Raw genomic sequence first — 57,671 nt, 5'->3', positions numbered from 1 at the left:
CACCCGGGCGAACGTGCGCAAGACCCGTCACGGCGCAGATGCCGCCAGCGGCAACTTCCTGGGCAAGCTCGTATTTCTCGCCGTTATAGATGCGCACCTGGTCGATCTTTTGCTCCCATGCCTCGGCACCGGAACGTCCGCCAATCATCTGTTTTGCGTGCAGCGTGCCGCCGGTCACTTTAACCCAAGCCAAGCGCTCGCCGCGATCCCCGCGGCTGACACGATAGACGCGCGCGGCAAACTCCGGAAGCCATGCCTGCTCACGCATCAGCGCGCATATGCCATCCAGCAGCTCGTCCACGCCTTGGTCCTTGAGCGCCGAGCCGGCAAAACAGGGAAAGAGCTTGCGCTCGGCAACCATGCGTGACAGCGTTGCGACGGAAAGCTCACCCGCTTCAAGAAACTCCTCGAGCGCCGCCTCGTCCAACGCAGCAGCGTCCTCCTGAACGGTGCCGCCCGCCAACAGTTCGTTGGCATCCAGGCATCCTTCGGAAAGACGCTGCCCAAGTTGTGCCAGCAAAACATCGCGGCCGGGATTCTCCAAATCGATTTTGTTGATGAAGATGAACGTCGGGATGCCATAGCGTGCAAGCAGGCGCCACAGGGTTTCGGTGTGCCCTTGCACGCCGTCGTTGGCGCCCACAACCAAAATCGCGTAGTCGAGCGCGCGCAACGTGCGCTCCGCCTCGGCCGAAAAATCGACATGCCCCGGCGCATCCACGAGCATGACGTGGGTATCGCCATGGTCGAGCACGGCCTGCGACGAGAAAATCGTGATGCCGCGCTCGCGCTCGATCTCGTTAGTGTCCAGATGCGAATCGCCATCGTCCACGCGGCCGCGCTTGCGAATGCGACCCGCGTTGAACAGCATGGCCTCGGCCAACGTGGTCTTGCCGGCATCGACATGCGCCAAGATTCCAACGACCGCTTGCTTCGACATGGCTCTCCTCTTATTACAAGCCCATCGCACGCGGCAACGGGCGTTCACGCTCCACACTGGATGATACAATGTACGGGCCGGCGGGCGAAGCGGGCCCTATCCCCCGACCGAGCTCATCGCCCCGCGTTGCCGCGCGGCGATTTTCGTAGGTTCGCGCCTTGCGAAAGCCGGCACCTCCCCTTTTTGTCTGCCCGGGCTCATCTGGGGCGATAACAACGCGAGCCCCACAACAACGCGTTTTACCAAAAATGGCCCCGGGTGGGACCATTTTCGTTCGCGCGAATTATTGATATGAGGCGTCGCTCTTACGCCTCGCGCAGCCAATCAAACGCGACGCGCGGCGTACCGTCCGACACATATACGATACCGGCGCGCTTAAACCCGGCCTTGGCGATGGCTCCCTGCATGGGCAGGTTGTCCTGATGCGTGTCGATGCGCAGGTGATCGGCACGCTCCTTGGCAAAGGCAAACATCGCAGCCGCGATACCGTGCACGGTGCCATCGGACGCCACGCGATGCAGCACGGCGTACGGAGCGTCGCTGCGCCATTGACCATCCTCAATGACGTCATAGCACTCGTCCGGGCCCGGCAAAAAGGCAAACGTCGCCACCACGCGGCCGTCGACTTCGCACACATAGCTGCCATCGGCGGCGATATCGGCAGCCAGCTGCTCGGCAGAAGGCGTGCCCTCGGGCCACTGCGTGGCGTTGCCATGTGCGCGCATAAAGGCGCGGGCTGCGTCATAGATAGCCATGACGGCGGGAATGTCGGTATCGAGGGTTTTTCTGATCATCACGCGGCGACCTCACGTTTATTGGTATCACTTTGGTTGAGCAATGATACCAGCGTTTGGAGAGAGGCGCTAAGCAGATGGGAAGCAAAAAGCGAGCCGCCTGGTCAAAGGCCAAAAGCGAGTTTTTGGGCGCTGCTACCGGCGGCGATATGAGCGACCTGTTTGCGCGCGAAGACGAGCGCCGCGACGCCCTGAACGCCGAGCGCGATGAGGCCTGGCGCTACAAGTCGTGTGAACGCAAAAACCGTTACGACACGCGCGCCGAGGCCGAGGCCGTTATGGCCGACTGCGAAAACCGCGGTCGGCGCGGTTTGGCCTGCTACAAATGCGAATACTGCGGTGGATGGCACCTGACATCGCACCCTTGGAAATAGGCGCCGCATCGGCACGGCATTGACGGAGCGCCAGCCATCGCACGCAAGCTACGGACGCGGCGGCACCAAGACATCGTAGCGAACGGCCTTGCCCGCAAGTTGATAGCTCGGCTTAACGCCGGCAAGCAGTGGCCCCTTCACCGGCCGCTTGATAACGACCTTGCGCGGACGCACCGCGAGCGCCGCCTCGACCAGCGTCTCCTCATCGGCGCACGGCTGCTCCAAATGATGCAGCAGTTGAAACTTCTTTTTGACCGCCGCGCTCTTGGTGCGCTCGGGGAACATGGGGTCTAGATATACCACATCGGGCGCGACGAGCTCGCCCTGCTCGACCAGCTCAGCCGCATGGCGAAGACCGGCGATGCTGTCCTCGCCCGCATGCAGGCGCATGCGCGCCACGGCATCCGCAAGCGCCGGATCGTCCGCCGCACGGTCCAAGGCATCCTGCAGCAGCGCCGCGATTACACAGTCCTGCTCATACAAATCGACCGTAAAGCCCGCGGCAGCAAGCAGCAGCGAATCCTCGCCAAAACCTGCCGTGGCATCGATTGCCCACGGCTGTTCGACGCCTTTCGCGCGTGCGGCCTTCACCAGCAGCTCCTGTTGCAGGCGGCCCTGCTTGAGTCGTGGAAGCATGCGGGCAAAATCGGCGCGCAGCTCCATCGTGCCGTCGGTGAGCGTGAGGCCCTCGGACTTCCCGGTCAGCTCAAGCCCCGCGGCCCGAGCAATAGAAAAGGGATCGACGACGCCCATGGGTACTCCTTAACAAGCAAAACGAATACGTGGGCGCCGTTTATGCCAGCACCCAACCGTCCGCTATTGTCCCACATGCGACATGGCCCACAGCATCGCAATGCAAAGCACCGCCATCAATCCCGTGCACACGGCAGCGATCACAGAATCACCCATGCGCCTTCCCAACGACCGCGGCTCACCCACTTGCCTGACTCCGTACATCATGGCTCCTCCTTCGCTCCAGCTCTTACCATGGCCCCATCATCGCAGCGCCGCGCATACGCTGCCATCGATTTGGCTTACACCCAGCTTTCCTTTTTGAAAGGTTGGACCGTACAGGCAAGAGACGCTTTCAAACGCATGCATCGCCCCGTTGAACTACAATGTGCTTCACGATATGTGCCGCAACCTGGGTGCGACAGATTCTCCGCGCCCGCATCGAAAGGACCAGCTATGAGCGCCGCTCGCAAGACACTCAAAATCCTTGCCCTGATTTATTTTGTTCTGGGCATCGCCAGTCTCGTCATTGGAATCGCCGGTATCGCGACCGGCAAGCTCGAGTCCACCTACGGATCGAACGCCATGCTCGCCGCGGTCGTGCTTGTCGCCAAGGGCGTTGTCGATCTTGCCGCAGGCGTTGCGGGCATCAAGGGTGCCAACAAGCCTTCGCAGGTGGATGGCGCGTTTAAGCTCGGTATCGTTGCCGCGGTCGCCACGCTCGTCCAGGCCGTGCTCACGCTTCCCGCGCTCGGCGGCAGCTCCGTCAATATCGTCGCCTTTGTCATCGTGGTGTACGACCTGTTCTTTGTTCAGCAGGCACACGCCGTTAAGGCCGAGAACAAGGACCGCCTGTAAGCACTCGCTTCTCATAACCTCTGCAGCCAAGCAACTAAAAAGGGCCGATCGCGCATCTCCGCGGTCGGCCCTTTGCATTTGCCCAGATAAAACCTACCAAAATAAACCTGTCCCTTTTTGGTAGGTTAGCTGTGGCGGTATTCGGCGATGATGAAGTCGATGTCGGTCTGAAGAGTATCGAGGTTTGCCAGACGCTCTTTATCGCCAGGGCGTGTGCGGTAGTAGTACGGCGTCATCTGGAACACCGCCTCGATGTCGGCCTGGGTCTGAAGCGTAATATTCGCAGATACCCGCTGCGTTCCGACCAACTCGAGCTCGGTGGTCTTCGGCAGCTTCTCATCGTTAAGGTATGGCGTGTCGTAGAGCACCTCCTTGAGTCCAAACAGATGACGGGCGCCCGGCACCACGGTGTAGAGCGAGCCCTCTGGCGCCAGCACGCGGGCAAATTCGCGCTCGTTAAAGGGAGCGAAGAGCTCGGTCACCATATCGAAGGCGCCATCGGCCACGGGGATGTCCTTCATGTTGGCCACGAAGTAGGTCGCATCGCCGCGCTTGGCGGCAAGGCGCACCATCTCTTTGCCCAGGTCGAAACCGTAAGCATCCACGCCCGGCACCGCGCCCATGGCGCTGGTGTAGTAACCTTCGCCGCAGCAAATGTCGAGCAGCGTCATGGGGCCATTCGTAGACGCAGCACACCCAGACACCTGCTTGCGCACCAGCTCGATCATCGCATCGCGCAACGGCGCGTAGTATCCACGGTTCAGAAAGTCACGACGGCTGCGCGCCTGCGACTTGGGATCACCCATGGAGTCACCGCTCTTGGACGAGCGCAGCAGATACAGATAGCCCTCGCGCGCACGGTCAAACCGGTGTCCGCTCGCGCATGCCGCACCGCGCTCATCGTCCACCAACGGCTCATGGCAAACGGGACACAACAACATGGCAACTCCTTAGCGCGAACAACACAACGCCCACCATTGTCGCACGCCTTCCCCACCTAGTCATTGGGGACGTTCTTAAATGATTAGCCGTTTAAGAACGTCCCCAATGACTAGTCGATTAGGAGTATCATCATCTGCGCAAATAAGCACGAAAGAGCATATTAGAGATTGAGAGCGTATGGCTGACACCGCATCTAAGCACATTGACATGACTACCGGCTCGCTGTGGCGCAATATCCCCCTGTTCGCCTTCCCCGTGGCCGCCACGAGCATCTTGGAGCAGCTGTCGAACCTCATCGCCACGGTCATCATCGGTAACTTCTCGGGCGACCAGGGAACCCTCGCCATGGCGGCGGTCGGCTCCAATGTTCCGCTTACCAGCCTTATGCTCAACCTGTTTATTGGCATATCGCTTGGCTCCAACGTGGTCATCGCCAACGCTATCGGCCGCAACGATCAGAACATGGTCAAACGCGCCGTCCATACCTCGATTCTTATGGCACTTGCGGGCTTTGTCGTCATCGCGCTGGGCGAGATCTTTGCCGAGCCCATGCTCGCCGCCCTCAACGTTCCCTCCGAAACCATGCCGCTCGCTTCGCTCTACCTGCGCGTCTTTTTGCTCAGCATGCCCTCGATCTTGCTCTACAACTTTGAGGCCGCGATCTTCCGCTCCGTCGGCATCACCCGCATGCCGCTGCAGGCGCTTGCCGTGTCCACCGTCCTCAACATTGGCCTGGACCTTATCTTTGTCCCCGTACTCCACTGGGGCGTCGCAGGCGTAGCCATCGCCACCGCCATCGCCTACACCGTCAGCGCCGCTACGCTCTTTATCCGCCTGCTCAAGACCGACTCCGTCGTCCGCGTCACCCTACGTGACCTAGCTATCGACCCCGTCGCCCTCAAGCGCATCGTCAAAATCGGCCTGCCCGCCGGAATCCAAAGCGCCGTCTTTGCCGTCGCCAACATCATCATCCAGTCTGCCATCAACAGCCTAGGCACCGAGGTCATGGCGGCATCGAGCGCCGCCATGAGCCTGGAGTACGTGTGTTACAACCTGCTCAACAGCTTTAGCCAGGCGTGCACCACCTTTGTGGGACAAAACCACGGTGCCCGCCAGATCGACCGCTGCACCAAGACGCTTAAGGTCTGCCTGGTCGAAGGCGGTATCGTTGCACTCACCACAATCATCGTTATTGTCGGCCTGGGGCGCGAGATCTTGTCGCTCTTTAACAGCGATCCCAACATCGTCTCGATCGGCTATATCCGCGTATGTTCGATCTTCCCGGCGTACGCCTTTAGCATGTTCTACGAAAACATGTCCGGCTACCTACGCGGCTTTGGTATCTCGCTCACGCCCGCCCTCATCACCATGATCTGCGTCTGCGGCATCCGCTTCTATTGGGTGTTCTGCGTGTTCCCGCACTTCCGCACCTTTGCGAACATCATGATGGTCTACCCCATCAGCCTGGGCACCACGGCGTTCTTTATGGTCGTGGCGGTGCTACTTTGCCACCCGGCACGCACCTATCGCGCCACCCAAGCCAAAGCGACAGCCCGCTAAACACCGCGCTCAACGCCACGCCAGTCATTAATTGACAATATGCGAGCTCATATAGTCGATAAAGCACCTCGTGGCGATGGGCATGGTGTCCCAGCTGCGCCAGGCGGCCACCACGTCGCGCGAGGGGGCATGCGCGATGGGCCGCACACAAATATCGGCTCGCATGCCCTCCACAGTACGACGGTAGAGCATGCTCACGCCTAGGCCCTCCTCCACCATCGCCATGATGGTGTAGTCGTCGGTGACCTCGCTCGTCACGTGCGGCGACAGCCCATGCGTTGCGAATGCATCGAGCACCAGGCTCTGTTCGCCCTCATCCAACAGCACAAACGGCTCGGACGCCAGGTCGGCGAGTGTCACCTTTTCCTTTGCCGTCAGCGGATGCGCGGCCGGCAACAATGCTACCAACTCGTCGTGATAGACCACGCGCTTCTCGAGCCCCGCGGTAAACCCACGTGCCGTAAAACAAAAATCAACTACGCCATCGTGCACCCATTGAGCGTTGCGCGTGTAATCGCCCTGCTTGAGGGTGAAGCGTACGCCCGGGTGCAGCGCACCAAAGTCGCGGATCACACGCGGCAGCACGGTACGACTCACGTTGGTAAACGTCGCGATACGAATATCGGTCGACGAAAGGCCCAGCAGCTCCTGGCGCTTGCCCTCGAGCTCGGCCTCGGCAGTCACGATCTGGCGCAGGTACGGCAGATATTGTTTACCGTCGCGCGTAAGCGAAACGCCCTGCTTTCCGCGCTCGATAAGCGTGGTACCCAGCTCGCGCTCGAGCGCCTTGACGGCCTGGCTCACCGCACTTTGCGTATAGCCCAGCTCGTCGGCCGCACGTTTCAGACTGCCGCGATCGACCACCATACAAACAATCTGATACCGCGATGCCATTGTGCCTCCCCATCAATGCAGACGTAAAACGTTTTGCCAGGGCTTTTTCTGCCAACATTAGCATTTCTTAATCATACTGAAGATACATTCGCTTTACTACATCCACATCTGAGAGCAGAATCCTTTTTACGAAACCGTTCTGTAACAAAAGGAGCCCCATGGATCGCAAAAAAGCAATCGCGCTCTCATTTTCCGTTCCCGTCGCATGGGGCTTTTCGTACCCCCTCATGAAGATCGGCATGGACAGCATGAACGCCACGAGCATCGTTGCGCTGCGCTGCATCATCGCCTTTGTGGCCTGCCTGCTGCTCTTCCACAAGCGCGCTTTCCGTATCAACCGCGACCTTATGGTTCGCGCCGCTATCATCGGCGCCATTATGGCAACCGAGCTCACCTGCATGTGCCTGGGCTCCAGCCTCACCTCTGCCTCCACTGCCGGCTTTTTGCAGAGCCTGACGGTCGTGATCGTGCCGTTTGCCAACGCCGCCCTGCTGCGTCGCGCCCCCGAGCGCAAGGTGCTCGTCGGCACCGCCATCGTCACCTGCGGCATGCTGCTGCTCTCGGGCGCCGACTTCACCAGCCTGAACCCGGGCGCGCTCATCATGCTGCTCTCCGCCTTTATCTATGCCAGCCACATTATCGTAGCCAAGCGCTTTGTCGAAGATGTCGACCCGCTGGCTCTGGGCGTTTGGCAGCTGGGCTTTGGCGGCCTGTTCTCGGGCATTGCCGCATGCGCCTTTGGCGGCTTCATGCTTCCCAGTACGCCCAGCGAGATCGTGGTCGTCGTCGCGCTCGCACTCATCTGCTCTGCCTATGGCTTTATCACCCAGACGCTCGTGCAGCCCCACGTGCCCGCCGAGACCACCGGCTTCGCCTTCTCGCTCGAGCCGGTCTGCTCCGCCGTCTTCTCGTTCTTCCTGGTCGGCGAGGTCCTGAGCCCCATCGCCTTCTTTGGCGCCGCTCTCATCCTCACCGGCGTCATGGTGGCAACCGTCGAGCTTCCGCGCCTCCGTGCACATGGACAGGCTCGCATGGCAGGAGCGCCCGAGCACGTTTCGTAGACCCCACTCCTTATACAGCCGCGGCATAAAGGCAACCGGTGCGCCTTTACAATAGATGCAAACAGAGCATCTGACGCAAAGGAGCCCCATGGACGCCGCGACCAGCGACCGCAACATAGCAACTTGGTTGGGCGATGCGCCGCAGCCGGTACGTGACACTACGAACCAGCTGCTCGAGCGCATCGCCCTTTTGCGTGCCGAGCAGACCATCTATCCGGCACAAGACGACATTCTCAATGCCCTCGCCTACACGCCGGCCGACCAGGTCAAGGTTGTCATCTTGGGTCAGGACCCCTATCACGGACCCAACCAGGCCATGGGGCTGTCGTTCTCGGTCCCCGCGACGCAAACCAAGTTGCCGCCGAGCCTGCGCAACATTTACAAGGAACTCAAAGCCGATCTGGGCTGCCCCATTCCCGCCACGGGAGACCTAACCCCATGGGCACGGCAGGGCGTCCTGCTCCTCAACACTACGCTCACCGTGCGCGAGCATGCCGCCAACTCGCACGCCAAACTGGGCTGGAGCACGCTCACCGATTACGTTATCGAACGCTGCTGCCAGCTGCCCCAGCCGGTAGTCTTTTTGGCATGGGGTCGCTTTGCCCAACAGATGGTCGAAGGCAAGCTCGTCGCGACCGGCGCGGGCAAGGCAACCGACAAGTTCTGCCTGGCCTCTACGCATCCCTCGCCGCTTTCGGCCAACCGTGCCACGGCAGAACTCCCCGCCTTTATGGGGTCGCGCCCCTTCTCGGCAGCCAATCGGCTACTCGAACAGCACGGCTCGACCCCCGTCAACTGGACTTGCCTCGGCTAAAAATCGATACATCAAAAACGCGCCCGACGGCTTTCCATCGGGCGCGTTTCCTACTCGGGCCAAATAAATTGCGTGCGGCCGGCCTCGCCGCCATCGATAAGCAGACTCTGCCCAGTCATAAACCGGTTGGTCACGCCCACAAAGTAGATCCACTCGGCGATTTCTTGCGCCGTGGCCCAGCGCTTGAGCGGCGTGAGCTCCATAATCTGGGCCCACAGATGCTCGTCTTCCATCACGCAACGGTTGAGCGGCGTGATGACGCCGCCCGGGTCCACGCTGTTGGCGATGGCCTGCGGCGCCAGACGGTTCGCGAGGTTCTTGGTGTAGGCGATAATGCCGCCCTTGCTGGCCGCGTATGCGGGAAACTCCGACCCCGTGTGCCCGCTCGCCGAACCCACGTTGACCACGGATTTGATAGCCGGCGCCGGCTTGGCGGCAAGGCCCTCCCCCGCAAAGGCGTAGCGCTCGGTCACGTTGATGGTGCCGCACAGGTTGGCGGCGATATCGTCGGCCGAGTCCTGCGTGCCGGCAACGTTCACGATCACCTGGGGCTCAAAGTCGTCCGGAAACGAGTCCGGCTCGCGGACATCGATAATCAGATGGCGGTAGCGCTCGTGCTCGACCGCCGCCGGCAGCAGATCAAAACCCACGACTTCGTGACCCTCGTCCAAAAAGCGCTGCACGCACGCGGCCCCGATGCCGCCCGAAGCGCCCGTGATCAACACCTGCATATTGGCTCCTTAGGCAGTCGCATGACGCTCGAGATACTCGGCACCCACGTTCTCGCGCTCCCAACTGCGCACGACCTTGTAGCCCACGGGGCTCAGGAAGACCTCGCACAGCAGCTCGGCAATAGCGCCGGTCAGCGAGCACATAAGCACCTGCACCCACGTCCAGCCAAAGAACGTATGACTCACCACAATGGCGAAGACCAAGTTGTCGATAAACTGACCGATGCCCGTGGACACATAGGAGCGGAAGGCAAAGCTCGCAAAGTTATTCTTTTTGAGCATGCGGCCGAGCGACTGGTTGAGCGTGGAGTTGACCACGGCAGAGGTGAGCATGGCCAACGACGAGCCAAACACCACGTACCAGGTGCCGCCGATCGTGGTGTTGAGGGCAGTGTTGACCTCGATCATGCCCGTGTCGTAGTAGGCGCCCCACATGCCGGGCGTGAGCGAGCACAGCCAAAAGCACAGGCTCACGGCCAGGTTAACCAGCAGTGCGAGGATAGAGATTTTGATGGATGCCTTGGCGCCAAAGCGCTTGCAGATCATGTCCTGGCACAAAAACGAAACCCAGCTCACCACAAAGCCGCAGTCGAGCGCCAGATACGGCAGGCTGATGAGCTCTTTGTTGGCCAGCAGGTTCATCATGATGACGCTCACGATAAACAGCGAAACCGTTGCCGCGGGAATGCTCCGCAACAGGACCTTGTAGTCCTCCATGACCTTCTTGATCATTATGTACTCCTTTGGTTTTAGGTTTAACGAGCAGGATATCGGAACCGAACTGCTCGGCCGCCCCGGTCTTGAGGCAACGGTGGGTATGATAGCCGCTCCGCAAGCGGCAGGCAAGCAACGGGCGCGGCAGCCCCGCAAGGCAACCGCGCCGATGCGCTAAAACGTTACGTTGCCAAACTCCGACAGGATCAGGTCGGGGTTGTGGTCGGTCGCCCAATCCACGTTCCACGGGCTCGTGAACAGCAGCAGCTTGCCGCCGCGCATGTCCTCGACGCGCAGGGTATCGCGCGTGAGCGAAAGGCTCGGAATATCGATGGTGTCGGGGTCGTTCTGAATCCAACGGATGTCGGTATAGGGCAGCGGCTGGCGACGCACCTCAACGCGATACTCGGCCTTCAGACGGCGCTCGAGCACCTCAAACTGCAGCACGCCGACCACGCCCACGATAACGCTCTCCATACCGGCGCCCAGCTCGCGGAAGATCTGGATGGCGCCCTCCTGGGCAAGCTCCTCCATACCCTTCACAAACTGCTTGCGCTTGAGCGTATCGACCTGCGTGATGCGGGCGAACATCTCGGGGGCAAACGTCGGGATCTGCGGATACTGCACGTGGCGCTTGCCGGAGCACACAGTGTCGCCGATGCTAAAGATACCCGGGTCGAACAGGCCCACGATATCGCCCGCGTACGCCTCGTCCACGATAGCGCGGTCGTCGGCCATCATCGAGGTGCCCGTGGCAAGCTTGAGTTTGCGGTTGCCCTGCACGTGGAAAGCGTCCATGCCGCGCTCGAACTTGCCCGAGCAAATGCGCACAAAGGCGATACGGTCGCGGTGGTTCTTGTCCATATTGGCCTGGATCTTAAACACAAAGCCGCTAAAGTCGTCGCGGCAGGGATCGACCGGTTCGTTGGCGAGCGTGTTGGTGTAGGCGCGCGGCGTCGGGGCAAGGCGCAAGAACTCCTTGAGGAAGGGCTCTACGCCAAAGTTGGTGAGTGCCGAGCCAAAGAACGCCGGGCTCAACTTACCGCATGCCACGGCATCCAGATCGAGCTCGTCGCCGGCGCCATCGAGCAGCTCGATGTCGTCCATCAGGTTCTTGTGGTTCTCCTCGCCGATGAGCTCGTCCATGGAAGGATCGCCCAGCTCGGCCTCGACCTCGGCGACCTTCTTGGTGGCGTTGGCGTGGCCGTCACCCTCAAAGGCGATGACACGGCGGGTCTGACGGTCGAACACGCCGCGGAAGTTGCGACCGCTGCCGATCGGCCAATTCATGGGATACGTGTTGATGCCCAGGACATTCTCGATCTCTTCCATGAGCTCAAACGGATCGCGGGCCTCGTGATCGAGCTTGTTCACAAAGGTGAAGATGGGGATATGGCGCAGCGTACAGACCTTAAAGAGCTTCTTGGTCTGGGCCTCGACGCCCTTAGCGCCGTCGATGACCATGACCGCGGCGTCGGCAGCCATGAGGGTACGGTAGGTGTCCTCCGAGAAGTCCTGGTGGCCGGGGGTATCGAGGATGTTGACGCAGGCGCCGTTGTAGGTGAACTGCAGCACCGAGGAGGTAACGGAAATGCCGCGCTCCTTCTCGATGTCCATCCAGTCCGAGACGGCGTGCTTGGCCGAGCTCTTGCCCTTGACCGAGCCGGCAGTCTGGATGCTGCCGGTATAGAGCAGCAGCTTCTCGGTAAGCGTGGTCTTACCGGCGTCCGGGTGGCTGATGATCGCGAATGTGCGGCGCGACGAGATTTCATCCGACAGGCTTGCCATGCGGATCCTTTCTTGCATTGAGTGCATTACGTCGTTGTAACCGCACTATTGTAGCCGCGAAATGCTGCAGCAGGGCACCTATCAGGACAAATTCATCAGTTGGGGCCTAGGTAGCAGTCGATGGCGGCACTCCGCAGTAGTTCGTCTCAATCTGTAACATCTAGACGGTTTTTGAACCTCTACCTGTTACAGATTTAGACAAACAGGTGGGCGTCCCAGAAAGATCTCGATCTGTAACATCTAGCCACTCAAAACGGGTCCATCTGTTACAGATTGAGATATAAGGATAGACGGGCGGCCAATGTCTCGATCTATAACATCTAGCAGCCAAAATCTTCTCCAGTTGTTACAGATTGAGACAACCAGGTGGGGCCCGCCAGCAAAATCTCAATCTGTAACAGGTAGCCGTCCATATCGGTTCCAGATGTTACAGATTGAGATGAATGAACGCGCGGACAATCCGAATTTCTCTCTTGCGCAACTGTGCATAGTGTATATATACTGTGCTTACCGGTTATATACACGTGTAGCCCATCAGCTAAGGAGCCGCTGTGGACATCATCCTATCCAATTCGAGCGATAAGCCCATCTACGAACAGATATCCTCGCAAGTCAAAGCTCAGATCCTTTCGGGCACGTTCGCTGCGGGAGCCAAACTCCCCAGCATCCGTGCACTCGCGAGCGATCTTGGCGTGAGCGTCATCACCACCAAGCGGGCCTACGCTGACCTGGAGCAGCTCGGGTTTATCTGCACCGTGCAAGGCAAAGGCTGCTTTGTCGCCGAGGGCAACCAAGAACTCTTGCGCGAAAGTCAGCTCTGCCATATCGAAGAGTTGCTTGCGAAAGCGGCGAGCCAAGCCGAAACCCTGGGCGTCACGCGCGACAAACTGCACGAGATGCTCGACCTGGTAGCCCCCGAAACCATGCAGTAGCCATCTGCAAGAAAGGCTATACCATGCAAAACTTGCTAGAACTCAAAGGTATCTCACGCCGTGTGAGCGACCGCTTTTCACTACGCGACGTCACGCTTGCCGTGGAGCCCGGCCAGATCGTCGGCTTTGTTGGTGCCAACGGTGCCGGCAAAACAACGACGATTCGAGCTGCTCTCGGGCTTGTAAAGCTCGATGCCGGCGAAGTGCACCTGTTTGGGCAGCGCTGTGGCGCCGACGCGCCCGATGAAACGCAGCGCTGCTTGCGCACCCGTGTCGGTCTCGTGCTGGACACGTGTCCTTTCCCTTCCACACTCAAGGTGGGCCAGATCGAGTCGCTCGTAGGCCCGGCGTACCCCACGTGGGACCGCGAAACGTTCGCCGGATTCATCAACCGATTTGGCCTCGATCCCAAGACAAAGGTCAAGGACCTCTCCCGCGGCATGGGCATGAAACTGCAGCTTGCCTGTGCACTCAGCCACAATGCCAAGCTGCTCGTTTTGGACGAAGCCACCGCGGGCCTCGATCCCATGGCACGCGAGGAACTGCTTGATGAGCTGCTTGCCTTTGTCGCCGACGGCCAGCACAGTGTGCTGCTCTCGAGCCACATTACGTCCGACCTCGATCGCACCGCTGATCGCGTCATCTGCATCGATAATGGCTCGATTATTTTTGACCTGCCGCGCGAGGACATTACCGACCGCGCCGGCATCGCCCACTGCACCCAAGCACAGGCCGCCGAGCTTATGGCTTGCGTCGAAGGCGCCCGTGCCGTCCACCACGCCTATAGCGTGGACGTGCTCGTGCCCAACCGTTGCGAAACGCTCGAGGCCTTCCCCGAGATTCCCTGCGATCGGGCAACCATTGATGACTATCTTCGCCTCACGCTGAAAGGGGCTTCGAAATGAAACGCGCCTTTATGTCCGAGCTCGCCATCGTTCGCACGCTCATCCCGAGCATCGCGGGCGTCGGCTTGTTCATCTTCGTCGTGCTGACGCTCGCCAACGCGTCGGATGGCGATTCCGGCATGAGCGCCGGCGCTTGCGCCGTTAGCGCCATGTCGCCCATCATGGTCATGAGCTCGCTGGCCGGCTTCGACAATCAAAATGGCTGGGAGCGTTATCGGGCAACGCTGCCCTTCTCGCGCAAAGACATCATCTGCGCACGCTACCTGAGCGTTATTGTCTTCTCCGCCATCATGGCCTGCGCCGCCGTGCTTTTGAACATCATCGCCCTTCCGTTCTTCAACAGCGCGGGCGTGACCTCGACAGGACAAACCGTCTTTGAGATCGCAATCGCCTCGGCAGCATCGATGCTCATCTCCCTCATGATGGTGTTTTTGGCACAGCCGCTGTTCTTTCGCTTTGGACACATGGAGGCGCTGCGCCTATCCGTTGGCCTGTTTGCCATGCTCGGATGCCTTGCCATGGCCACGCTGAGCTCCTCCAACCCCATCAGCAACTGGCTCATGTCGATTGCCGGAGCGAATCCCGATCCCGCCGTCCTTGGCTGTCTGTGTGCAGGAATTGCCGTACTGGCGCTCGCACTATGTGCAATCAGCTGCGCTGTCAGCACCAAGGTTTATCGAGTACGCGATCTGTAATCGACAGCTAAAAAAGCTTAGGTGGTACCCCGCTTATTTTTTCAATGTAACGAGGCGGCATAGCGTCACCACCGCCCCTCACAGCAGGCCGTCTAGTTCTTGGCAACCAAAAAGACACCGTCAGCATATCGAAGGTGAATACTTTTCCGAGAAGTGAACGAGTAAAAACAGCGCCCTGTAGCATCGACATTTTTAAGGACTCAATTCCTGCGGTTTTGTCTAAGAATCCTGCAGTTTTGTTCGAAAAAAGTGTGCATGTTCCAGGGGTCCAGATTTACTCGTTCACTTCGCGGAAAACCATTCACCTTCGATTCGAGCCTTAACCAAATGCCCTCTCGAACTATGGCCCCTGTCTCACCACAGCGATATCAAAGCTTCATGGCGGGACGGTATCATCGGACGAGCGCCGTAAATCTGGCGCGGTCGTTCTTTGGGGAGGCATTTCACCCGTGTCGTGGGTCGCAGCAGCATTTGTGTCAGCTTTCTTTGCCGGCGTCACATCTGTCCTGGCCAAATGCGGCATCAAGCAGACTGACTCCGATATCGCGACGGCCATTCGCACCTGCGTGGTGCTCGTTTTCGCCTGGGCAATGGCGGGCATTTCTGGATCCATTGGAACCATCGGCAGCATCGAACCCAGATCTTGGCTCTTTCTCGTCCTCTCGGGACTCGCTACCGGTGCTTCGTGGATCTGTTACTTTAAGGCGTTGGGCATCGGAGACGTCAATAAGGTCGTACCGGTCGACAAGATGAGCACCGTACTCGCCGCACTGATCGCCATCGTGCTTTTTGGCGAGACGAGCAACCTTGCGGTTAAGCTCGTGGGAACCGCTGTCATCACCCTCGGCACGTTTTTAATGATCGAGAAGAAGCAGTCTGCCGGACCCGAGCAGCAGCAAGACCGGACCTGGCTCGCTTACGCCCTCGGCGCCGCCGTGTTCGCGGCGCTCACGTCCATCCTTGCCAAGGTTGGCATCGAAGGCGTCGAGTCAAACCTGGCCACGGCAATCCGCACCTGCGTGGTACTGGTTATGTCATGGGCAATCGTGGCAGCCAAGGGAAAACTGGAGCAGGTCGCGCACGCTGACCGGCGCGAACTCACATTTCTCGCAACATCGGGCATCGCGACCGGAGCATCGTGGCTGCTCTATTACTACGCCATCGCCACAGGCCAGGTGAGCGTCGTGGTGCAGATCGACAAACTATCGATTGTCGTATCAGTACTATTTGCGCGCCTGGCATTCAACGAAAAACTCTCACGACGCAGCGTCATCGGTCTCGCCCTCATCGTACTGGGCACCGCCGCGCTTGCAATTTGGAAGTAGCGCCGATACCGAACGAAATCCAGTCCACCCGCAAATCCGTGACACAGCGCCCGCACCGGACTTGAGATGTTTGTACTGACCGCGCGCTGCCGTGCTACTTGCGCAGCGGCTTGGGCAGTGGAATGCCGGCGGCGATGGCTGCGGCGATGATCATGCAGACGATGCCCTTGAGTGGGAAGCACATGAGCAGCAGGCCCACAACCATGACAGGCTGGCGCATGACGGCGCCCATTGTCGATGCCGTGCAGACGGCGACGCAAAAGACCGGATCTGTGCCGGTGAGGATAGCAAGGCCATAGCCCAGGCTCACGCCCGAGAAGATAACCGGGAAGAAGTGGCCGCCGCGCCAGCCCATATTGATGAGGGCGGGGGTCAGCATAGCCTTGACAAGACCGGTCGCAATGAGCACGCCGGCGGGAATGGTCAGATAGGTTTCCATGAGCACGTCGGCCTGAGTCTCGCCGGCAAACATGGTGTAGGGCAGGACCGTGCCGCAGATAGCGAGCGCCAGACCGGCCAGCATGGCCTTGACGACAGGACGCTCCCCTATTGCACGGGACAGCGCCTCGCTCGCATGCTCGGAGACAAAGTACAGCCAACCGCATATGGTGCCGACCAACGCCAGCGGAATGAGCCAAACAAGTTCCAGGTTGCCCACCTCGGCGGACTCGAACCTGGGCATGCCCATGCCGCCGCCCACAAGCTGGCCAAGCAGCAGGTAGGTACCCAGACCGCCGGCAATCGCAATGCCGTAGACCACCGTCTTTTGCGCCTTGGGCAGCTTGATGGTGATCTCGCCGGACGCGGACCCATCGTCGGCGTCTTCGCCCTGGCCGTCGGCGCTACCGGCAAGCGGCGCCACAAAGCCAAAGACGGGCGCGGTAAAGAGCGCCGTCAGGGCAGCCTGGGTACCCAGCAGCGTGAGCTCCCTAAACTCGGCACCAAAGCGGCGCATGCGGTCGCCGACCCAGCTGCACAGGCCCGCGATGACGCCGGTCAGGCCGGCCTCCGGTCCAATACTTCCGCCAAACAGCAGCGGCAGCAATGCCGCGAGCGAAAGCTTGCCCAGGTTGTCGTACGGGTAGCGCCCGTCTTGCTTGACCTTAGCCATCACCTGGTTGAGATCATCGGTCTTGGTGCCTGTCATCTTTTCGTACAGACCGATTAACAGGCCGCCCAGCAGGCAGACAAAAAACGGGTACGGCAAAAAGCCAAACGGGCCGCTGGCAAGCTCGGGCGAAGCGACGCCCAGCGCGTGCGGAATCTCGGTCCATAGATAGTCGATACCGTGCTCCATCGCAAAAAAGAACAGCCAGACTGCGGCACCCGCGAGTGCGCCGGTCACGGCAACGCTGACCAAAAACAGCGCTCGGTTCGTGGGTTTAGCGAGCTTATCCATCAGGTCCTCCCGCGGTCAAAGTCGACATAGATACGTTTTATTGTAGAGCGAGCGCGACCCAGACAAGCCAACCGTCTGCGCTGCAAACGGAGCCACCGGAAATCACGGCGGGACAGGCTCAAGGCTTATCCGTTGATAATTGATGCGATTTCGCGCAAATCCTCGGCAAAGTAGATGCCTTGCTGGCGCCGTGGGCTCGATAAGCCCTTGTCAATCATGTGCTCGAGCAGCGCCTTAAGGTCATTGTAGTAACCGTCCAAGTTGTACAGAATGCACGGCGCACTCAAGTGCCCCAACGATACCGCGGACATAACCTCGGCAATCTCCTCGAGCGTACCCGTCCCACCGGGAAAGGCGATGAACGCATCGCCAAGCTCGATCATCTTTGCCTTACGCTCTGCCATATCGCTCGTCACGATAAGGTCGTCGATACCGTCATGTTGAAACTCGGCCTCGATAAAAAAGCTCGGCTCAACACCCGTCACGTGTCCATCTGCCTCGAGCACGCTATCGGCGAGCGCGCCCATCAGGCCCGACTTGGACCCGCCGTATACCAGCGCGTGTCCATTGGCGCCAATCCAGTTGCCCAGCTCCTGCACCGCGGGCAGAAACGCCGGGTCATTGCCAGTGTTGGCACCCAGGTACACGGTGATGTTCATATTTGTCTCCCTGTTGTGGCGCACGACGCTCGTCTTAGCGCTGGCGTCGACGATACTCGCGCACGCGACGCGAAAGATCGGCAAGCTCGTCGCGATCGAGCTCTTCCAAATGCTCCAGATCATCCATAAAGCGCGCCATGGTGTCCTTTTGACGCATCTTGATAAGCGTATTGCAGTAGTTCACCGCCACACCCGTGAGCATGGCGATGTAGAAGATGCTGATAACGCTCAGAATGACGGTAATGGCGCGGGCAACCGGTGTCTCGGCCGGAATGTCACCAAAGCCGATGGTCGAGACCGTCTCAAAGCTAAACCACAGGCCATCGCCAAACGTGAGGGTCGTGGGCTCGGACAGCCAGACGGCCGTCGAGCACAGCAGATAGAAGACGAGGAACAGCTCCGTAATGCGCACAAAGCCCGCCTGGCGCAACACGTCGGCAAGCGTCCTGAGCTTTTTCATCGCGACCCCTTCCACGGACAACCAATCACGTTCGCTCGGTATTGTCCCACAACCGTCAGTTAGGGACGTTCCTTTTGTGCCGGCAGAAAGGGACTGTCCCCAACTGCCGGGCGGAACCGTTTAGCGGTGCCGCTGCCGGCTGGGCAGGCTGAGCTGGTATCCTTATGCGGTAATGTCTCGATTCGTTAGGATTGCATGTGAGAGCTGCCACTGTCCTTCGTTCAGTTATATGTCGCACCCTGGCCGCCGCGCTTACCGCGCTCGCCGTACTGAGCGCCGTCGCGCCCGCCCCTGCCTTTGCCGCCGACTCCGATCAGCAGGTCAAAACGGTCCGCGTCGGCTGGCTCGTCAACAACGAGGGCTTCCAGGACGGCACCCCCGGCGAGCGTCTCTCGGGATGGGGTTACGAGTACCTCCAGACCCTGTCGTACTACACGCCCGGCTGGCGGTACGAATACGTCTCCGGCACCTTCACCGAGCTTATGGACATGCTCGAGGCAGGCGAAATCGACCTTATGCCAAACATCTCCTACTCCGAGGAACGCGCCCAAAAGCTGCTCTTTTCCTCGAACCCCGAGGGCACCGAGCGCTACTTCATCTACGCCAAGCCCGATCGCGACGATCTGGCCAAGGGTGACCCCCGAGCGCTCCAAGGCCTTACCATCGGCTGCAACCCCGACGTTATGCAAACCTTCGTTGGCCAGCAGTGGCTCGCCAACGAAGGCATTACCTGCACCTATAAAGAAATCGACACTGGCGGTGCCCTCTTTGACGCGCTCGCAAACAACGAGGTCGATGCCATCATCATGAACGACACGACCTCGTCGCCCAGCGCCTCCCCCATGTTCTACATTGGTTCGAGCGACTACTTTTTTGCCGTCCCCAAAAGCCGCCCCGACCTGATGGACGACATCAATGCCGCCATGTCGGCAATCGCCCGCGTCAACCCACGCTATATCGACGAAGTCAAATCTAACTACTCGGCCCAAAACAGCGGTTCATCATCGCTCAACGGCCCCGAACGTTCCTGGCTCAAAACAAATGACAACACCATCACGCTCGGCTACATTACGGGCAGACTCCCCTACTGCAACGAAGACGAAAACGGCGAAATGGAAGGCTCGCTCGCATCGCTTGCGACGACGTTGCACGATAAATTTGGCATTACGGTCAAAACCGTCGCCTTTGATAGCTACAAGATGATGTCAAAGGCCCTGTCAAAGGGAAGCATAGACGTTGTGCTGCCGGTATACCGAGATTACTGGTTTGCCGAGCAATCAGGCGTTGTGCAGTCGGTATCGTTGGGGACCATATCCCTCACCGCCATCCACACCGGCAGCGACCTGAACAAAGACCTTCAGAACATCGCCTGTACCAAATCATCGTTTGTCAACAAAAATGCACTTGAAAGCCTGTTCCCCACAGCGACCGTGACCGAATACCAATCCGACGATGAAGCGTTCGACGCCCTCAGAAAGGGAACGGCGCACTGCATCGTCGCTCCCAGCTCACGCATAAAAACCATCGGCGACCGTCATGATCTCAAGGACTACGAGACGGTCGAGCTCCCTGACACCTGTGAGCTCTCGTGCTGGATTTCGCGCGGAAAGCCCGAGCTGCTGGGAATCATCAACAAGGGCATCATCAATGCCGGAGAATCGCTCTCCGCAAGCAATTACTCATCCACGTCGTACACGACCCAGGAATCAGACACGCTTCAATTCCTTTTTCGCAACCGCACCGCCATTGCCGCTACCCTCATCGGTATGTTGTCGGTCGGCATCGTCCTGCTCATCTGGGCACTCGTGCGCGCTCGAACCGAGCGCAAAAAAGCCGATGCTGCCAACGCCGCTAAGACGGCATTCCTCACGCGTATGAGCCACGACATCCGTACGCCGCTCAACGGTATCCTGGGCCTTATCGAGATCGAGGAATTGAAGGAAGGCGATATCCAGGTCGCCCGCGAGAGCCGTGCCAAGGCGCGCGTTGCCGCCAATCACCTGCTCTCGCTGATCAACGACATCCTCGAGATGGGCAAAATCGAAGACCGCAAGCTAACACTGGAGCATACGCCTTTTAACCTCAAAGAGCTCTGTGACGATACACTGGTGCTGTGCAAGCTCCGCGCGTCCAGTAACGGCATCACCATGCAGGACAATAGTCTGCCGTACGCCACGGGGCCATACATGATCGGCAGTCCCACCCATATCCGACAGATCATGATCAACCTGTTAGACAACAGCATTAAGTACAACAAGCACGGCGGCTCCGTCACCTTTAGTTCAAAGACCAAGCCACTCGATAACGGGCGCGCTCTCTTTTGCTTTAGCGTTTCGGATACCGGCATTGGCATGACTCCCACGTTTTTAAAGCATATCTATGAGCCGTTTGCCCAAGAAGGTGACGATGCGCGCAGCAAGTTCCAAGGAACCGGCATGGGCATGCCAATCGTCAAGTCGCTTATTGAACTGATGGGCGGCACCATCGAAGTCACCAGTGAGCTCCATGTGGGCACCTCGTTCTACGTGGAGATTCCGCTCGATATCGACGAGAATCCCCAGGCGCGGGCGAATACGGTTGAGAGTGCGCCCGACTGCTCGCTCGCCGACATGAACGTGCTGCTCGCCGAAGACAACGAATTGAATGCCGAAATTGCCCAGACGCTGCTAGAATCCGAGGGCGTCGTGGTCACCCGCGCCGCCAACGGCAACGAGGTCGTCGATCTGTACCTGTCGCATCCCGCCGGCAGCTTCGATGCGATCCTGATGGACATTATGATGCCGGGCATGGATGGCTATGAGGCAACCCGCACGATTCGTCTGAGCGAGAAGGTCGATGCAGCCGATATCCCCATCATCGCGCTCACCGCCAATGCCTTTGCCGAGGACGCCAAGGCGGCACACGATGCCGGCATGAACGCCCATCTGTCCAAACCGCTCGACTTTAACAAGCTCAAAAACATACTCGCCCGCATCAAGAAAAACGGATCCGTTTCGCTATAGTTTGTGCTCAACCACCACGCACGACCAGAAAGGAAGCCAACGATGTTTAGGCCCTTACGTCGAAAGAAACGCGCCATCACCGACGAGGAAGCGCGCAAACTGCTCGCCACCTGCAAGCGCGGCGTCTTTGCCGTCAACGGCGACGATGGCTACCCGTACGCCATTCCCGTCAACTACTTCTTTGACGCCGAGCACGACAAGATTTATTTCCATGGCGCCAAGGCTGGCCACAAGGTCGACGCACTCAAGCGCGATGACAAGGTCTGCTTTACCGTTTACGGCAACGAGTGGTACAAGGACGGTGACTGGGCTCCCTACGTTATGAGCACCGTCGTCTTTGGCCGTTGTCGCCTGGCGAATGACACCCCCGCGTTTATCGAGGACAAAGTCCGCCAGCTCGCCCTTAAGTACTACCCTTCCGCCGAGGAAGTCGAAGAGGAAATCGCCAAGGACATTAAGGGCGTCCAGCTTTACGAGATTTCGATTGAGCATCTTTGCGGTAAGCAGATTCAGGAAAAGTAAGCCCCTCAGCAGGTCTCGCAAATAGCAATATGGCCCGGTTCCAACCCACCTTGGAACCGGGCCATATGCTTATGAAGCGTCGGCGGCAATGTGCGCTAGTGCCTCGACGAGCTCTTGCGAGCTCACAGGCTTGCTCAGGTGCGCGTTCATGCCCGCCTCGCGCGAAAGCTTGCGGTCGTCGGCAAAGGCGTTGGCACTCACGGCGATAATCGGCGTGGTCGCGGCATCCTCGCGATCGAGCGCTCGAATCTGACGCGTGGCCTCAAGGCCATCGATGCCAGGCATCATGATGTCCATCAACACCACGTCGTACTCGTGCGGTGCGCTCGCGGCAAACGCCTCAACGGCAGACTCGCCATCCTTAGCATGCGTCACGACGGCACCGGCACGGCTGAGCGTAAACTGCGCGATCTCGGCATTCAGATCGTTATCCTCTACGAGCAAAACGCGCAAGCCCTGGAGCGCATCGCCATCGCCCCCATCCGCGCGAACTGTCTGAGGAATCTCGGAGCGTTTGCATTTCTCGAACGGCAGACGGATGGTAAACGTCGTCCCCCGCCCCAAAACGCTCGTAAAGCTCATGGTTCCGCCCATAAGCTCGACCAACTGTTTTGCGATAGGCGCGCCCAGGCCAGTTCCCGATGAAGCGCCTTCCACCTGCTGCTCCTCGCGGCAAAACGGCTCGTAGAGGTGCTGTTGGAACTCCTCGCTCATGCCAATACCGTTGTCGGCGATCGTGTATTCATAGACGGGAACACCATCCGCTGGCTCCACCTCGCGGCACGCCAGGCGAACATAGCCGCCCTGGCGGTTGTACTTGACGGCATTGCCGGCAATATTGAGCAACAAGCGCTTGAGGTGCGTCACGCTCACCCGCGCATAGGGATGATTAAGCGTCTGCTGGTCGCAGATAATTGTCACCAGACGCTCCTCGGCCTGGCGCTCCAGAATATCGCGCACTTCACAGTTGAGGGCCACCAAATTTATGGGCACGAGGTTCAGGTCGACCTGTCCGCTCTCCAGGCGACTCATATCGAGTGCCTCGTTGGCAAGGTCGAGCAGCAGTCCCGATGCCGTCCAGATTTTCGAGCGGCACTCAGTCTGCTTTTGCAGATCGTCCGCATTGGCGTCGCCAACCTCGACCATGCCGCGAATGCCGTTGATGGGCGTGCGCAGATCGTGGCTCATGCGACGCAGAAACTCCGTCTTTGCCGAGTTGGCAGACGAGGCCTCACGCGCCGCCTTTGCCAGCTTGTCGCCATAGTCGCGCTCCTGCTGCAGCAAGTCCGTCAAACGTCGGCGATCAGCGCGGCGACGCACCGTCACAACAACGGCTATAACACCGCTGTAGAGCGCCAGCACGCCGGCAGCAACAGCCGCTACAACCTCAAAGTAACGCCGCGCCGAGGCATAGGTGTACACATAGAATTTGTGCGCTTTTCCAAATGTGCCCAAATACCACTCGCCGTCGGCGTTAACCAATCTGACCTTACCAGCCAGGCATCGATCCTTAATACCGTCGACAATGAAGACGTCCGTCGCAGGCAGATCGAATACGCCCAATACGGTGGGTTCAACGGCATTGGTCGCAACGACCTTGCCGTCGCTTTCGATCACGATATTGCCGCTATCGATGGTTTCATAGCCATCAAGCAAGCTCTGCAGTTTGAGTGTATTGCTTGCAACCGCCTTCGCGCTCTGATGCCTTACCGCGATAACGATACCCTCGCCATCCTGCCGAGTCACGCAGCCAATGTCTGCGACCGAATCATCCGCAAGCGTGATGCGGGCGGTATAGGACTTAAGCGGATGAGTTGCCACCTCCAGCACGGGCGCTTCCTTGAGATACGTAGCGAGCGACCCGTAGCCCACATCGCCCGTCGAGGACTCGGACACCAAATTGCCCGATGCATCCGTCACAATCAGCGCGCTCACGTTGAACTGGTCGGCGTATTGCTCCAGCATGGCGTTATCCACCGAACCGTCGCGCTCCATATCGCGCTGTCTCTCCGGCGATCTCCATAACGCGAATCAGGTTTTTGGTCGTATAGGCGCTATTGAATGCATCGTAGGAAAGGCTCTGCGTCGCCACGTAATCGACAACGTCGGCAAAGCGCTGCTCGGCCTGAGCTGTCGTGTAACCGTAGCTCATCATGCCGGCAACAACCGAGAGCGCTATCCCCAGCAGAGCGACAAAGAGCCATGCCCCTGCCGAACGATTGCCCCGCTCCTGAGCGGCGTGGTCGGGCGCATCGATCATGACAGGCCCTCCATATTCAAAAATGGCGAAGGGTCATCAAAGTACTTTGACACCAGGCGTTCCATGGTGCCGTCGGCTAGCATTTCCTGGTAGGCATGGGTGAGCTTAGCGTCGATGCTGCGCGTATCGCTTAGATCGAAAGCGGTACCCAAACCGACCTCTAGCAGTGGCTCATCCAAAATGCGATACGTCACACCATAGTCTTTTTCGTAGGTGAGCAGCGAGGACTCATGCGCGGCGATGGCGTCGACCAGGCCCTCGACGAGCGCCGGGTTCAGGTTTGAGCGGTCCGAAAAGCTGTAGAGTTCCTTGATCTGCGGAACGTTTTCATTTGTACGATTGAGCAAAATGCCCTCGGGCTTTGTGGTGGACTGGACCGCCACGACCTTATCCTCAAGATCGGCAAGCGTGTAGATATCGCTCTGGGGATCGACCGCGACCACCTGGCGGCTCGCAAGGTACGGGCCGGCCCAACGATACTCGTTTTCGCGACCCGTCATGCTAAAGCTGCCCATGACACAATCGAGCTCGCCGCTCGCCAGCAGCTCTTTCTTCTTTTCCCAATCGATCAGCTGGTACTTTGGCTTGTAACCAATGCGGGCCAAAGCCTCGGTTAGTATCTCGACATCCAGGCCAACGATATCACCGTACTCGTCGGTATACACAAACGGTGGATAGAGGTCGCTGCCGACGTTGAGCGTCTTAAGGTTGTCGTCTTTGGCCTGCGAGGCGTCCAGACCTTCTAATGCAGACGTCGAGGCCCTGTCATTCGACCCGGAACAGCCGGCTATCGCTACGACAAAGGCACACGCTACCGCAAGCGCGGCAAACAACGAAATGGCAACCGAGCGACGGGACCTTTTCATCGAGCTCCATACGATCCTGTTTACAGACTGAAATGGTAAAAAATAATAGCAAACAAAACCACACGAGTGCCCAATGGCTACAGACGTTTTACCATGTGGGGCCTTCCAGCCGACTTGGCAGAAGGCCCCGCATGCAGTGCTCACTTACCGTGCATTAAAAACGTAGCGGTCCAGGCGGTCGCACGCTTCCTTTACGCGCGAAAGCGGCAGCGCCAGATTCACGCGAATGTGGCAGGGCCCGTGGAACGGGCGGCCGTCCTGATATCCCACGCCCACGCGCGCCCCCTCGTCGAGCAGCCACTGAATATCGCGGCCATGCTCGCGACACCACTCCGTGCAGTCCAGAAACACCATGTACGTGCCCTGCGGACGTGAAAATGCGACGCCCTTCCATTGTTTTTCTGCATACGTGCAGAAGTACTCGATATTGCCGGCAAGCACCTGGTTGAGTTCGTCCACCCACTCGTAGCCTTGCGGCTGGTAGGCACCGATAAGCGCATGCATGGAGAGGACATTCATTTCATTGTAGTGAGTCTTGTTGGACACTGCGCACACGCGGTCGCGCAGCGTCTCGTTATAGATGATGTGGTAGCTGCCAACCAAGCCCGCCAGGTTGAACGTCTTGCTCGGCGCATAGAGGGCAACCGTGCGCATGCGGGCATCCTCGCTCACCGACTGCGTCGGGATATGCTTGTGTCCTGGCAGGATGATATCGGACCAAATCTCATCCGAGATCACCACGCAATCGTGCTGGCGATAGATATCCATGGCGCGTTCGATTTCATCGCGCTCCCATACGCGGCCGCAGGGGTTGTGCGGCGAGCAGAACACCGCGGCATGGATGTGATTTTGGGTGAGCTTGTGCTCCATGTCCTCAAAGTCCATGCGCCACACGCCCTGGTCATCGAGCTTAAGCGGGCTGTGGACAATACGATAGCCCGCGGCTTCGATGGACTTGGTAAAGCCGATGTAGGTGGGGCTGTGGACCAGCACCGCATCGCCCGGCTGGACATACGCGCGCAGTGTCGACACGACACCGCCCAGCACGCCGTTTTCGTAGCCGATATGTTCAGGGCGCAGGCACTCGACGCCATTGCGGCGGCTCTGCCATTCGATGATGCGGTCAAAGTACTCGGGGCGCGGATTGAAATAGCCAAACATGGGGTGCTGGGCGCGCTGAATGATGTGTTCCCGGACCGTGGGCACCGTGGCAAAGTTCATATCGGCCACCCACATGGGAATGCGGTCGAAGCCCTCGTCGGGTGCGTTCGGAGCCATACCGGGGATCTCGCCCCAAGAGTCAACGGCGATGGAGTCCATGCCGTGGCGGTCGATAAGCGAGCTAAAGTCGTATTTCATGCTGAGCTCCCATGCAAAGCGGACTATTTTGGTAGGCGTTATTGTCCACCAGCATGGGCGATTTTGACATGGGGTTTGGCGCTTAATTTGACGGGTTCAGACGAATGACTGGTTAGTCTTGCGCGTCGTTGACGGCGACTACGGTTAGCTGGGTTTTATCGACCGTAAAAGATATGTCGAGCCCAGCATAAGCTAAGTGGTAAACGCGGTTTGGCTCGTGCTTGCTGCCCGCGCGGCGCGGATCTTGGCAAAGGACCTCGACCAAGCCGGGGAGCTTTGCGGGCGGGACCATATCCTGCAGCGCTTGTGGAAACTCAACATCGAGCTCTTGCCACGGAGCACCCTCAATCCAGCCGCCGGTCGCATCCGGGTGGCAGTCCGCAAACGGGATGTAGGGCTTGATATCGTAGATGGGCGTGCCGTCGCGCAGATCGGCCCCCAGCACATGGATGATGGGGCCGTCGTCGGTAAGCTCCACGCGGTCGAGCTTAACGCAGGTGAGCCCGATGGGATTAGGGCGAAACGGACTGCGCGTGGCAAAGACACCCACGCGCTCGGCTCCGCCCAGACGCGGCGGACGCACGGTCTTCGACCATTTTGCGTTGGTTCCGGACCTGTCCCGCGTCTTGGCATCGGCGGCTATGTCCTTAGCCGTGCCGCCGGGCGTTCCGTTTTCGAAGCGCCACAGCAGCCATAGGTGAGAGAAGGAGTCCAGACCCTCAACCGCCGCGTTGGAGGCAAATTCCGGCTCAAAGACGATTCGTCCCTGTAGATGAGGCGCCAAAAAGCTGTTGCGCGGAATGCCGAACTTCTGCGGCAGATCGGTATGTATGTGTGCAATAGGTTCCATGCCGGCCATTGTACGGCATGAAGGTGTGGGGCGTTACGCGCAATTCTTCGCCGCGGTCCCCCGTCGTGCAACCAACGGTTGCTTGGAAGGGCACCTGCTGCCGCGTATGCTTAAGCCATCGACCAGCAGAAAGGAGCCGCTATGGCCTTTGCAGAAAAGCTCATCGCTGTCCGTCGCGCCCATCACCTTACCCAGGAGCAGCTCGCCACCAAGCTCTTCGTCACACGCCAAGCCGTCAGCCGTTGGGAGCGCGGCGAAGTCACCCCGGGTATCGACATGATGAAGCTCATTGCCGCCGTAACCGGAGAGCCGCTGCCCCACCTGCTCGAAATGCCCGAGCATTATTGCCAGAGCTGCGGCATGATACTCACGCCCGACGACTGCGGCACCGATGCTGCGGGCACCGCGACCGATCATTACTGCAAGTGGTGCTACGACCACGGCAAGTACACCTACGACACCACCATGGAGGCAATGATCGAGGATTGTGCCCCGCGGCTGGCACAAAACACCGGCATGTCGCTCGACGAAGCCGTCTCGCTCATGGGCGCCGTCCTGCCGCAACTGGAGCGCTGGCGCACCGTGCAAGAAAACGAGGAGCGCTACGGCGCCGAAGCGCGGGCGCGCTATGGCGATGAGGCTATCGATGCGGCAAACGAAGCGCTGCTGGACATGGACCCCGAGACATGGAACGACATGAAGGAACTTGAACGCGCTGTTCTGGGCCAGCTTTCGATTGCCATGGGCATTGACGACCCGGAGAGCAACGAGGCCCGCAAACTCGTCGCGATGCATCGCCGATGGATTGGCCTTAATTGGGGACACGAGCCCCAAGACGAAGCATACCTGGGCCTCACCCACGGCTATCTTGCCGATCAGCGCTTTATCGACTACTACGACAAGCCCTGCGGCACCGGAGCCACGGCGTTTCTGGTTCAGGCAATCGAGTCGTCGCTGATTTGCGCATAGACCGCGGCGGCTTTGGGTATTCCAATTGAAACCTCAACCGATTGGAGACCCATGGCCACTGATCACGAGCTCACACTCTACGTTATGACCGGCTGCCCGTATTGCATAAAGGTCAAGCACTTTTTGGCCGATAACGGCGTGACCATTCCTGAACGCAATATCTCGACCGATTCCGATGCCGAGCAGACGCTTATCGCCGTCGGCGGAAAACGCCAGGTTCCCTGCCTGTTCATTGATGGAGAGCCGCTCTACGAATCGAACGACATCATCGCATGGGTACAGGAAAACCTGCTCTAGTACGCACGCTCTGTCCGTCCAGGGCCCCAACCCATACGACCCAAACATGTACACCAGCATCCAAAGTCGACATTTTTCGACATCTTTGGATGCTGGTGTACAGCTTTTGCGGGTAGTCATGGACGCTCTTAACCGGCTAATTGTTTGAGGCGACCTTTGGATTATGGCTGTTTGACGCCTCTGGAAAGGGTTTCCGAGAGGGCTGTGGTCAAAAAAGGGCAAATATGAGTACTGCTACCTGTTTAGTAGTAGCGATTTTGATCACTTCAGGAGCTATTCAACGTTCCATACGTCCGTAGACGACGCTATTTCTCCTCATATGTTCAATAAAAGTAGCTCCTAATGGGAACAAATCTCATCAGGAGCTACTATTTATAGCAAAATAAATGCAACTATAATGGCAACAGTACTCATATTTGCCCTTTTTTGACCACGACCCTCCAGAATAGCCGCTGAGGACGACACTAAATGACAAAATCCGGCACTTGGACGTTCTTATATGATTAGCCATTGAAGGACACCTAACGACTACTCCCATTCGCGACACACTGTGTCGCGAATTAAGCTGGTCCCATTATCGAAGACCAGTGAGAGCTCCTGCCCAGAATCTCGATAGCTTAATAAAGCGCTCCCCTCCGGAAGTTCAATGAGCATCCAAATTCCAGGCTGAAAAGCAAAGGAGTATCGAAGCCGTCAATGCTCATTTTCTATCGAACACGCGGGTCAAAACAAGCTAATTAGCCTGATAAACTGTTTGTTTTTTCTACAAGACTGTATACAAAAAGATTATCCGTTGACCTGTGCTCGACATTATGCCGATCGATAGGAGGCGCTATGGACGCTAAGCAGCTCGAAAAGATGATGGGGTTTGCTCCCGGAGAGTTGGAGAAAGCCGCGAAGGCATACGAAAAAGATGAATGGCCGAAGGGTCGCACCATCAAGCTGGGAAGGCCGTCGATCTCCGATGAGCCAAGCGTCGTTATAACAGCACGTGTGGGCGAATCGATTCTTGAGGCGTTTGACGAAAAAGCCAAACGCCATGGGCAAACACGCACGGAGCGGCTCAGAGAGCTCATTACACTTGATGCACTGATTGCCTAGGCCCGCTCCCCCGTCGGACCCAAACATGTACGCCAGCATCCAAAGTCGACATTTTTCGACATCTTTGGATGCTGGTGTACAGCTTTTTGCTACATAGTCGTTGGGGACGTCCTTAAATGACCAGTCGTTAAAGAACGCCCCCGATGACTAGTTAGCCGTGGAAGCGAGCTGTGGGTGCAAGCGGCTGTTCGCGAAAGACGCGCTCGACGGCAGCGCGGTATTCGTCGACCTTTTTGGTCTTGCGTACGATCTTGTGGACGGTAGCGGGATCGGCGAAGGCGCATTTGGCGTAGAACCACCACTCCTTCATGCGAAAGACCGCGTTACCGCCAATCTCTTCTGCATATGCCGCAAACAGCGTGTCATGGAAACGATGCAGTTCGGCTGCCGTGGCAGCAGGGCCGCCCTTGACCATGCGAGCCAGAGCGGGGTTCGCGAGCAGGCCACGCCCCAACATCACATGGCGCGTGCCGGGATAGGCCTCCACCAGCGCGTCCATATCCTCAAGATCAAAAATGTCACCGTTATAGGCCACGGGGAACGGCGCACGCTCCAGCGTCTCGCCATAAAACTCTTTGCGCGGCAAGCCCGTATAGCGGTCCTTCTGTACGCGCGGATGCACGATCAGCTCTGCCAACGGCATGCGGCAATACAGATCGAGCACGCGCTCGTATTCGTCGTCATTCTCCAGCCCCAGCCTGGTCTTTACCGACACCGGCAACGGCGACCGCTCGCACACATCGCTTAAGAACGCCTCGAGCTCGTCGAGATTGCGCAAGAAACCCGAGCCCTTGCCCTTGGCGACAACCGTTCCCGAAGGGCAACCCAGGTTGAGATTGACCTCGCGGTAGCCCATGTCGGCGAGCACCTGTACCGCCCACACAAACTCGTCCGCGTTCTTGGACATCAGCTGAGGCACCACGTTGAGCCCCTGGTTATTGGCAGGATCGATCTCCTTAAACGCCTTGCCGCCAAAGCGGTTACCCACCCGCGGCGGCGGCAAAAACGGCGTGTAATAGCAATCGAGCGCACCGAAGCACTCCGCATGCACGCGACGGAACACATGCCCGGTAATCCCCTCCATAGGGGCCAGCGAAAGGATCATCTACTCTTCTCTCATATCAACACAACAAAGGGGCCGTCCCTTTGTCACATGCATTATGCCTTGCGCTTCAGGCGATTCGCAAGGAAGAGGTAGCTACTGAACGATGACCACCCTCCAGCCGCACCCCATACAACGAGGTTTAATACTTTTCCCGAGAAGTGAACGAGTGAAAACGGGCCCCCGAAGCATCGGCACTTTCGAGATGCAATTTCCTGCGGTTTTGCCAGCCAAATCCTGCGGGTTTGACGTCTAAAAATGTCGATGCTTCGGAGGTCCAAGTATGGCCGTTCACTTCTCGGAAAAGTATTAGACCTCGATTTACATGCCACTCAATGTGACAAAGTGGCTGCTCCTTTGTCACATTCGATGAAAAAGGGCACCGATGTTAGTCGATGCCCCAAAGCGGCTGCAGGTTAAGCCCTACAGCGTATGTCTAAGACGAATCGAACTATTCGTCCCAGGAGAGGTTCTTACCAGTCTTTTTTGCCAGCAGCAAGAACAGGCCGATAATAACGTTGCATGCGATGCAGAAGATGAAGACGCCCTGGAAGGAGCCGACAAGCTCATAGACCTTCATCATAACGGGCATGCCAAAGGCGCCGACGATATAGCCCACGGAGCAGATCAGCGCGAAGATGCGACCGAAATCGCGGGAGCCAAAGACATCCATAACCAAAACGGTCAGGGCAGTGCCAGCGATGACGTACATTACGTCGTTCACGCCTGCTGCGAGGATGCTGAGCGTCGAGTTGCCGCTGCTCATCATGAGCATGACAAAGGAGAGGATGGAGACAGCGAGCCAGCCCAGAATGGCCTTCGTGCTGCCGAACCTATCGCAAGTGGTGCCGACGATCGGATTGAGGAACAGATCGAAGAGCGATGCAGCGGATACCATGAAGCCGCCCACCATGGGGCTAAAACCAACCTCGGAAGCATACGTCGGGAAGAGCTGGTTCATGCAGCAAGTGAGCTGAACGAGACAGAGGAAGCCGATGCAGAAGAAGAAGGCAGGCGACTTAATGGCGCGCGCATAGCTAACGCCACGCGTGCTATCCTCGGTCGTCTCCTCGGTCTCGGTGACCGTCTCGCCCTCGACGTAGCCATAGGGCAGCATGCCCTTGTCCTGAGGCTTATAGCGAATAATCAGGACGGAAGCGGGGAGAATGAGCACGGCGGAGACGCCAGCGAGCACCAGATAGCCAGTCCTCCAGCCAGCGGCCTCGATGACAGAGGTGATGACGGGGCTCATGATGAGCATGTAAATCGAGTTCACTGCCCAAGCGAGACCGATTGCCAGGCCACCAGATTTTTTGAACCACTGGTCAATAACGTCGGACATGGCGACGCCGGTGGTGAAGGCGAAGCAAACGCCAATCAGGGCGCCAGCGGCGATGAACATCCAGACTTCGGTGTAGAAGGCCATGCCTGCGCCGGCAGCAAGCAAAATAAGCTCGACAACGGGGAGCCAAACCTTGCCAACGACCTTGGGAATGAGTTTTCCGACAAACGGAAGAGCTGCCGCAAGACCAATGAGCGTTGCGGTGAAGTAATACGAGAAGATGGAATAGTCAAACCCGAACTCCTCGCACACGGGTGCGACGAAGGAGCCCGCGATGACGCTATAGGATCCGGTCGTGCCGGCAGACATAAGGCCGAGCGCGATTACGAGAACCCATGCGTAAACCTTGCTGCTCTTTAACTTTGCATTTTCCATTGATACAGCTCCTAGAGACCCAGAAGGGCACACATAACGGCCTTGATGGTGTGCTGACGGTTCTCTGCCTCACGGAAGATGACCGAAGCGTTGGCCTCAAAGCACTCGTCGGCAATCTCAAAGCCCTCGGTGATGATTTCGCGATGGAGGTCGTTCTTGCACTGGTCGAGGAGCATTTTGCCGACACGGTGATCTGCGTTATGGACAGAGGGAAGCTCATGCATGCAGAAGATGTCGGGATTGTTGGTGCGCTTGCACAGCTCGCTGGTGACGCGATAGGGGTACAAAGACTCGGCATCGCCCAGCCAGGAGTTGTAGTCGTCGGGATCCAGAACCTCTTCGCCGCACTCGGGGTTGATGTAGCGCCACTCCTCGGTAACGATAACGTCAACGCCATCCAGGGCATCGAGGTCAGAGGTGATGGTAAAGGTCCTATTGGGAGCGTACTTGGCGTAGCAGGCCTCCACCTCTTCGATCATTTCCTTGCACATCTGATGACGGAGGTCGTCGGGGCCGATGGCGAGGAAGTCCATGTCGAGCATAGCGCACAGACGGCCATACCACACCGGGGCGCCGGCGCAGTTGCCAACGAAAGCCATCTTCTTGCCGCGGCTCGTACGCAAACCGCCCCATTGCTCTTCCATCGTAAGAGCGTCAGCGAGCATCTGAGTCGGGTGATCGCCGAGAGTAAGGGCATTGATGACCGGGATGTCAACCAGGTCGGCGACGTCATAGAGGAACTGCTCGTCCTTCTGTGCGCGATAGACGATGAGATCATACATGCCGTTAAAGACGCGCATGGCGTCCTTGACGGTCTCGCAGTCACCCATGTGGGAGTTGGTCAGATAAGTGAAGCCCATGCCCAAATCGTTGCAGGAGGTCTCGAATGCGCAACGAGTACGGGTCGAGCCCCACTCAAAGTTGGCGAGGACGTTTTTGCCGGGGAAGTAGCGCTGGTCGACACCAGACTTCTTCTGAGCCTTAAGGTTCCAGGCAAGATCGATGAGATAGCGGAAATCCTCGGAGGAGAGATCATGGATGTTGATGTAGTCGCGACCGCGGAGGCTGTTGTTCATGCCTATTTCCTTTCGAATTATTATCAAAATTATTGTTGAATGTGTCCCCGAGGAAAACACGGATATCCCTCGGGGAGCGGTACATGTGGCGCCTAAGCCAAAGAGCGCAGGCTCTAAGGCTCACTAACGACTGGCCGCCACGTCCTTAGTCCAGCAGTGCACGCCGCCGCCGGACAGGTTAAGCGCGAGGGAATCAATCATGATGACCTTGCGATCGGGGAAGCAGCTCTCAAGAACTGCCTTGGCCTGCTCATCCTTCTCTTTCACGACCTCGCTCACGCCCTCGTGGTAATAACGCTGGCCAAGAACGACGCCGTTGCAAATCAGGAAGTTGCAGTAGCTCGCTGCGGCGTAGAAGTGGACGGGGCCCTCGGGCCAGGGGGTGCCATCCATAAACTTGCCGCCCATTTCGTCGATGAAGCCCTTATAGAGCTCGTAATCTTCATCGCCAGGGGCGATAACGACTTCAATAGGCTCGGCGGTGGGCATACGAACGATCTCGAAGGGCTTGCCCTCCCAGTCCGTTTCGTTGCTCAGGATCTCGTAGGCTGCCTCAATGCGGCGACGAGACTCTGCTCCAGCCTTGCTCGAGGCTGCCTCTTCATCGGACACCTCGGCAAGAAGAATCTTGTTCGGAGTGATAAAGCGACACATCTCATCAATGTGAGCTGCAAAGCTCATGCCAAAGACGGGAGTTCCGTCTTCCTTCTCGTCGAGGATGCCCAGTCGATAGTCGTCGTCCTCGAGCATAGGCTGCGGAAGCCAGATAACCTTGTTGAGGTTGTAGATGCGCTTATACTCGGCCTCTATTTCCTCTTTCGTGAACTCGGGATTACGCTTGCGGCATTCCGTGTCCTCGATGGCGATCAGAGTGCCGTGACCGTCAAACTCGCGGTCGCCGCCCTCCGAAACCATTTCGGAATTGACGATATCGAAGCAACCGAGCGCAACCGCCATGTGAACGGCTGCCTTACGTGCGGACTGGCACTCCGGGGAGTTCTTGTCCCACACGCCGTAATAGGTCCAAGCGGGGTTGACCATATAAGAATGGCCCTTGTCGTCGACCATGATGCTGGGACCGTTGTCGCGGACATAGAAGTTGGAGTCTTCGAACTGCGTGATCTCGATGCGATCGAGATCAACCCCCTCCTCCTTCAGGCGCGAGCAAGCCTCCTCATAGGAGCCGGGGGTGCCGCAATTGAGGTTGACCGTAACGTCGCCATACTCGAGCAGAGCCTTGATCACGTCAACGCAGGGCTGGCGGTTATCGTAGCCCTCTGCACGGATGTAATCGGGAAGCCATGTCACATAGACGTTGGAGCGCTTCTCGAACTCGCCCGGCATACGATAGTTCTCGTACATGGTTGGTCCTTCCGTCGGGTTTCCCGCGATGCTGTCCGGCCGCGACAATAGCGGGGTTTCACCTGCTATAGTACTACTATACCTACCGTTCGGTAGATAATTTTGAATAATTGCCGCTCGCCTACTGATACATACCGTTCGCCGTATATAGTGGTCATGTTTGGACACGAATTGATGTTCCGTTGCCATCCTTAATAATGTTGGTAGTGCGGAAGTGATTTGCAATGGAGAAATGCAGCGTGAGCACAAGAAAAAAAATATTGGACGCAATGTACGATCTTGTGGCAGAAGTCGGTTATGACAAAGCGTCTATCGGAAAGATTTGCGACTTTGTCGGTATATCCAAGCCGTCGGTGTACTACTACTTTCCCTCAAAAGAGGAGATTTTCACTACGCTCTTGGACAGCATGTTTCCGACCATTGACTATCAGCGCGACTACTCGCTAATAGTCGATAGGGACGGGTTCAAGGCCGCGCTTATCGAGCTCGGCAATTCAGTTATAGGTGGCTATCGAAGCGATGAAAAGCGCCGGCGCGTGCTGGCCGAGGTTAGCGTTCAAGCAAATCGAATTCCTGCAGTTCAGGAACGTCAAGCGACGGCGACCAAACGAACCATGGATGCGCTTAAAGACATCCTTCTTCATGGTGTAGAGATTGGCGCGTTTTCCGATAGCGCCGACGTAATGCTCTACGTACAAATTCTTTATACCGTTCTGGAGGGAGCAAGCAATACGGTCGCTCAAGGTGAGGATATTGATGAGAAAGCGGTTTGGGCGGGAATAGTCGAGCTTATGTTCAAATAGACCAGCCAAGCTGAAGCGCATGTTGGCGCCCATGGTGCCTGCGGGCAACCTTTAAAACGAAAACAGGGGTCGACTCCAATCTGGCTTGGAGTCGACCCCTGTTGCGTGGCAATCTATGCCGGTGCAATCGGCGCTTATTACTTTTCAGCAGCCTTATTGAGAAAGCCGGAAACGATAGCAAACGCAGCAATCATAAGGTTGCAGGCAATGCAGAAGATAAATACTCCCTGGAATGACCCTGCCATGCCGTAAACCTTCATCATGACCGGTACCGTCAAGATTCTTTCGCAAATTGATTTAGCCGTCTCCGGCCCCGTCCTCTTCTAGCCCTCCGCCTTTCCCCTCAGCTCGTCCATCTCCTCCAGCTTCGACATGTCCAAGTACCTCCTCTTGCCCCACTCGTGCTCCACTATGTACTTCAGCCTCGCCGTCACCAACATCAGAGCCGAATTGCCGTCTGGGAAGGTCCCGACGACCCTCGTCCTCCTCCTGATCTCGCGGTTGATGCGCTCGATCCCGTTGTTCGTCCTGATCCGGCGCCAGTGCTCCGGTGGGAATTCCGTGTAGGCAAGCGTCTCGGCGAACCCGTCGCGCACCGTCCTCGCGGCCGCCCCGAGCCTCATCGATTCCAGCTCCTCCGCCACCTCCTCGGCTTTTCTGGCGCATGCCTCGCGCGATTCCTGCGCGTGGATCGCCTTCAGCATGCGCGCCGCGGCCTTCCGCCTGGTCACGGGAACCCTTCCCAGCACGTTGCGGTAGAAATGCACCGTGCAGCGCTGGTAGCGGGCCCCGGGGAACACCTCCTCGAGCGCACCGAGCATCCCCGCGCACTTGTCGCCGGTGACGAGCCGTACGCCGGAGAGCCCGCGTCCCTTGAGCCAGGAGAAGAATTCGCGCCAGGACTCCGCGGACTCGGTGTACCCCTCGGAGCAGCCGATGACCTCCCGGTCGCCGGCGGAGTTGACGCCGATGGCGACCAGCACGGCCACGTTCTCGTAGGACCCTCCCCAGCTGCGCTTGAGGTAGATACCGTCGACGAAGACGTAGGGGTAGCCGCCCTCGAGCGGCCTCTGCCGCCATGTCTCGATGGACGCGAAGGCCCTCTCGTTGAGGTTGGAGACGGTGCCGGAGGACACCGGCGCTCCCCACAGGAGCTCGGAGACGTCCTCGATCCTCCTGGTGGAGACGCCCGCCAGGTACATCTCGACGATGGCCTCCTCGACCGAGGTCTCGCGCCTGCGGTAGCGCTCGATGACGGCCGTCTGGAAGGTCGCCCCGCGGAGCTTCGGCACGCTGAGCTCGACTTCCCCGGCGCCCGTGACGAGCCTCCTCGTGTAGTGGCCGCTGCGGTAGGCCTCCCGGCCCGCCGTCCTCTCGTAGCGCTCGGCCCCGACGAGCTCGGACGCCTCCTCGTCGAGCAGTGCGTTGAGCGTCTCCTCGACGGTCTTCCTCACCAGATTCTTTATGTCGTTGCGCAGCGACTCCTCGTCGACTGATACGATGTTCGCAGACACGGCCCGTGCCCCCTTCGTCGGTGATTTGTTGTTTAGTCGCTAGAAATCATATGACGGGGCGCGGGCCGTGTTCCGCTATGCGGTTGTCAATTTGCGAAAGAAATTATGCGTCACCTCATGACCGGCATTCCAAAAGCACCGACGACATAGCCCGCTGAGCAAACGATCGAATAGATCCTTCCAAAATCGCGTGATCCAAAGAGCGAGAGGAGAAGCATCGGCATTGCGGTTCCAACGATGGCGAACATGACATCGTTTACACCAGCTGCAATGATGGAAACGGTCTCATTGCTTCCGCCAATGATAAGAAGCAGGAATGAAAGAATGCTGACACCTGTCCATGCGACCGTTGCTTTAATAGCGCCAAGCTTGTCGCATGTTTTGCCCACGAAGGAATTTAGGAAGATATCGGAGAGTGAAGCTGCCGAGACCATTAAGCTTCCTACGATAGGATTGAAACCGACCTCGCTTGCATAGGTTGGAAACAGCTGGTTCATGCAGCAGGTGAGCTGCGCCACGCAAAGCAAGAGGACACAGAGAATAAAAGACGGCGTTTTCGCGGCATCGCGGAGTGCCATGCCCGAAAGGACATCTTCCTGCTCATCGGCGCTGCAGCTCTCATGGGTTTCGGAGACGGTCTCTCCGTACGGAAGCATATTGCGATCAGAGGGGTTAAGGCGAATGATAAATGCGCTTGCAGGCAAAATCATAGCTGCAGAAACGGCCGCAAGCACGATGTATCCCGTACGCCAGCCTTGCTGCTCGATGACCAGCGTAATGACAGGACTCAATAACAGCGTGCAGAGAGAATTAACGCCCCAAGCGAGGCCGATGGCGAGACCGGACGATTTGCTGAACCATTGGTCAATGACATCGGACATGCAGACGCCCGTTGTAAACGAAAAGCAGATGCCGATCACTGCGGCGGAGACGGTGAACATCCAGACCTCGGTGTAGAACGCCATTGCGGCGCCGGCGGCAATAAGGACGAGTTCAATGCAAATATGCCATGGTTTGCCGATTACTTTTGGAATGAAGCGACTCAAAAGCGGAAGCCCAAGCGCAAGGCCAAGAAGAATCGCGGTTAAATAGAAAGAAAAAGAAGTGTAGTCAAAGCCCAGATCTTCACATACTGGAGCAACGAATGAGCCGGCAATAATGCTATATGTGCCAGTTGTTCCGGCGGACATTAAGCCGAGCGCAATAACGACGACCCAAGCAAATGCGCCGCTTTCACGGAGACAATCTTTTTTGGCTGGTGTGGTGAGAGTCATGGTTGCTCCATTTCTATCGGCAATACATCCTATATGCCTACCGATAGGTATATAAACCAGAGGACTCTTCGTCAAGCATTAAGCGGGGAGAGGGAGTTCTTAACCTGCCGAACGGTAATTAGACCCCGTTTTCGCAAGGGTCTCAATGTGACAAAGGGACTGTCCCTTTGTCGCATTATTCGGAGCGCAGGGCTTCGACGGGGTCCTTCTTGGATGCGCTGCGGGCCGGCAGCAGGCCGGCAACGACCGTCAGCAGCACTGAAATTGCGATGAGCACCAGCGCATCCTGCACGGGCAGGCTCATCAGATTGGGCACCTGTTTGGCCGCAAGCGCCCAGGTATTAACCGGAAAGCTCACGAGCACCACGACGACAATGGCAAAGACGCCGGCGATGAGGCCCTCGATAAAGGTCTCGGCATTGAATACGTTGGCCACGTTGCGCTTCGACGCGCCGATCGCGCGCAGGATGCCAATCTCCTTTTTGCGCTCCAGCACGCTGATGTAGGTGATGATGCCGATCATAATGGAGCTCACCACTAGGCTGATGCTCACGAATGCGATGAGCACCAAGCTGATGGTATTCACAATGTCGGTCACCGAGCCCATAATGATTCCCATATAGTCGGTGTACGAAATCGCCTGCTCATCGTGGCCAGCAGCTTTGACCTGCTTGTTATACGCATCGATATGGTCGAGCACGCGCTCCTTCGCCTCAAAGTCGCGCGGGAAAATCTTGACCGAGATGGGGTCTGCCTCGTCCGCATAACCCAGTGTGGTCAGGTTGTTGTCACAGGTAAGCTGCGATGCCTTGGCATAACTCATCATAAGCGAACTCAGGTCCTCGGCGTCCATGTTGAAGTGGATGGCGCGGGCAAAGGCGCTCGCATCCACACGCATAGTGCTCGCCAGGTTGGCAAAACTCGATGACATCTGCGTCGCCATCTGGCCCATGAGCCCTGCCGCGCCTGCCTTGAGCTGAGTTGACACCGTCGTCGCAATCTGGTCGCTGATCGACTTCATCATCTGATCCAGAGCCTGCTGCAGATACGGAGCCAGCTGCTTTTGTACATAGTCGGTCATCGCCTGCTGCAGGCGCTCGGCCAGGGCATCGCCGCCGAGTGCCTTGAGCTGAGCCAGGATTTGCTGGGCTGCCGTATCACTCTCAAGATACGTCGAGAACGCGGCGGCAAGCTTTGACGCGTCCTTAAGATCTTCGGGCGTCAGCGCCTTAAACTGTTCCGACTGCATAAAGCCCGTGAACAGTTGGTTGGCGAGCGCCCCCACTTGCTGCATCTGCTCGGGTGTAAGCTCCAACCCATCGAAGACACCCGAGAAATCGGGGGCTGGCGCCTTAGACATGATGTCGCTGAAGTCGATATCCTTCCCTACGCCCGAAAGGTCAATGTCCAGCTCGGACAAGTCAAGACACGACGGGTCCATACCGCCGGCAACACCCGAGAGCACGGAGGTATCGAACGAGAACGCGCTCTTGAGCGCCGCCTCGTCCACACTGAACATGCTGCCCAGATCCACGCCTTGTTTGGCCTCGCCTTGCAGTTCGTCGAAGGTTTTGCCCGTAAAGACATCCGTCTCGGGGTGGGCGAGTTGCTCCCGCACAATCTGCGAATCGGCGGCGCGCTCCATAAGCTGGCGAGTCAGCGCATGTGTATAGGCAATGCCCGGAGACAACGCACTCGCATTGGCCGTCTCGTTAGGGCGCACCACACCCACGATGTGTACGTCGATGCCATCGGCAACCTTGGCGGCCATAAAGTCGGCGTCACCAGACATGTCGGTCCACATGCCGGTCTCTTCGTTTTTGCGATAGGCATCGGCCGGCGACAGCACCTTAAACGTCGTGGACAGCGCATCGTCGTAGGTAAAGTCGGTGCCGGTCTCGGGTGCTTTGACCCCACCGTCGGCCGTCATGGCACTGTTTACCAGATCGTTGAGCTCATCGATATCCAGCGCACCGATGCTGTAGAGCGTATAGTCGCCCACCGTACCGCGGCTCGAAAGCACCATCACGGCTTCGTTGGCAGACGTGGGCCAATGACCGGCGACGACATCGTACTGGCTGTCGAGCAGGCTCTGGTCGTCAATCATCTCGTTAAAGACCGAGGTTCCCATGGATTCCATGCTCACCGTTGCCGCCGAACTCGCGCCTCCGCTCATAGCCTCGGTCATTGCGTTGGGAACAAGCCGAACGGGCTTCTCATCGCCCTTGCCGGCACGATAGACAACCGGCGATACACCGTAGCCGTACTGAATGGCGTTGACCTCTTTGTCGATACCGTCGCCGCCGTCGTCAAGCCATGCCTTAAAGCTCGTCATGTAGTTGGACTTAACGCTCGCAAACATATCCTTTACGGCCGTGACCACGGGAATCTTATCGGTTTCGGCACTGTCGTCGGACGAATCCACGTTTTCAGGCGAGTCATCATCCGCAGCCCCCTGTCCGCCCATCATGGACGACAGGTCGTAATCCTGCTTGGAAATGGTGAGTGGGTAGCTCGAGAGCGTATCCTCCTCGACCTTTTTGATGTAGCCGTTTACGCCGTTGGACAGCGCCAGAATCGCCGCGATACCGATAATGCCAATCGAGCCCGCAAAGGCCGTCATGGCCGTGCGGCCCTTCTTGGTCATGAGGTTTCGGGCAGAAAGCCCCAGCGCCGTCACAAAGCTCATCGAGGTTTTGCGCGTAGGCTTGGCCTCGCGGCGCGTGGCGTCAGCGACATCGAAAGGATCGGAATCATCGGTGATCTTGCCGTCCGCCAGGTTGACGATGCGCGTGGCGTATTGGTATGCCAGGTCGGGATTGTGCGTGACCATGATGACCAGACGGTCGCGCGCAACTTCTTTGAGCAAATCCATAACCTGCACGGATGTCGTTGAATCCAAAGCGCCAGTCGGCTCGTCGGCAAGGACGATCTCAGGGTCATTGATCAGGGCGCGGGCAATGGCCACGCGCTGCATCTGCCCGCCCGATAGCTGGCTCGGGCGCTTGTTAACGTGCTCGCCCAAGCCGACTTTCTCCAACGCCTCGCGCGCACGCTGGCGGCGCTCGGCATGCCCCACACCTGTGAGCGTAAGCGCCAGCTCCACGTTTTCCAAGATGGTCTGATGCGGAATGAGGTTATAGCTTTGGAACACAAAGCCGATGCGGTTGTTGCGGTAGGCATCCCAATCGCGATCGTGAAAATCCTTGGTCGAAATACCGTCGATCAGCAGGTCGCCAGAATCGAAATGATCGAGCCCACCGATAACGTTGAGCATCGTAGTTTTGCCCGACCCCGAAGGTCCCAGAATGGCCACGAACTCGTTATCCCGAAAAGACAGGCTCACGCTGTCGAGCGCCACCTGCGTAAACGACTGCGTAACGTACCTTTTGCAAATACCTTTGAGCTCCAACATGGACGGCAACCTCTCCTGCGCAGGCACCCTGCCCGCTCTCCCCCGCCGTTCGTATTCGACGCGTTTGTCCTACTCTATCCCCATTTTTCACCGACACCAGTGAGGAATGTAGGGAACCGCATCAAAAAACGAACGGGACGGCGCCTAAAAGAAGAGGCCCCGAGCGGGACCTCTATATGGTGGAGATTATCTTGAAAGGCAGCGGACTACTCCGCACAGCGGCGCACGATCCTCGCCATGCTTTACGCGTTTTTTACTGCTCGCTATTCGCAATCGCCTGGTCGATAAGCTTGTCGAGTGCTGCGCGCTGCTCGGCGGAGCTGATGGCTCCCACGATTGGATCCCCTACGATGTTGCCGTTCTGATCGATGACATACGTTGTCGGGAACGAGAACAAATTTGACGTGAACTTACCGGCCTCGCTATCCGACTTGAACCAGATGTTCTTATATGTCACGCCCTTCTTGCTCAGCACGTCCTTGGCATCTGCGATCTCGCCCTTGTTGCCATCGAGCGTAAAGGAATTGACGCCCACGACCTGGCCGCCCTTCTCGGCAAGCTCCTGATTCAGCTTCTCAAGATCGCCCAGCTCGCCCACGCACGGCTTGCAAGTAGTGAACCAGAAGTTCATGACGGTGACCTTGTTCTTAGAGAACAGCTCGTCGCTGTTCACGTCGTTGCCATCCAGGTCTTTGCCCGTAAAGCTGGGGAACTTCGTCGCCTCGCTCGAAGCATTGGCACCAGCCGTCATGCCAGCGGTCGAAGCGTCGACGCTCTCGCCTGCGCTCGGCGTGCTTCCACAGCCGGGGAACTCCTTCTCCAAGCTCTCGAGCTTGTCCTCGATCTCCTTGATCTGCTGCGCACCAGCCTTGAGCGTCTTAAGCTCATCCGCCGTAAACTCATCCTTAGCGCCGTCGATGGTCTTGAGCAGGAAATCGCCGTAATTGCTGCCATCCTCAATCATTGCCGAGTCTTTATTTGCTGCATTGAATACCTTTTCCCACAGCGCGTTATCACTCGAAAAGATCTCGTTCTCCTTCTGCATGAGCTTCGCATACAGCTCGGCGGCCTCGTCGGCATTGGCCGGCTTCTGCGCAGTGAGTTCTGCGATCTTAGGATCGGAGCTCGCAGATTCGCTCGCATTGCCACCGGGCGCCGAACATGCCACAAGGCACAAGGCCAATACCGGCACCATAAACAGGGCCGCAATCTTAGAAAGCTTCATAGTCATTCCTCCGTTTTGTCGAAGCTTGTTTACTTTTTATCGGCGGTCAAGGGAAGCTTTTCCGCCGACACATCCAGGCCATAGCGATAGCTGATGGCATCGACGGGGCAGGCCCCGATGCACTTTCCGCACCGGATACATTCGGCATGATTGGGCGCGCGGACCACATCAACGTCCATCTGACAAACCCTTGAACACTTGCCGCACGAGACGCATTTGCACGCGTCGACCTGAATCCCCAACAAGGACACCTTATTCATGAGCGCATAGAATGCGCCGAGCGGGCAAATCCATTTGCAGAAGGGGCGATAGAGCAAAACGCTCAGCACTACCACGGCAATGAGAACGACAAGTTTCCAAGTAAAGAGCTGTCCCAACGCAGATCGAATGCCGGCATTGGCAATGGCCAGCGGAATGGCGCCCTCGAGCACACCCTGCGGACAGATGTACTTACAAAAGAACGGGTCGCCCATGCCCACGTCGTTAACCACCAAGACGGGTAGCAGCACCACGGCAAACAGCAACACGACGTACTTGATGTACGTGAGCGGCTTGAGCTTTTTTGTCGAAAGCTTTTTGCCGGGAATCTTATGAAGCAGCTCCTGCAGCCAGCCAAACGGGCACAGAAAGCCGCATACAAAACGTCCCAGCAGCACGCCGAGCAAAATGAGCGTACCGGTAACATAGTAAGAAAAGTTGAACTTGGATGAACCTACCACCGACTGGAACGACCCGATGGGGCACGCACCCGATGCCGCGGGACACGAATAGCAATTAAGTCCAGGTACGCAGACTGTTTTTCCCGCGCCCTGATAGATGCTTCCTTTGGCAAAGTTTGGCAGGTGAATGTTGGTAATAAGTGTTGCCGCCGCCTGAATGAATCCGCGAAATTGGGCCAAAACATGCGACGCAGTGTTTTCTCTTTTATCCAATTCCGATACACTCCAAGCACAGCCTAATCGCTTTGGCCAGCACGGCATCCGCCTCGCCACGCATAACGCCAAAGCACACCATGGCAATTCCGACGATCAACAAAGCGACCTGTACCACGGGTTTTACCGCTTTGAACAACCCAACCACTCCTTTCGTTACGCGACCATTGGACCATATCGACTATAAAATCCGTGTTAAGCGCGATTTGGAATGTGCAAGGAGACTGTTATGCGTATTTTGATCGTCGAGGACGAGCGAGCACTATGCGCCACGATCGCACGCAGTTTGCGAAACTTGGCGTACAGCGTCGACTGCTGCCACGATGGACGGGAGGCGCTCGACCTGCTGGGCGTCGAAGTCTTTGACCTCGTGGTACTCGACCTCAATCTTCCCCATGTCGACGGCATGACCGTGCTCGGGGAACTTAGGAAAACCGATTGCGAGACCAAGGTACTGATTCTGTCCGCGCGTGGCGAAGTGTCCGATAAAGTCGCCGGACTCGATGCCGGCGCCAACGATTACCTTACCAAGCCGTTTCATCTGGACGAGCTTGCGGCAAGGATCCGCAGCCTTACCCTCAGACGCTTTACACAAAGCGACGTAGTTTTAACCTGCAGAAAGCTCCGCTTTGACACCAAGGCGCGCATCGCTTCCGTGGACAGCGAGACTTTATCTCTTACGCGCAAGGAAACGGGAATCTTGGAATACCTGATGCTTAATCAGGGACGTCCGGTAAGCCAAGAGGAGCTTATCGAGCACGTTTGGGATAGCAGCGTGAACAGCTTTAGCAACGCGACCCGCGTTCATATCTCGTCACTCCGCAAAAAGCTACGCATCGCTTTGGGATACGACCCGATTCGCAATCGGATTGGAGAGGGCTACGTTATGGAGGATAGCGAATGAAAAGGCTTTCGTTGCAATGGCGCATAACGATTATGACGGCACTGCTCACGTGCGCTGCGTGCGTGCTGACGAACTGCCTGGTCGGCTATACGGGCATGCGCTACATGGATGCTATCGGCAGCGACGTCTCGGCCCTTAGCGCAGCCGGCGAAGATTCGCCCCAGGCGTTCGACCCAACGAAAGCGACCCTCGATGACGAGGTCACGATCGTCGTAAACGACGCACAAGAGTCTTTTGGCACGACAGCCTGGTGCATCACGGCTGGAGTCACACTCCTTGGCGGCGTGCTGGCATACTTTGTGAGCGGCCGTGCGCTCAAACCGCTACGAGCTTTTGCCGCCCAGGTTGAGCGTGTGCAGCCTGACAACCTAAGCGAAATCAGACTCAGTGAAGATGTGCCCACCGAGCTACAACGATGTAGCGCCTCTTTCAACGACATGATCGCCCGTCTTGGCGAAGGGTTCTCTGCACAGCGTCAGTTTACCGGCAACGCCGCACACGAGCTGCGCACCCCGCTCGCCCTTATGCAAGCACAGATTGAACTATTCATCTCCGAGCACTCCGGTTTGCAACCCGAAACAGCCGAGCTGCTCGGCCTGCTACAAGAACAAACCGAGCGCATGTCTCGAATGACCAAGGTATTACTCGAGATGAGTGAGCTCCGCAGCGTTCCTTGCGAGGACGATGTTGAACTCGGTCCCTTGTCCGAAGAGGTCCTCACCGACCTTGCGCCACTTGCCGAGAATAAGGGCATAGCCCTCAATTGTGCTGGAGACGCTTTGACAATCGGAAGTGATACGCTCCTCTATCGGCTGGTGTTCAATCTGGTCGAAAACGCCATCCGTTACAGCCGCCCCGGCTCGACTGTCAACGTCTCCATCAGCGACAGCGACAGCCACGTGCTCCTGCGAGTCAAAGATGAGGGCCCGGGAATACCCAAACAGTACCGAGAGAGCATCTTCCAGCCGTTCTTTCGTCTAGATAAATCCCGCAGCAGGGCATACGGCGGCGCAGGACTCGGGCTAGCGCTTGTTTGGGAGATTGCAGCCCTACACGGCGGCACGGTAGAGGTCGAAGCAAGTTCCGAGAACGGGACCACCATGCTCGTGACCCTCTCAAAGGGGGCCACCACGTGATCCGACTGTCCAGGGGTCCCACTCGGCATTGCGAAACGCGTCCCAAAACTTGGACATGAGAAATGGGAGGCAGTTCGCATCTGTGCCGAGGACGAAGTCCTGGCGGGAATTCAGGATGCGCAGAGGAAGCTTACGGCAGAAAACCCCGACAGAGTCGTGACCGTCGGCGGCAACTGTATGGCGTCGCTTGCCCTCTTCGATTACCTGCACGGGAAATACGAGAACGTTGGAATCGTCTGGATCTATGCGCATCCGGATGTATCCACGCTGAATGATGGCTACCCCAACGCTCACGCCATGGTACTTGGCAACCTTTTGGGAGAAAGTCATCCTGGTCTTCGGCGGCGAATAATGCGAATGTCCGCAGGCAGACTCCAACCTGTGCGCGGAGAAGCTGGGCGACGCAAACAAGATTCCTCGACTCGAGCATGGAGATGAATCCGTCTATCAGTCTCATCGCATACTCAGAGGAGGATGCCAGATATAGATCCCATTGGGTAAAGTCGCCGTTCATGAAGGGAATCACTGCATTGCGCTCGGCGACTCTCAAGGCACTCAGGCTTTGTTCTATTTTCTCAGCTTCTTGTTTGAACTGTTCGCTATCCAAAATGCCCCCAAATGCCGGCTTCTCAACAAATCAAAAAAGCAGGAGAGACAGAGATTAGGTTCCTGCTCCACTGAACCCGCGCTTCCAGTCGAGACACTCCTCCTCGAAGATCTCCCCAGAGTCCCGTCTCTCGCGCCCCTCACGGAACTGTCCATATCAGTGTAGCCAATCCAAGCACAGCCCCACCGCACGGCCCAGTCGCTTCCGGTCCTGCGTGGCCCCATGAAGGCGGAAGGGCGTGGTTGTCGTCATCGCGTTCCTTTCTCCTCATACCTTTTGGGCATGCGTCACGGGCCCCCGCGCGGCGCCGAGAGCGAATCGGCGCAGGCTTGGGGCCAGTTGCGTAGAGGTTGAGGTTCGGGTTTCGCCGGCTTACGCAGCTTGGCGGGCAGAGCGCCCGGGCTCGCTGCGCCTAGGGCGCGGCGGGATCCGCGACGCCGGAGGTGTCGATCTCGCCCAGATTGGCGAGCTGCTCGATGAGGGGGAGGCCCGTCGGGTCGTCCACCTCGACGCCGCCGAGCACGATGGTGCTGTCGCGCATGTCGATTTGGGTCGTGAACACGGCCGGGTCGAAGCCCGAGGCGATAAAGCCAATGCCCGCGAGGACAACGCCCGCGGCAACGAGCCCGCCCGCCACGGCGAGGTAGATCTTCTTCGCGCTGGTCATGGTACTCACTCCTTTCTACGCCGCGAGACGCGCGGCAGCGCCGCCCTTCTCGCCCTTACCCTTCCAGAAGGGCGAGGCGGCCTTCCTCGCCCAGAGCGCCGAGAGGCGCGCAATTTGTTTTGAGGCGGCCCAAGCGCCAGCACCAACGAAGAGCGCCACGCCGACGAGGCCGAGCCCCACGCCCGCCGAGGCGAGGGCGTACGGGAAGTGGCCAATGGTGACGCCGCTTACGGCAAGCAGGAGCTCAACTACGCCCACGCCCCCGAGTGCCGCCGCGACGATCCACACGCAGAGCGCCAGCACCCAGATGCAGATATAGACCGTGACGGCCACGGCGGCGAAGGCGGCGAGCAGCGGCACCCACACCGGGGAGCCCACGATGGTCAGCACCCACAGCAGCGCGGTGCTGCGCCGGCGCGTCCTCGCGATCGCGCGCGGCACGGCGGGCAGGTCGTCGAGCGTGGCATCCGCCACCTCGCCGGGCGTGCCCATGGCGGCCACGGCCTCCTCCTCGCTCATACCGTCCTCCATGCGGTCAGCGATGGCCTCCGCATAGAACGCCTTGGTCTCCTCCACCTGCTCGGCCGGCAGGCAGGCGAGCAGCTCGCCCAACCGGCCCAGAAACTCATCGCGCGTCATGGTGCGCCCCCTCAACGTATGCGTAAATCTCCCGTACGGACGGCCACTCGGCCAGGAACTCCTCGATGCGTGCTCGCCCGTCGTCCGTGATGCGGTAGTACCGGCGCAGCCGCCCGTTGTGCTCGGCGGAGCGCGCCGTGATGCACCCGGCTTTCTCCAGGCGCTTGAGCAGCGGGTAGAGCGTCGACTCCGTGAGCCCCATGCTCGCCGGTACGTCCTTCACGATCTGGTAGCCGTAGGACTCCTCGCCGGAGACGGCCGCGAGCACGCAGGCCTCCAGGAAGCCGCGCTTCATCTGTGCCTCCATCCGCACACCTCCTCTCGTCATATACTATGCTATACACACTATACGATGCAAGGTATTAGACGTCAACTCTCATCGCGAAGATTCTCCGGCCCCTGCGCGCTGCGAACGTGATGTCGCGGGGCGGTTGGCATTATGCATGAAACGTCAAGTAACGCTCTTTTGATCCACTTCCACTCGGCCCCATTCGCCTTGTACAACGCCCCCTTTCAACCTTGGGTTCAAGAGAGCCGCTAGGCTGGACGTGCCGGACGGTAAAGTCCTGGACGCCATGGTGAACTTCTCCGATGCCATGGGGGTCATGGGTCTACGCCGATGGAGTCCCACGTACGCGGCGGGGCTCGCCCGTCACCGCTGGTCGCCGGACGGTCCCCACGCCCCGCTCGCCAACGCGAAGGCGACAGCAGCAGTCCAGCGCTGGCTGGAGACGCCGGAATGCCCAGAAGATGCGTTTCCCATCGCTGCGGCAGAGCTTTTTGCAGGGGTGGCAGTTTTTCTATATCCCAAGGTCAGATAGGCTTCGGTAGCCACCTTGGAAGCATCGCCAATAGACTCTTCCTTTATACGTTCGGCATAATCGTAGGCGATACCCACAAATTCCAGTCCCGAGCAACAGGAGTACAATTGCTGCAATTGTTGCCAGCTGTTGGGAGATGGAAGATGGACTGCGATGGCTACCCGCGCATTCCCATGCCGTTGATGTGCACCGCCTTTGTGCCGGGGCAGATTGACGCTGCGGTTGCAGGCATTTCCGACCCCGATTCACGCACCATCGCCACGGCAGAAGCGCTGTACTTTCGCGGACAGGCCACGCTCGCTGCCAAGACGGCGCGCCCCTATCTTGACGCCACCGATCCCGCACTGCGCTATTCCGCATGCCTTATCTGCGGATATGCCAGTCTGTCGCTCAACCGTATCGCCGACGCCCGCCGGTGCCTTGCTGGCATCCTCGATACGCCAACTGACGAGGAATCGCCCGCCGTCCACGCCACGCATATCCTGTTCGCCTCGGCCGCGAGTGTCCTGCTGCACTTGCCTTCCCCGTATTCTGCTGAAGAGTTTTATCCACTTGCGGCGCATCTGCCCGAAGGCCTGCGCCTATTCGCCAGCTACGTGATGGCGCACGCCTTGTACCTGCGCGGCGATTACGGCCGCAGCCTGGGCATGGCGGAAAACGCCCTGATTATGAAACAGGGAAGCTATCCCATCTCGGAGCTGTTCCTGCACCTGGCAGCTTCCATGGCATGCATGAGCCTCAAGGACATCGACGCCGCAAAAACGCACTTCGGAGCTGCTTGGAACGTTGCGCGCCCCGACGGCCTTGTCGAACTTATCGGCGAGCACCACGGCCTTTTGCTGGGGCTTATCGAGGCGTGTCTAAAAACGCAATACCCTGACGACTTCGCACGCATCATCGAGATTACGTATCGATTCAGCTACGGCTGGCGGCGCATCCACAACCCCGATTCGGGCGAGGACGTGGCCGACGATCTAACGACCACGGAATTCACCATGGCCATGCTCGCCTGTCGCGGGTGGACCAACGCCGAAATCGCACGCCATATGGGAGTATCGCCGGGCACCGTCAAAAACCGCCTATCAGGAGTGTATGCCAAGCTTGGTATCGGAACTCGCGCCGAGCTGGTTGCCCACATGTTGCGCTAGCGGCCAGACTGCCCGGCGTATCGAAAGCACTCCGGGGGCCTAGCGCTTTCGCGCGCTCAAATTGGACATTTTGACCCTCGAACGGCACTACCGCCACGGGGCACCTTCTCGCAAAATTGGATTATTTCCACCGAAATTTGCGGGATGGGAGCCCAAAATGCTTGATCGCCGTTCGCTACTTATCGCCGGAACATCCTCGCTAGCGAGCATTATGTTGCCTCGCGTGCCGGGAAGCGAAAATGCCTTCCTGCTGCCGTTCGCGCCCACCGCGGCCTATGCCGACGAAGAAGACCCCTTCAAGGTCCTGGTGCTCTCGCGCACCATGTTTGGTGTGGTTGTGATCGACGTCGCCAACAAGAATATGCCCATCAAGGGAGCCCAGGTCACGCTCGCGTCGCGTTATGCCGCGGGCAAGCAGCTCTCCGCCACTACCGACGACGAGGGCACGGCCATCTTTGAGGTCGCGCCTCTTTCGGAAGGCTACGTGGACGAGGCAACGCTTCTCGACGCGTACGACTTTAACGGCGGCATCTCCATTAGCATGGCGGGCTACCGTGATGTCGAGATTCCCCTTGCGCGTATCCAGGGCGGCACCGCCATAACCGCGCCCACGCGTCCGCTTTCCGACGGCGAGCCGTACTTCCGCCAGCTCACATTCGACGAATGGGACATCCAGTACGCTGAAGCCACGTTCATGACATTGCCGAAGGACGACACGGCAAACGAGCAGCCCGATACGCACGCCTTTACCGTGCAGGCACATCTGCCACAGGGTGGACAGGCAACGCTGCGCATCAACAAAGTGACGCCTGCCGCGGGCAGCTCACCCGAAACCGTCACGCAGATTGGCCAAGTCAAGGCCAGCGCATCGGGTGCGGATAATCTGGCGACGTTCACACTCGAAGACAAGTTCCTCGATGCGGCATCGGACCTTCTGGAAGAAGGCTGCAAGCTGTGCTTTGTCCTCGACTATCGGGGCAAAACCTACACGCTCTCCTCCCCCATGGCCGTTGTCACTGCGCCGGCCGCAAAGGCAGAATCGGGCTCGACCACTATCGTCCCCACCACCATGGACCAAGAGATCACTCCGTTTGATTTCCCCGCGGCGTTTCCCGGCATCGGTGGTAATAAGTTCACGTGTTGGATGCCCACATTTCCGATCCTCTTCGATTTCTCGTTTGCCGGGTACGTGCTGTTTGGCGGAGGATACAAACCAGCCAGCTATATGAACGATTCGGGCAACCCTGATCCGGAATACTGGAAGAAATCGCCGCGTGAGTCGGGCGCCAAGCAGGCAAACCGCTACCTCGACGAGATGGAGGGGAAGTGGAATCAGTACAAAAGTATGAGTGCCGGTTCGGGCACCGATCCAAGAAACACCAAGCTCCTTCGCCACCATTGCACGCCGCTGTTCACGATGGATATCGCCACACAGCTGTACGGCTCGCTCGCCTACGATTGGGTGGGCAAAACCTGGGGTAACAACAACGACCCCGCATACGGCAATATTAAGGCCCTCTTCCAGGTAAGAACCGACCTCAATTGGACCGAGCAGTTTACCCTAGGACCGGTGCCGTTTTTCCTAAACGTCAACCCCTGGGTGCTGGCGAAGCTGGCGCTCGCCGTGGGTGCCCACACGCACGGCAGCGGCGCGGCGTTTTTCAAAAACATTTCGCTCGACTATTCAAACACGTCGGGCTCGTTCACCATCCAGATCGGGCTTGCCGTCACCTTTGGCGCCGGCGTTGCAGGCGTCGCTTCGTCCGCCGTGCGCGGCGCCGCATCCCTCACGCTGTTCATTGGGTACGAGAAGGCAGATGGACACCAGCTTCCGCGACTGCGCGTAGGTGCAGACGTCGATGTCGATGTGATACTCCAGTTCGTGATGTTCAAGTGGACCACCAAGGCTTGGTCGGGGTCGTGGCCCACACTCCTCGATTCGTGGAATATGTCGGTGAACAACGGCGACCAGTATGTACTCCAGCGCTCTGAGCTCGCATTGGGTGGAGATACGCCCTATACACTAGATGCCTGCTTCGGCTCAGCCGGCAACGCCGAGGCGGGCGGCGTGCCGCAATTTATCGCATCGGCCACCATCGTCACCAACGCCGAGCTGCTCGCACGCGCCGAGGTTAAGGCCACTGCCGTAAACGTCGCTTCTGTCGTACGCGATTGGAATCAAGCGGTCACGCGCATTGAGCTCGAGGCGGATGCAGAGAGCGACGACACGGGACAGGTCGAACATTTCGTCCATGCACTGATGGAAAACGACGAAAACGCCGCGCCGATGTACGAGTACGCCTATATCGGCCAGACGACGAACGCCGTTGCTGACCCGAACGCCAATTCTGCCGGCGTGTCGGAGGACGAGCGTGGCGGCATCAAACCCTCGAGCGACAACGTGCTGTTTGCTGGCGTGCTCAGCGAAGCTCACATGAAGCTGGCAAGGATTGCCGGCGTAGAATGCCTGTTCCGTATCGCCTCGGTGCGCTACGGCGACAATGGTCGCTCGCGCCTGGTGGTGCACACAAAGGCAAACGGCACGTGGTCCGCTCCCACGCCCGTGGACTTTCCCCTTGGGTTTGGCGAGGGCGATGTGGAGCGCAACGGCATATTCGATTACGACTTCGACGTGGTGGAATATACAGACGGAAGAGGAAACCAGGACGCCTACGTGCTGCTGGTCTCGGGTGAGCGCCCCGCCGGCGACAACACCCTTTTCGATACGGCGAGCACATCCGGCATACTGTCCGTTGTGCGCCTGCGCATAAGCAACGACGAAGTTCGCGTGATATCGCACACGTCGTGGCGCAGCATCTCGCGCGGCCGCCTTCAGGAGGATGGCTACCATTGCCTGCAGTGCCCACGCATCACGGTGGGCAAGACACTGGTCGACGGACGTCTGTCGGGCGCCTACCTCCACCGCCACGGAGCCACCGCAGAAAAGGCGCTCGGCAGCGAGGCTCAGGTTGCACTGGAATGCTTTACCCTGTGGTCGGATGATTTGGGCGACAGCCTGACGTTCCGCCAAGTTCTCCGCTTTCCGCAAGCACCGTCGAGCATCGAGCTGGGCGCGTCCGAGAATATCAATGGCAAAATGGTGGTGCCCGTTGCATACGAGACTGCAGGCGGTTGTGGCTGCGCATCGTACGCCGTGATCGGCCAGTCCATTGCGGGCTGGGGCGTTATGTCGCCAGATGTCACAGTGCCCCACGCGGTGCCGTGGCCACAACATTCGGGCTTTTTGGCAACCGTCAACGAGCAACTGCAGCATATTACTTGGACGCGAGGCGCATCGGCCTTTGCAACGCAGCCCGTGGGTGCCGCAGGCTGTGGCCCAGCATCGTTTAGCGTAAGCAACAACGGCAGGTGCGTGCTCTATGTAGAGAACACCGATGGCAAGGTGGGACAGACCTACGACGAAGAAGGCAACCCGGTAGCAGTGATGGGCAAGCACTTCCGCATCTTCGCCAGCACCTTGGCAGGCGATCTGTTTACGGAGCCGTTCGTGATGTGCGAGCTAGACCATCCCGTCGATCAGATAACGACATTTTTGACGTCGGGGAGCATGCTCTCCGCGCTCGCCACGCACATTGTGAGCGCGGAGAAGAGCGAGGCAGAACTACACGGCATCGAAGTGCCCTTGGTGGCGTGTGCCACTCCGACGGGCGCGGTCGCTACCTCGGGCGCGGTGGTGCCCGGAGCAGCAGGCGAATCCTTCATGGTCACGGTGCGAAACGACGGTAACACCTTGCTGACCGCCGGCACGATCGATCTGTACCGAGAGGGCTCCAGCCAGCCGTTCTCCAGCGCATCCATCGGGTTCGGAGCAAACGCACGCATGGCTTCGATCTACGATCCGGAGCTTGCCGAGGATGCTTCGGCCAACGACATGGCACACGTGAAGTACGCGCTCGAGACGCTGGGCGCACGTTTTGCAACGCACCCGCTGGTAGCCGACAGCGGCAACGCCGTGCTGGCACCGGGTTGCACGGCACAGTTCCGCATGAGCTTCGCCATCCCCGAGAGTTGGAGCGACGAGGTGGGCAAACGCGTAACGCTATATGCGAAGGCGCGTAATCTGGTGGCGCTCGATCCCGTAACGCTCGAGGAAATTCGACCGGGCGCAAACTCGGCGCTGGGTGCCGTACTGCACGAGCTTCATGTGCCCGACGCGGCGTGCGAACGCTCAGAAGTTCAGGTCGGCGTATGCGACAACGCGGATACGACAGGACTTCACGACGCCCCGATGACGGTCGACGGCGATGGCGGCACGAGTGGCGGCGGTACTGACAAGGGCGGCGACTCCGGCGGAAGCAGCTCCAGCAGCGGCAAGGATCACGGCAATAACAAGCGCCCCGGAAAAGCGGGCGCGCTTGCGGGCACGGGCGACAGCAACGTCCCCCTGACAGCAGCCGCAGCAGCACTCGCCGCAGCCGGCGCCGGCCTTGTCGCCTACAGCGCCCGCCGCACGGCGCTCGAAAACGACACCGCCGATGAGGTCAATTCGGATAAGCCTCGCTAGCTCTCAGTTACCTTTGCGAGAGACGCCGACTCGGCTCATCGAACATCAAAAGGGGCTGGCCCCGATAACTCGGAGCCAGCCCTGAGTCGCCTGACATGGGAATCGCAACCCGCTACTTGAGCTTCAATGCCTCCATCATGGGCGCGGCGGCGTCCCAATCGATCTTCCAGCCAATCGACACGCGGACGGTCTCGCCCGTCGCGGGAGCCGTCGCAAACAGCGTATGGCCGTTGTCGGGACCGGTAAAGCGCAGCCACGTTATGCCGTTGTACTCGACCTGGTCGGTTGTTGTCTCCTTGCCTTCGTAGACCTGCTCTAGGCTTGCAACCTCTTCCTCCGGCGAGCGCGGGAAGATGCTGATGTTCAGGCGTCCTCCAGTCTCGTCGTGGAAGAAGTTTGCCTTTTCGCGCTCTTCGTCGGACGAATCCAGCGTGTACCCATCGGCGGCCTCGATGCTGTACGATGCGCAGTCGATGCCCGTTAAATCTGCCTTCTCGCCAGAATCGGCCACGCCGCCGGCCGCCTTGAACTCCTTGGTCTCGCATCCCGTGGTGTCAAAGTGCATGGCCTCATGATTCTTGGCGGGGGCATAAGCGTCTACGAACTCGACAGTGATGGGCCCGTAGTACGCCGTCTTGGGCGCCCAGAAATACACGTACTCAACGGTCTCGCCCGGGCCGATATCTGGCCTCTCGGAAAGGTCGATGCCCTCGTGCAGCTCATCGGGAGCCTCGCTTGCAACGTAGTCGAGCACGGCCGCCTTGCCGGAAGTGAACAACGGGTCGCCTGCCTCAAGATCGCCCTGGGCAGCATGCACGTTAAAGGAACTGAACGTCCTGTTCTTTGTGTTGTTGTTGGTGATCTTGATGTGCAGGTAAAAGCCGTCCTGCAGCTTGGCATCGCCGCGATAGAACGTACCGTGAGCCACCGACTCATAGGTAATGCCTGCCACCTCGACCGTCTGCGAATCATAGGCCCTGGGCTTTTCCTGCACAGGCGCGCTGCCGCCCGAACCGCCAGGCGAGCCGCTCGGAGCACTACCGCCACAGCCGGCCACTGTACACGCCAGCACGGCCGAAAGCGTCACGGTGGGAATTCCTAACAGCAGTTTCTTTGTCATGGGCCTCATCATTCTCACCGCTCCTTTCGGCTTGCAGCTCATCCATTGCCCGAGTCCCAAGTCGACCCCGTGGCATCGGCTTCCACTATGAGCGTATGACGAAACACGGCGCCGGCGAAGTGACCCGTGGCCCAAATAACGACCCACCAGCGTTCCTTATGGGCCAAAAGAACTCGCACATGCACGCCCCCGGCCCATAAAACGAGACGTCTGTCCCAATGTTCGATTCGATCCAACAATCCGCACGACACGTTTTCGACAACGTATCCAACCGCAAACGCAGCAAGACGCATTCGGCCGCCTTCAAATTTACTCGGGCAGAACCGACTCGGTTTTGTCCGAGTAAACTCGAGCATAAACTGATCCATGCGATACAATTAACTCGGACAAAACCGAGTCGGAAGGAACCGAGTAAGTGGAATTTATTGGCAGGGAGCGTGAGCTCGCCCGTATTAAGAAAACGCTCAAAGCACCCGAGCAGCGCAATGTTCTCATTTACGGCAGGCGTCGCGTCGGAAAAAGTGAGCTCATCAAGCAGGCGCTAACCGATTTGTCGGACGTCGCAACGGTCTATTACGAGTGCCGCCAAACCTCCGAGGCAGACAACCTCGAGAGTCTGTCCGTCCTTGTTGCTGAAGCGCTGAGCTTTCCTCCGCTCGCCTTCACAGGCATCCGCGAGCTCATCGAATTTCTGTTTGCCCAAGCTAAAGACAAGAACATTACCCTCGTTCTCGACGAATACCCCTACTTGAGAGATGCGGTTAAAGGCTTAGACAGCATTCTTCAGACCTCAATCGACGCCCACAGGGAAGACTCACGTTTAAACATTGTCCTGTGCGGCTCCTACGTTGAGATTATGAAATCCCTCATCGAGCATGAAAGCCCCCTCTACGGGCGAATTGATCTCGCGCTTGAGCTTAAGCCCATGGATTACTTTGACGCTGCGAAGTTCTATCCCGCGTTCTCGCCCGAGGACAAGGTGCGGCTCTATAGCGTTTTTGGCGGTATCCCCTTTTACAATCGCCTCATCGATCAATCCCAAAGCGTACGCGACAACATCATCGAGCTCGTCACGGAACCTGGCGCCCGCTTAGAAAGCGAGGTGCCGTCCTATCTCAACGCCGAGATCTCGAAGATGACCAACGCCAACGAAGTTTTCGGGGCTCTCGCACAAGGCTACTCCCGTTGGGGGGACGTGCTGGCACAGTCGCACGTCTCGAGCGGTCCGGCCATGGCAGACGTGCTCGACAAGCTCATGTCACTCGAAATCGTCCAAAAGCGTGCACCCATCAACGACCCTACGAACAAGCGCAAGTCTGGCTACTTTGTAGTGGATCCGCTTTCGCTCTTTTACTATCGCTATGTTTTCCGCAATGCCTCAGCGCGTCAGCTGCTCGACCCGGAAGTCTTCTATGATCGTCACGTCTTCCAAGACTTCGAGGAAAACTACGTTCCTCATATGTTCGAGGAGATCTGCCGTCAATACCTCGTGCGGCAGAACAGGACCGGCAAGATCGAACCGGCTTTCGACGCCATAGGCAAGTACTGGTACGACGACCCCGCAAACAAAACGAGCGGCGAATTCGATGTGGTAACGCAAGACCCCGAGGGCTACGCATTCTACGAAGCAAAGTTCCGCAAATCCCCCATCACGCAAAAAATGGTCGACGAGGAAATCGCCCAAGTCGAGGCAACGGGACTCAAGTGCCATCGCTATGGATTCTTCTCCCGTTCGGGCTTCGAAGCTGGCGAAAGCGATCGAACCGTCTTCATCGACCTGCCGCAGATGTTTGGATAGGACAGGACAGGTCCCTCCCGCATTCCAAGCATTCATTATCTAATCGAACGGTTGTTCGATGGATTTCGTGTTGGTTGGAATCG

Annotated in this window: 51 protein-coding genes (1 of these 51 running past the window's edge); 21 read left to right on the top strand and 30 right to left on the bottom strand. The window is 58.3% G+C overall.

The annotated features are described in order from the left end of the window. Window positions 1-940, bottom strand: the start of a protein-coding gene (locus GXM19_RS10510; protein WP_006234536.1) for an elongation factor G. 1,064 nt of this gene lie to the left of the window's left edge; only the first 940 of its 2,004 coding nucleotides appear in the window; its start codon is at window positions 938-940; its stop codon lies off the left edge, out of view. Window positions 941-1,245: 305 nt separating this feature from the next. Then, window positions 1,246-1,734 (bottom strand): GNAT family N-acetyltransferase, encoded by a 489-nt coding sequence (locus GXM19_RS10505; RefSeq protein WP_006234538.1) that lies wholly within the window; start codon window positions 1,732-1,734, stop codon window positions 1,246-1,248. Between the two features lie 77 nt (window positions 1,735-1,811). Between GXM19_RS10505 and GXM19_RS10500 the strand changes: the two genes are divergently transcribed. Further along, the gene (locus GXM19_RS10500) at window positions 1,812-2,108 is read left to right on the top strand and encodes a hypothetical protein (protein ID WP_006234539.1); all 297 of its coding nucleotides are present in this window, start codon (window positions 1,812-1,814) and stop codon (window positions 2,106-2,108) included. A gap of 48 nt (window positions 2,109-2,156) precedes the next feature. Here the strand turns inward: GXM19_RS10500 and GXM19_RS10495 are convergent, their stop codons facing one another. Continuing rightward, window positions 2,157-2,861: a class I SAM-dependent methyltransferase gene (locus tag GXM19_RS10495; protein ID WP_115596174.1), complete on the bottom strand. Its 705-nt coding sequence runs from the start codon at window positions 2,859-2,861 to the stop codon at window positions 2,157-2,159. Window positions 2,862-3,296: 435 nt separating this feature from the next. On the opposite strand from GXM19_RS10495, the gene GXM19_RS10490 reads away from it, so the two are divergent. Beyond that, entirely contained in the window at window positions 3,297-3,698 is a 402-nt protein-coding gene (locus tag GXM19_RS10490; RefSeq protein ID WP_006234542.1) for a hypothetical protein, read from the top strand. A gap of 125 nt (window positions 3,699-3,823) precedes the next feature. On the opposite strand, the gene GXM19_RS10485 is transcribed toward GXM19_RS10490, so the two are convergent. Next, window positions 3,824-4,639, bottom strand: coding sequence for a putative RNA methyltransferase (locus tag GXM19_RS10485; RefSeq protein ID WP_115596173.1), 816 nt, complete (start codon window positions 4,637-4,639; stop codon window positions 3,824-3,826). Between the two features lie 178 nt (window positions 4,640-4,817). On the opposite strand from GXM19_RS10485, the gene GXM19_RS10480 reads away from it, so the two are divergent. Beyond that, window positions 4,818-6,200 carry an MATE family efflux transporter gene (locus tag GXM19_RS10480; protein WP_006234545.1) on the top strand — a complete coding sequence of 461 codons (1,383 nt, stop codon included), beginning with the start codon at window positions 4,818-4,820 and terminating at the stop codon, window positions 6,198-6,200. Window positions 6,201-6,227: 27 nt separating this feature from the next. On the opposite strand, the gene GXM19_RS10475 is transcribed toward GXM19_RS10480, so the two are convergent. Continuing rightward, a complete protein-coding gene (locus tag GXM19_RS10475) occupies window positions 6,228-7,094 on the bottom strand; it encodes a LysR family transcriptional regulator (protein ID WP_040358690.1) in 867 nt (288 codons plus the stop codon). 158 nt (window positions 7,095-7,252) lie between these two features. Here GXM19_RS10475 and GXM19_RS10470 point away from each other — a divergent pair, with 158 nt between their 5' ends. Continuing rightward, window positions 7,253-8,155: a DMT family transporter gene (locus tag GXM19_RS10470; protein WP_050766092.1), complete on the top strand. Its 903-nt coding sequence runs from the start codon at window positions 7,253-7,255 to the stop codon at window positions 8,153-8,155. 88 nt (window positions 8,156-8,243) lie between these two features. Further along, window positions 8,244-8,969 carry a uracil-DNA glycosylase gene (locus tag GXM19_RS10465; RefSeq protein WP_050766093.1) on the top strand — a complete coding sequence of 242 codons (726 nt, stop codon included), beginning with the start codon at window positions 8,244-8,246 and terminating at the stop codon, window positions 8,967-8,969. 50 nt (window positions 8,970-9,019) lie between these two features. Here GXM19_RS10465 and GXM19_RS10460 read toward each other — a convergent pair whose 3' ends face one another. The 3 genes from GXM19_RS10460 to GXM19_RS10450 all read right to left on the bottom strand — a co-directional run bounded on the left by GXM19_RS10460 (window position 9,020) and on the right by GXM19_RS10450 (window position 12,202). Beyond that, entirely contained in the window at window positions 9,020-9,700 is a 681-nt protein-coding gene (locus tag GXM19_RS10460; RefSeq protein WP_006234550.1) for an SDR family NAD(P)-dependent oxidoreductase, read from the bottom strand. 9 nt (window positions 9,701-9,709) lie between these two features. Continuing rightward, window positions 9,710-10,432 carry a VUT family protein gene (locus tag GXM19_RS10455; protein WP_115596172.1) on the bottom strand — a complete coding sequence of 241 codons (723 nt, stop codon included), beginning with the start codon at window positions 10,430-10,432 and terminating at the stop codon, window positions 9,710-9,712. 156 nt (window positions 10,433-10,588) lie between these two features. Further along, window positions 10,589-12,202, bottom strand: a complete 1,614-nt coding sequence (locus tag GXM19_RS10450) for a peptide chain release factor 3 (RefSeq protein ID WP_040358693.1) — start codon at window positions 12,200-12,202, stop codon at window positions 10,589-10,591. Between the two features lie 551 nt (window positions 12,203-12,753). Here GXM19_RS10450 and GXM19_RS10445 point away from each other — a divergent pair. The 4 genes from GXM19_RS10445 (at window position 12,754) to GXM19_RS10430 (ending at window position 16,059) form a co-directional block, all read left to right on the top strand. Then, a complete protein-coding gene (locus tag GXM19_RS10445) occupies window positions 12,754-13,134 on the top strand; it encodes a GntR family transcriptional regulator (protein WP_006234554.1) in 381 nt (126 codons plus the stop codon). Window positions 13,135-13,157: 23 nt separating this feature from the next. Then, on the top strand, window positions 13,158-14,039 hold the full coding sequence (locus tag GXM19_RS10440; RefSeq protein WP_006234555.1) for an ABC transporter ATP-binding protein: 882 nt from the start codon (window positions 13,158-13,160) through the stop codon (window positions 14,037-14,039). Then, entirely contained in the window at window positions 14,036-14,734 is a 699-nt protein-coding gene (locus GXM19_RS10435) for an ABC-2 transporter permease (protein ID WP_006234556.1), read from the top strand. The genes GXM19_RS10440 and GXM19_RS10435 overlap by 4 nt, the downstream gene beginning before the upstream one ends. Window positions 14,735-15,183: 449 nt before the next feature. Next, window positions 15,184-16,059 (top strand): EamA family transporter, encoded by an 876-nt coding sequence (locus GXM19_RS10430; RefSeq protein ID WP_040358695.1) that lies wholly within the window; start codon window positions 15,184-15,186, stop codon window positions 16,057-16,059. A gap of 94 nt (window positions 16,060-16,153) precedes the next feature. Here GXM19_RS10430 and GXM19_RS10425 read toward each other — a convergent pair whose 3' ends face one another. The 3 genes from GXM19_RS10425 to GXM19_RS10415 all read right to left on the bottom strand — a co-directional run bounded on the left by GXM19_RS10425 (window position 16,154) and on the right by GXM19_RS10415 (window position 18,577). Next, window positions 16,154-17,458: a chloride channel protein gene (locus GXM19_RS10425; protein WP_006234559.1), complete on the bottom strand. Its 1,305-nt coding sequence runs from the start codon at window positions 17,456-17,458 to the stop codon at window positions 16,154-16,156. 125 nt (window positions 17,459-17,583) lie between these two features. Further along, complete coding sequence (locus tag GXM19_RS10420; RefSeq protein ID WP_006234560.1) at window positions 17,584-18,117, bottom strand: LOG family protein; 534 nt, start codon at window positions 18,115-18,117, stop codon at window positions 17,584-17,586. Between the two features lie 34 nt (window positions 18,118-18,151). Beyond that, window positions 18,152-18,577, bottom strand: coding sequence for a potassium channel family protein (locus GXM19_RS10415; RefSeq protein ID WP_006234561.1), 426 nt, complete (start codon window positions 18,575-18,577; stop codon window positions 18,152-18,154). Window positions 18,578-18,774: 197 nt separating this feature from the next. On the opposite strand from GXM19_RS10415, the gene GXM19_RS10410 reads away from it, so the two are divergent. Both GXM19_RS10410 and GXM19_RS10405 read left to right on the top strand, forming a co-directional pair. Then, window positions 18,775-21,579, top strand: a complete 2,805-nt coding sequence (locus tag GXM19_RS10410; RefSeq protein WP_040358699.1) for a response regulator — start codon at window positions 18,775-18,777, stop codon at window positions 21,577-21,579. A gap of 42 nt (window positions 21,580-21,621) precedes the next feature. Then, window positions 21,622-22,101: a pyridoxamine 5'-phosphate oxidase family protein gene (locus GXM19_RS10405; protein WP_006234563.1), complete on the top strand. Its 480-nt coding sequence runs from the start codon at window positions 21,622-21,624 to the stop codon at window positions 22,099-22,101. Window positions 22,102-22,170: 69 nt separating this feature from the next. Here GXM19_RS10405 and GXM19_RS10400 read toward each other — a convergent pair whose 3' ends face one another. From GXM19_RS10400 to tsaA, 5 genes are all read right to left on the bottom strand, one after another. Continuing rightward, window positions 22,171-24,096: a hybrid sensor histidine kinase/response regulator gene (locus GXM19_RS10400; RefSeq protein ID WP_006234564.1), complete on the bottom strand. Its 1,926-nt coding sequence runs from the start codon at window positions 24,094-24,096 to the stop codon at window positions 22,171-22,173. Then, the gene (locus GXM19_RS10395; protein WP_006234565.1) at window positions 24,071-24,361 is read right to left on the bottom strand and encodes a hypothetical protein; all 291 of its coding nucleotides are present in this window, start codon (window positions 24,359-24,361) and stop codon (window positions 24,071-24,073) included. Before GXM19_RS10395 ends, GXM19_RS10400 begins: the two co-directional genes overlap by 26 nt. Further along, entirely contained in the window at window positions 24,358-25,227 is an 870-nt protein-coding gene (locus GXM19_RS10390) for a substrate-binding periplasmic protein (RefSeq protein WP_006234566.1), read from the bottom strand. Before GXM19_RS10390 ends, GXM19_RS10395 begins: the two co-directional genes overlap by 4 nt. 144 nt (window positions 25,228-25,371) lie before the next feature. After that, the gene (locus GXM19_RS10385) at window positions 25,372-26,586 is read right to left on the bottom strand and encodes a MalY/PatB family protein (RefSeq protein ID WP_006234567.1); all 1,215 of its coding nucleotides are present in this window, start codon (window positions 26,584-26,586) and stop codon (window positions 25,372-25,374) included. 112 nt (window positions 26,587-26,698) lie between these two features. After that, complete coding sequence (tsaA, locus tag GXM19_RS10380) at window positions 26,699-27,436, bottom strand: tRNA (N6-threonylcarbamoyladenosine(37)-N6)-methyltransferase TrmO (protein WP_115596242.1); 738 nt, start codon at window positions 27,434-27,436, stop codon at window positions 26,699-26,701. 141 nt (window positions 27,437-27,577) lie between these two features. Here tsaA and GXM19_RS10375 point away from each other — a divergent pair, with 141 nt between their 5' ends. From GXM19_RS10375 to GXM19_RS10365, 3 genes are all read left to right on the top strand, one after another. Then, on the top strand, window positions 27,578-28,405 hold the full coding sequence (locus GXM19_RS10375; protein ID WP_006234570.1) for a TipAS antibiotic-recognition domain-containing protein: 828 nt from the start codon (window positions 27,578-27,580) through the stop codon (window positions 28,403-28,405). A 51-nt stretch (window positions 28,406-28,456) separates the two neighbouring features. Then, window positions 28,457-28,702 carry a glutaredoxin family protein gene (locus tag GXM19_RS10370; RefSeq protein WP_006234571.1) on the top strand — a complete coding sequence of 82 codons (246 nt, stop codon included), beginning with the start codon at window positions 28,457-28,459 and terminating at the stop codon, window positions 28,700-28,702. A gap of 834 nt (window positions 28,703-29,536) precedes the next feature. Then, window positions 29,537-29,803: a ribbon-helix-helix protein, CopG family gene (locus GXM19_RS10365; protein ID WP_006234572.1), complete on the top strand. Its 267-nt coding sequence runs from the start codon at window positions 29,537-29,539 to the stop codon at window positions 29,801-29,803. Between the two features lie 151 nt (window positions 29,804-29,954). Here the strand turns inward: GXM19_RS10365 and GXM19_RS10360 are convergent, their stop codons facing one another. From GXM19_RS10360 to GXM19_RS10345, 4 genes are all read right to left on the bottom strand, one after another. Beyond that, window positions 29,955-30,908, bottom strand: coding sequence for a tRNA dihydrouridine synthase (locus GXM19_RS10360; protein ID WP_006234573.1), 954 nt, complete (start codon window positions 30,906-30,908; stop codon window positions 29,955-29,957). 448 nt (window positions 30,909-31,356) lie between these two features. Beyond that, window positions 31,357-32,622, bottom strand: a complete 1,266-nt coding sequence (locus GXM19_RS10355; RefSeq protein ID WP_006234574.1) for an MFS transporter — start codon at window positions 32,620-32,622, stop codon at window positions 31,357-31,359. Window positions 32,623-32,633: 11 nt separating this feature from the next. Further along, a complete protein-coding gene (locus GXM19_RS10350) occupies window positions 32,634-33,698 on the bottom strand; it encodes an ornithine carbamoyltransferase (protein ID WP_006234575.1) in 1,065 nt (354 codons plus the stop codon). Window positions 33,699-33,821: 123 nt separating this feature from the next. Beyond that, complete coding sequence (locus GXM19_RS10345; protein ID WP_006234576.1) at window positions 33,822-35,060, bottom strand: agmatine deiminase family protein; 1,239 nt, start codon at window positions 35,058-35,060, stop codon at window positions 33,822-33,824. A 239-nt stretch (window positions 35,061-35,299) separates the two neighbouring features. Here GXM19_RS10345 and GXM19_RS10340 point away from each other — a divergent pair, with 239 nt between their 5' ends. Next, complete coding sequence (locus GXM19_RS10340) at window positions 35,300-35,863, top strand: TetR/AcrR family transcriptional regulator (protein WP_022094929.1); 564 nt, start codon at window positions 35,300-35,302, stop codon at window positions 35,861-35,863. A gap of 323 nt (window positions 35,864-36,186) precedes the next feature. Here the strand turns inward: GXM19_RS10340 and GXM19_RS10335 are convergent, their stop codons facing one another. The 6 genes from GXM19_RS10335 to GXM19_RS11335 form a co-directional block, all read right to left on the bottom strand. Beyond that, the gene (locus GXM19_RS10335) at window positions 36,187-37,377 is read right to left on the bottom strand and encodes an IS256 family transposase (RefSeq protein WP_040358202.1); all 1,191 of its coding nucleotides are present in this window, start codon (window positions 37,375-37,377) and stop codon (window positions 36,187-36,189) included. Between the two features lie 110 nt (window positions 37,378-37,487). After that, on the bottom strand, window positions 37,488-38,651 hold the full coding sequence (locus GXM19_RS10330) for an MFS transporter (RefSeq protein ID WP_006234581.1): 1,164 nt from the start codon (window positions 38,649-38,651) through the stop codon (window positions 37,488-37,490). A gap of 175 nt (window positions 38,652-38,826) precedes the next feature. Then, window positions 38,827-42,066, bottom strand: a complete 3,240-nt coding sequence (locus GXM19_RS10325; protein ID WP_193684740.1) for an ABC transporter ATP-binding protein/permease — start codon at window positions 42,064-42,066, stop codon at window positions 38,827-38,829. Between the two features lie 253 nt (window positions 42,067-42,319). Beyond that, window positions 42,320-43,291, bottom strand: a complete 972-nt coding sequence (locus GXM19_RS10320; RefSeq protein ID WP_040358702.1) for a TlpA family protein disulfide reductase — start codon at window positions 43,289-43,291, stop codon at window positions 42,320-42,322. A gap of 29 nt (window positions 43,292-43,320) precedes the next feature. Beyond that, window positions 43,321-44,010, bottom strand: coding sequence for a 4Fe-4S binding protein (locus tag GXM19_RS10315; protein ID WP_239057622.1), 690 nt, complete (start codon window positions 44,008-44,010; stop codon window positions 43,321-43,323). Window positions 44,011-44,215: 205 nt separating this feature from the next. Then, window positions 44,216-44,287 (bottom strand): CD1871A family CXXC motif-containing protein, encoded by a 72-nt coding sequence (locus GXM19_RS11335; RefSeq protein ID WP_254179316.1) that lies wholly within the window; start codon window positions 44,285-44,287, stop codon window positions 44,216-44,218. 147 nt (window positions 44,288-44,434) lie between these two features. On the opposite strand from GXM19_RS11335, the gene GXM19_RS10305 reads away from it, so the two are divergent. The 3 genes from GXM19_RS10305 to GXM19_RS11310 are packed head-to-tail and all read left to right on the top strand — an operon-like array spanning window position 44,435 to window position 46,701. Further along, entirely contained in the window at window positions 44,435-45,127 is a 693-nt protein-coding gene (locus tag GXM19_RS10305) for a response regulator transcription factor (RefSeq protein ID WP_006234586.1), read from the top strand. After that, entirely contained in the window at window positions 45,124-46,263 is a 1,140-nt protein-coding gene (locus GXM19_RS10300; RefSeq protein ID WP_006234587.1) for a HAMP domain-containing sensor histidine kinase, read from the top strand. The genes GXM19_RS10305 and GXM19_RS10300 overlap by 4 nt, the downstream gene beginning before the upstream one ends. A gap of 27 nt (window positions 46,264-46,290) precedes the next feature. After that, a complete protein-coding gene (locus GXM19_RS11310) occupies window positions 46,291-46,701 on the top strand; it encodes an arginase family protein (RefSeq protein ID WP_115596170.1) in 411 nt (136 codons plus the stop codon). Between the two features lie 581 nt (window positions 46,702-47,282). Here GXM19_RS11310 and GXM19_RS10290 read toward each other — a convergent pair. The 3 genes from GXM19_RS10290 to GXM19_RS10280 are packed head-to-tail and all read right to left on the bottom strand — an operon-like array spanning window position 47,283 to window position 48,483. After that, window positions 47,283-47,537 (bottom strand): hypothetical protein, encoded by a 255-nt coding sequence (locus GXM19_RS10290; protein WP_006234590.1) that lies wholly within the window; start codon window positions 47,535-47,537, stop codon window positions 47,283-47,285. A gap of 15 nt (window positions 47,538-47,552) precedes the next feature. Continuing rightward, window positions 47,553-48,176: a DUF1700 domain-containing protein gene (locus GXM19_RS10285; protein ID WP_006234591.1), complete on the bottom strand. Its 624-nt coding sequence runs from the start codon at window positions 48,174-48,176 to the stop codon at window positions 47,553-47,555. Continuing rightward, window positions 48,163-48,483 (bottom strand): PadR family transcriptional regulator, encoded by a 321-nt coding sequence (locus GXM19_RS10280; RefSeq protein WP_006234594.1) that lies wholly within the window; start codon window positions 48,481-48,483, stop codon window positions 48,163-48,165. Before GXM19_RS10280 ends, GXM19_RS10285 begins: the two co-directional genes overlap by 14 nt. Before the next feature lie 657 nt (window positions 48,484-49,140). Here GXM19_RS10280 and GXM19_RS11025 point away from each other — a divergent pair. Both GXM19_RS11025 and GXM19_RS10270 read left to right on the top strand, forming a co-directional pair. Then, window positions 49,141-50,145 (top strand): helix-turn-helix domain-containing protein, encoded by a 1,005-nt coding sequence (locus tag GXM19_RS11025; protein ID WP_006234597.1) that lies wholly within the window; start codon window positions 49,141-49,143, stop codon window positions 50,143-50,145. 211 nt (window positions 50,146-50,356) lie between these two features. Then, on the top strand, window positions 50,357-54,670 hold the full coding sequence (locus GXM19_RS10270) for a hypothetical protein (protein ID WP_006234598.1): 4,314 nt from the start codon (window positions 50,357-50,359) through the stop codon (window positions 54,668-54,670). 112 nt (window positions 54,671-54,782) lie between these two features. Here the strand turns inward: GXM19_RS10270 and GXM19_RS10265 are convergent, their stop codons facing one another. After that, window positions 54,783-55,802: a hypothetical protein gene (locus GXM19_RS10265; protein WP_115596169.1), complete on the bottom strand. Its 1,020-nt coding sequence runs from the start codon at window positions 55,800-55,802 to the stop codon at window positions 54,783-54,785. A 403-nt stretch (window positions 55,803-56,205) separates the two neighbouring features. Here GXM19_RS10265 and GXM19_RS10260 point away from each other — a divergent pair, with 403 nt between their 5' ends. Next, complete coding sequence (locus GXM19_RS10260) at window positions 56,206-57,588, top strand: ATP-binding protein (protein ID WP_040358713.1); 1,383 nt, start codon at window positions 56,206-56,208, stop codon at window positions 57,586-57,588. Window positions 57,589-57,671 lie beyond the last annotated feature (83 nt).

The sequence above is a fragment of the Collinsella aerofaciens ATCC 25986 genome, from assembly GCF_010509075.1.
In the GTDB taxonomy this organism is placed as follows: Bacteria; Actinomycetota; Coriobacteriia; order Coriobacteriales; family Coriobacteriaceae; genus Collinsella; species Collinsella aerofaciens.
Note: the sequence above shows the minus strand (reverse complement) of the source record. Positions and strands in the feature narration are given on the sequence as shown.

What these genes read in the sequence shown, in the direction of transcription:
- GXM19_RS10505 (WP_006234538.1), bottom strand. Translation starts at nt 1,734, where the DNA reads ATGATCAGAAAAACCCTCGATACCGACATTCCCGCCGTCATGGCTATC.
- GXM19_RS10500 (WP_006234539.1), top strand. Translation starts at nt 1,812, where the DNA reads ATGGGAAGCAAAAAGCGAGCCGCCTGGTCAAAGGCCAAAAGCGAGTTT.
- GXM19_RS10495 (WP_115596174.1), bottom strand. Translation starts at nt 2,861, where the DNA reads ATGGGCGTCGTCGATCCCTTTTCTATTGCTCGGGCCGCGGGGCTTGAG.
- GXM19_RS10490 (WP_006234542.1), top strand. Translation starts at nt 3,297, where the DNA reads ATGAGCGCCGCTCGCAAGACACTCAAAATCCTTGCCCTGATTTATTTT.
- GXM19_RS10485 (WP_115596173.1), bottom strand. Translation starts at nt 4,639, where the DNA reads ATGTTGTTGTGTCCCGTTTGCCATGAGCCGTTGGTGGACGATGAGCGC.
- GXM19_RS10480 (WP_006234545.1), top strand. Translation starts at nt 4,818, where the DNA reads ATGGCTGACACCGCATCTAAGCACATTGACATGACTACCGGCTCGCTG.
- GXM19_RS10475 (WP_040358690.1), bottom strand. Translation starts at nt 7,094, where the DNA reads ATGGCATCGCGGTATCAGATTGTTTGTATGGTGGTCGATCGCGGCAGT.
- GXM19_RS10470 (WP_050766092.1), top strand. Translation starts at nt 7,253, where the DNA reads ATGGATCGCAAAAAAGCAATCGCGCTCTCATTTTCCGTTCCCGTCGCA.
- GXM19_RS10465 (WP_050766093.1), top strand. Translation starts at nt 8,244, where the DNA reads ATGGACGCCGCGACCAGCGACCGCAACATAGCAACTTGGTTGGGCGAT.
- GXM19_RS10460 (WP_006234550.1), bottom strand. Translation starts at nt 9,700, where the DNA reads ATGCAGGTGTTGATCACGGGCGCTTCGGGCGGCATCGGGGCCGCGTGC.
- GXM19_RS10455 (WP_115596172.1), bottom strand. Translation starts at nt 10,432, where the DNA reads ATGATCAAGAAGGTCATGGAGGACTACAAGGTCCTGTTGCGGAGCATT.
- GXM19_RS10450 (WP_040358693.1), bottom strand. Translation starts at nt 12,202, where the DNA reads ATGGCAAGCCTGTCGGATGAAATCTCGTCGCGCCGCACATTCGCGATC.
- GXM19_RS10440 (WP_006234555.1), top strand. Translation starts at nt 13,158, where the DNA reads ATGCAAAACTTGCTAGAACTCAAAGGTATCTCACGCCGTGTGAGCGAC.
- GXM19_RS10435 (WP_006234556.1), top strand. Translation starts at nt 14,036, where the DNA reads ATGAAACGCGCCTTTATGTCCGAGCTCGCCATCGTTCGCACGCTCATC.
- GXM19_RS10425 (WP_006234559.1), bottom strand. Translation starts at nt 17,458, where the DNA reads ATGGATAAGCTCGCTAAACCCACGAACCGAGCGCTGTTTTTGGTCAGC.
- GXM19_RS10420 (WP_006234560.1), bottom strand. Translation starts at nt 18,117, where the DNA reads ATGAACATCACCGTGTACCTGGGTGCCAACACTGGCAATGACCCGGCG.
- GXM19_RS10415 (WP_006234561.1), bottom strand. Translation starts at nt 18,577, where the DNA reads ATGAAAAAGCTCAGGACGCTTGCCGACGTGTTGCGCCAGGCGGGCTTT.
- GXM19_RS10405 (WP_006234563.1), top strand. Translation starts at nt 21,622, where the DNA reads ATGTTTAGGCCCTTACGTCGAAAGAAACGCGCCATCACCGACGAGGAA.
- GXM19_RS10400 (WP_006234564.1), bottom strand. Translation starts at nt 24,096, where the DNA reads ATGGAGCGCGACGGTTCGGTGGATAACGCCATGCTGGAGCAATACGCC.
- GXM19_RS10395 (WP_006234565.1), bottom strand. Translation starts at nt 24,361, where the DNA reads ATGATCGATGCGCCCGACCACGCCGCTCAGGAGCGGGGCAATCGTTCG.
- GXM19_RS10390 (WP_006234566.1), bottom strand. Translation starts at nt 25,227, where the DNA reads ATGAAAAGGTCCCGTCGCTCGGTTGCCATTTCGTTGTTTGCCGCGCTT.
- GXM19_RS10385 (WP_006234567.1), bottom strand. Translation starts at nt 26,586, where the DNA reads ATGAAATACGACTTTAGCTCGCTTATCGACCGCCACGGCATGGACTCC.
- tsaA (WP_115596242.1), bottom strand. Translation starts at nt 27,436, where the DNA reads ATGGAACCTATTGCACACATACATACCGATCTGCCGCAGAAGTTCGGC.
- GXM19_RS10375 (WP_006234570.1), top strand. Translation starts at nt 27,578, where the DNA reads ATGGCCTTTGCAGAAAAGCTCATCGCTGTCCGTCGCGCCCATCACCTT.
- GXM19_RS10370 (WP_006234571.1), top strand. Translation starts at nt 28,457, where the DNA reads ATGGCCACTGATCACGAGCTCACACTCTACGTTATGACCGGCTGCCCG.
- GXM19_RS10365 (WP_006234572.1), top strand. Translation starts at nt 29,537, where the DNA reads ATGGACGCTAAGCAGCTCGAAAAGATGATGGGGTTTGCTCCCGGAGAG.
- GXM19_RS10360 (WP_006234573.1), bottom strand. Translation starts at nt 30,908, where the DNA reads ATGATCCTTTCGCTGGCCCCTATGGAGGGGATTACCGGGCATGTGTTC.
- GXM19_RS10355 (WP_006234574.1), bottom strand. Translation starts at nt 32,622, where the DNA reads ATGGAAAATGCAAAGTTAAAGAGCAGCAAGGTTTACGCATGGGTTCTC.
- GXM19_RS10350 (WP_006234575.1), bottom strand. Translation starts at nt 33,698, where the DNA reads ATGAACAACAGCCTCCGCGGTCGCGACTACATCAACATCCATGATCTC.
- GXM19_RS10345 (WP_006234576.1), bottom strand. Translation starts at nt 35,060, where the DNA reads ATGTACGAGAACTATCGTATGCCGGGCGAGTTCGAGAAGCGCTCCAAC.
- GXM19_RS10330 (WP_006234581.1), bottom strand. Translation starts at nt 38,651, where the DNA reads ATGACTCTCACCACACCAGCCAAAAAAGATTGTCTCCGTGAAAGCGGC.
- GXM19_RS10325 (WP_193684740.1), bottom strand. Translation starts at nt 42,066, where the DNA reads ATGTTGGAGCTCAAAGGTATTTGCAAAAGGTACGTTACGCAGTCGTTT.
- GXM19_RS10320 (WP_040358702.1), bottom strand. Translation starts at nt 43,291, where the DNA reads ATGAAGCTTTCTAAGATTGCGGCCCTGTTTATGGTGCCGGTATTGGCC.
- GXM19_RS10305 (WP_006234586.1), top strand. Translation starts at nt 44,435, where the DNA reads ATGTGCAAGGAGACTGTTATGCGTATTTTGATCGTCGAGGACGAGCGA.
- GXM19_RS10300 (WP_006234587.1), top strand. Translation starts at nt 45,124, where the DNA reads ATGAAAAGGCTTTCGTTGCAATGGCGCATAACGATTATGACGGCACTG.
- GXM19_RS10290 (WP_006234590.1), bottom strand. Translation starts at nt 47,537, where the DNA reads ATGACCAGCGCGAAGAAGATCTACCTCGCCGTGGCGGGCGGGCTCGTT.
- GXM19_RS10285 (WP_006234591.1), bottom strand. Translation starts at nt 48,176, where the DNA reads ATGACGCGCGATGAGTTTCTGGGCCGGTTGGGCGAGCTGCTCGCCTGC.
- GXM19_RS10280 (WP_006234594.1), bottom strand. Translation starts at nt 48,483, where the DNA reads ATGGAGGCACAGATGAAGCGCGGCTTCCTGGAGGCCTGCGTGCTCGCG.
- GXM19_RS11025 (WP_006234597.1), top strand. Translation starts at nt 49,141, where the DNA reads ATGGACTGCGATGGCTACCCGCGCATTCCCATGCCGTTGATGTGCACC.
- GXM19_RS10270 (WP_006234598.1), top strand. Translation starts at nt 50,357, where the DNA reads ATGTTGCCTCGCGTGCCGGGAAGCGAAAATGCCTTCCTGCTGCCGTTC.
- GXM19_RS10265 (WP_115596169.1), bottom strand. Translation starts at nt 55,802, where the DNA reads ATGATGAGGCCCATGACAAAGAAACTGCTGTTAGGAATTCCCACCGTG.